The following is a 54962-nucleotide window of genomic DNA, read 5'->3' on the forward strand; positions in this document are numbered from 1 at the left end:
ACTGGTTAGTAGTCTAGGCAACTACTGTCGCGCCGTTGCCCGATGGGACTAGACTTGCCTGGCGAACCGCGTCGTCAAGTCGAGAGGTGCTCAGATGAATCCCGATCCTGACCCGAGCTACGACTTTTCCGACGAGCTCGAGTTCTTCTTCAAGTACATGCCCTGGGGCTTCCGCGGCGTCGTCGACGGCAACGGCTACCCGCCGCCGAACTATCCCCCCGTCTAGAGGGCTTTGAGTTCCTCAGTCACCTCTGACACCGACTTCTTGGCGTCGCCGAACAACATCGTGGTGCCCTCAGCGTAGAACAGCGGGTTGTCGATGCCGGCAAACCCCGAATTCATCGACCGCTTCAGCACGATCACCGACTTGGACTTGTCCACGTTGAGGATCGGCATGCCGTAGATGGGGCTGGACGCCTCGTTGCGGGCCGCCGGGTTGGTGACGTCGTTGGCGCCGATGACCAGCGTGACGTCGGTGCGGGCGAACTCGTCGTTGATGTCGTCCATGTCTTTCATCGCGTCGTAGTCGACCTCGGCCTCGGCCAGCAGCACGTTCATGTGGCCGGGCATCCGGCCCGCGACGGGGTGGATCGCGTATTTCACTGGGACGCCACGGTTTTCGAGCAGGCTGGCCATGTCCTTGACCGCATGCTGGGCCTGCGCGACAGCCAGCCCGTAACCCGGCACCACGATCACCTGGTTGGCATAGGCCATCTGGATCGCGGCGTCTGCGGCCGAGGTGGACTTGACGTGCTTGTCGCCGCCGTCGCCGCCACCGGGAGCGATCCCGCCGCCACCAAACCCGCCGGCGACGATGGCCGGGATGGAGCGGTTCATCGCCTTGGCCATCAGGTTGGTCAGGATCGAACCGGAGGCGCCGACGATCATGCCTGCGACGATCATCGCGGTGTTGTTCAGCGCCAACCCGGCCGCGGCCGCCGACAGGCCGGTCATCGCGTTGAGCATCGAGATCACGACGGGCATGTCGGCGCCGCCGATCGGCAGCACCACCATCAGACCCAGCACACCGGCGGCGGCCAGCAGCCCGATCATCCACCACAGCGACACCCCGCCGCTGCCCGGATGGGCGCCGAGCCCGATCACCACCGCGGCGGCAATGGCGCCGGCCAACAGCAGCAGGTTCAGCGGCTGTTGCGCCTTGCCGATGCCGATCGGCCGGCCGGAGATGATCTCTTGCAGCTTGCCGAACGCGACCAGTGAGCCCCAGAACGAAATTGAGCCGATGATGGCGCCGAACAACGATGCCACGACCACGTGCGCGGTCGGCGACTCATCGGGCGGAAATGCCGAAAAGCCCGTCGTGTCAATGAATTCCGAGAGGGCGATCAACGCGACGGTGCCACCACCGACGCCGTTGAAGAACGCCACCAGCTGCGGCATCGCCGTCATCTTTGTCAGCCGCGCCGGTGGCACGCCGAGCACGACGCCTAGAACCAGGCCCGCGATGATCAGCGGCCACTGATGGGTATGACGGATGAGGATCAGCGTGGCTGCCACGGCGATCGCCATGCCCACCGCGGCGATCAAGTTGCCACGCACCGCGGTCTTGGGCCCGGTCAGGCCCATCAGCCCGTAGATGAACAGCGCGAACGAGATGATGTAGAGAACCGTGACGAGGTAGTTCATTTCGCCACCGGCTCCTCAGTTTTGACAGGCGCTGGCTTCTTGCCTTTGAACATGCCCAGCATCCGGTCGGTGACGATGAAGCCGCCGATCACGTTCAGCGTGCCGAAAACCAGCGCGACAAACAGGATGATCTGCAAGGCGAGCGACGGGTGCTCGATCGTTCCGAGCACCAGCAGCGCGCCGAGCACCACGATGCCGTGGATGGCGTTGGTGCCCGACATCAGCGGAGTGTGCAGCGTGTTGGGCACTTTCGAGATCACGGCAAAGCCGACGAACCCGGACAGCACCAGGATCGCCAGGTTGGCCAGAAGTTCGTCGTACATCTAGCTGTCCTCTCCGCGGGTCACGCACGCGGCCGCCACGACTTCGTCGTCGAAATCGGGGGCCAGCTTGCCGTCCTTGATCAGCAGTTCCAGCAGCGCGGTGATGTTCTTGCTGTAGAGCTCGCTGGCGTGTTCGGGCATGGTCGCCGGCAGATTCAGCGGCGCGGCGATCGTGACGTCATGTTTGACGACGGTCTGGCCCGGCTCGGTGAGTTCGCAGTTGCCGCCCGCCTCGCCGGCCAGGTCGACCACCACGCTGCCCGGCTTCATGCCTTGCACCGCGGCGGCGGTCACCAGCCGCGGCGCCGGCTTGCCGGGCACCAGCGCGGTGGTGATCACCACGTCGAAACCGGTGATGGCCTCCTCGAGGGCCTTCTGTTGCTGCGCGCGTTCCTCGTCGGTGAGCTCGCGCGCATAGCCGCCCTCACCCGACGCGTCGATCCCGACATCCAGCCACTGCGCGCCCACCGAGCGGACCTGGTCGGCGACCTCGGGCCGCACGTCGTAGCCGGAGGTACGGGCGCCCAGCCGCTTGGCGGTCGCCAGTGCCTGCAGCCCCGCCACCCCGACGCCGAGAACTAATACGGTGGCCGGCTTCACGGTGCCCGCCGCGGTGGTCAGCATCGGGAAGAACCGGGTCGACTCCGAGGCGGCCAGCAGCACGGCCTTGTAGCCGGCCACGTTGGCTTGCGACGACAGCGCGTCCATCGCCTGCGCGCGGGAGATCCGCGGGATGGCCTCGAGCGCGAACGCCTGCACGCCGGCCTGCCTCAGCGCCTCGATCTGGTTGTCGGCGTTGCGGGGCGCGAGGAACCCGATCAGTGTCTGGCCGTTGCGGAGCCGGCTCACCTCGTCGGCGGTGGGCGGCGCCACCTTGACGACGACGTCGGCGGCCCAGGCGTCGCCGATGCTGGCCCCGGCCTCGGTGTAGAGGTCGTCGGGAAGCAATGCCCGTTCACCGGCGCCGGATTCCACGACCACCCCGACACCACTTTTGACCAGCGGGCCGACAGCTTTGGGTACCAGCGCGACCCGTCGCTCGTCGGCCCCGGACTCGGCGACCACCCCGACCGTCGTCTGCGTTTCCGTCATAGCGCGTCCGTCTTCTTTCCCTGCCCCCATTGGATCGGCACTCACCCTAACCCGACCGCCCGGCGCCGCTCCCCGGCGCTCACATGCAGCCGTCCGGAGATCGATTGTGCGGTTTTATCCGCGACGCGCCGCAGCGGGCGTATGACAACGCACAGTCGGCGGCTATCCGCGACTACCACAGCGGGATGTCCTGGCCGTACTCCGCTTCCGGGCGTGGTCCGAACAAGCGCCGCTCGGATTCGGAGATCGCGACGTCGTTGATGCTGGCTTCGCGCCGGGACATCAGGCCGGTGTCCGCGAACTCCCACAGCTCGTTGCCGTAACTGCGATACCACTGGCCGGCGTCGTCGTGGCATTCGTACTGGAACCGCACGGCGATCCGGTTTCCGGTGAATGCCCACAGGCTTTTGCGCAGGCAGTAGTCGAGCTCGCGCTGCCACTTGCGGGTCAGAAACGCGACGATTTCGTCGCGGCCGACGATGTGCAGGTCGCGGTTGCGCCAGTGCGAATCGGCCGTGTAGGCGGCCGCGACCTTCTCCGGGTCGCGGGTGTTCCAGGCGTCCTCGGCGGACTGAACCTTCTGCATCGCGGTCTCGAGCGTGAACGGCGGAAGCGGCGGGCGCGTCTCGGGCATGACACCATGCTGGCTTATCGTGACCGTCATGGACTTCGCGATGTCGGCCAAAGGCAACGGCTACCACAAGCGGCTGTCCGACTTCATGACCGAGTACGTCTTTCCCGCCGAGGCCGAATACGACCGCTACCGCCACGAAGCCGGTCCTGGCGACCACACCGTGCCGCCGGTCGTCGAGGAATTGAAGGTCAAGGCCAAAGAGCGCGGGCTGTGGAATCTGTTCCTGCCCGCCGAGTCGGGGCTGACCAATCTGGAATACGCCCCGCTGGCCGAGCAGACCGGGTGGAGCGTGGAGATTGCTCCGGAGGCGCTCAACTGCGCGGCGCCGGACACCGGCAACATGGAAATCCTGCACATGTTCGCCACCGACGAGCAGCGCACGCAGTGGCTGCAGCCGCTGCTCGACGGTCAGATCCGCAGTGCGTTCTCGATGACGGAGCCCGCGGTCGCCAGCAGCGACGCCCGCAACATCGAAACCACGATCACCCGCGACGGCGGCGACTACGTGATCAACGGCCGCAAATGGTGGACCTCGGGCGCGGCCGACCCGCGCTGCAAGCTGCTGATCGTGATGGGCCGCACCAATCCGGATGCGGCCAGCCATCAACAGCAGTCGATGATCCTGGTGCCGATGGACACGCCCGGCGTGACGGTCGTGCGCTCGACGCCGGTGTTCGGCTGGCACGACCAGCACGGGCACTGCGAGGTGATCTACGACAACGTCCGGGTGCCGACCACCAATCTGCTGGGCGAGGAGGGCGCGGGCTTCGCGATCGCCCAGGCACGGCTGGGACCGGGCCGCATCCACCACTGCATGCGTGCCCTGGGGGCCGCCGAACGTGCGCTGGCGCTGATGGTCAACCGGGCCCGCAACCGGGTGGCGTTCGGCCGGCCGCTGGCTGAGCAAGGCGTGGTGCAGCAGTCGATCGCCAAGTCCCGCAACGAGATCGACCAAGCCCGGCTGCTCTGCGAAAAAGCGGCGTGGACCATCGATCAGCACGGCAACAAGGCCGCCCACTTGCTGGTGTCGCAGATCAAGGCGGTGGCGCCGCAGGTGGCCTGCGACGTCATCGACCGCGCCATCCAGGTGCACGGCGCGGCCGGCGTCAGCGACGACACACCGCTGGCCCGGCTGTACGGCTGGCATCGCGCGATGCGGATCTTCGACGGACCCGACGAGGTGCACCTGCGGTCGATCGCCCGCGCCGAAATCGGCCGGGACAAAAGCGCTTTCGCGGCGGCGGTCACCTGACGTGACGACCGAGATCCGCGAACTGTCCGGCGCGTTGAACTTCCGCGACGTAGCGCTGTCAACCGGCGTGCGGCCCGGGCGGCTGTTTCGCTCCGGCGAGCTGAGCCGGCTCGACGACGACGGCCGCGACGCGCTGAACCGGTTGGGCATCACCGACATCGCCGACTTGCGTTCGCCCCGCGAGGTCGAGCGCCGCGGACCGGGCCGGGTGCCCGACGGCGTCGACATTCACCTGCTGCCGATCCCGGATCTCGCCGCGGAGGAGACCAATGGCGCTGCGCCGCACGAACATGCGTGGCAGCGGATGATGACCGAGAAGCCCAGCGAGGAGTCGGTCGCCGACGCCGCCGCCCGCTACATGGTCGACGAGTACCGCCGGTTCCCCACCTACAACGGCGCCCAGCGCGCGCTGCGCCGCGTCATCATGCTGCTGGCTGCCGGCCGGCCGGTGCTGGCGCACTGCTTCGCAGGCAAGGATCGCACCGGGTTCATGGTCGCGACGGTCCTCGAAACGGTCGGCATCGACCGCGACGCCGTGCTGGCGGACTACTTGCGCAGCAACGACGCCGCCCCGCAGCTGCGCGAGCAGATTCTGGAGATGATCAAGCAGCGCTCCGAGACCGAATTGACGCCCGAGGTTATGACATTCACCGAGGCGCGGCTCTCCGACGAGGTCCTGGGTGTCCGTGAGGAATACCTGGATGCCGCGCGGCAGACGATCGACGACACCTTCGGCTCGCTCGAAGGCTACCTGCGCGACGCCGGCATCACAGAGTCCGACGTGGACCGGCTGCGCGAATCGTTGTTGACCTGACGCAGGCTAAGGTTCGAGCACGACCTTGCCGAGCACCCCGCCGTCGGCCAGGGCCTGAAGCGCAGCCCGTCCCTCGGACAGCGGATGCCGTTGGGGTGGAGGAGGTTTCAAGCCACGGGCTACCAACTGGTTCAACCCCCAGGCGAACAGCTTGGCCGAACCTGGCACCTTGTTCAGGTATTCGCCCCACGCCACGCCGACCACGCTGATGTTGCGCAGCAGCAACCGGTTGACCTTGACGGTGGGGATGCCGCCTGCGGCGAAGCCGATCACCAGCAGCTTGCCGTCCACCGCCAGCACCCGGATGGCGTCGTCGAACGCCGAGCCGCCCACCGGGTCGACGACGATGTCCACCCCGCGGCCGTCGGTGGCGTCGCGCACCGCCTTCGCCCAGCCGTCAGCTAAAGGCAGCACCACGTCCGCGCCCAGCGATTCGACGAAATCCGTTGCGCCCGTGCGGTGCACCATGGCGATCACCTTGCCGGCATCCATCGCCCGGGCGACCTGGATCGCCGCGGTGCCAACCCCGCCGGCCGAACCCAGCACCAGCACCGTGTCACCGGGCCGCATCGCCGCACGACGGGCCAGCGCGAAGTACATGGTGTTGTAATTCACCAGCAGCGCAACGGCTTCGGCGTCGTCGAGCTCCGCGGGACTGTGCACCACATTGTCCAGCGGCACGGCCACCTGTTCGGCGAAGCCACCGAGAATCCCGAACGCCGACACCCGATCCCCCACGGCGAAACCGGATTCTTCGGGCGCCCAACTCACCACGCCCGCGGTCTCCATGCCGGGGATGAATGGCGGCGGCAGCTTCAGCTGGTATTCGCCTTTGCTCAGCAGCAGATCCGGAAAGCACACGCCGGCGGCGCGCACGTCGACGACCACCGTGTCGTCATTGCCGGCGACGTCGTCGACGTCGGTGTACACCAAACCGGATGGACCCGAGAGCTCCTGTACCACACAGGCTTTCACGGCCGGTGGCTCAGAGCGAGAACTTCGCCTGCTGAGCTCCGGACAGGTCGGTGATTGTCGACCATTTCCCGGCCACGTCGTCGACCGACGGCGGCTCGGAGAACGTCACGCCTTCGTTCTGGAACAGCGCGGTCCGCTGCACCTTGCCGCCGCCGACGATGAACACCGATCCGGTGTCGTCGGATTCCTCGGTGCACAGGTAGGCCACCACCGGCGCCACGTACTCGGGGGTGAGCTTCTCGAACACCTCAGGCGGCAGGATGTCTTGCGTCATCCGGGTGGCGGCGATCGGCGCCAGCGCGTTGGCGTGGATGTTGTACTTCGCGCCCTCCTGGGCCAGCGTGTTGATCAACCCGACCAGGCCCAGCTTGGCCGCGCCGTAGTTGGCCTGCCCGAAGTTGCCGAACAGCCCGCTGGTGGACGTGGCGACCACCACCCGGCCGAAGCTCTGCTCACGGAAATGCGGCCAGGCCGCGCGGATGACGTTGTAACCGCCGTAGAGGTGCACTTTGAGCACGGCGTCCCAGTTCTCGAACGACATCTTGTGGAACGTGCCGTCCCGCAGAATCCCCGCGTTGCTGACCACGCCGTCGACCTTGCCGAACTCGTCGAGGGCTGTCTTGATGATGTTCTCCGCGCCCTCCGATTCGGCCACGCTGTCGTAGTTCGCGACGGCGCGCCCGCCGGCGTCCTTGATCTCGGCGACCACCTGGTCGGCCATCGAATGCCCGGCGCCCGTCCCGTCGCGGGCTCCACCTAGGTCGTTGACGACGACACTGGCGCCTTCACGCGCGAGGGTCAGCGCGTACTCGCGCCCCAATCCCCCGCCGGCTCCGGTGACGACGATGACGCGATCCTGCACTCCGGGCATAGCTGTCCTTTCTGGATACCAAGGGAGGGACGCGGCGGGTCAGAACAGCCGGCGCGCCAACTTCCACGCCTTCTCTGTATACGGCGGGTAGATCATCGCCGACACATCGGGTCGGGTCGGCTTGGTCAACACCGACTTGCGGTGGCTGAACTCCTCGAAGCCGAAGCGGCCGTGGTAGGCGCCCATCCCCGACGCGCCGACCCCGCCGAACGGCAGCTTGGCGGTGGTCACCTGGAAGGCGAGGTGGTTGACCAGCATCCCACCGGCAGGCACCTCCTTGATCACCCGCTCCCGCACGGCACGGGTCTTGGTGAACAGGTAGGCCGACAACGGCTTTGGCCTCGAATTCACGAATTGTATTGCCTCGTCGAGAGACTGGACGGAGATCACCGGCAGGATCGGGCCGAAGATCTCGTTTTTCATCAGTGCGTCGTCGGGGTCGGGGTCGACGACCACCGTCGGCTGGATCCGCAGGTCCGCGGCGTCCGACTTGCCGCCGACCGCGATGTTCCCCTTCGTCTCTGCCAGATAACTTGTCAGCCGGTCGAATTGGCGCTGGTTGACAATCCGCATGCCGTTCGGGTCTTCGGATCCGAACGTCGTGATGGCTTCGCCGATCTTGTTGACGAGCTCGTCGCGGATCTTGGCGTCGGCCAGTACGTAGTCGGGTGCGACGCAGGTCTGGCCGGCGTTCATCAGTTTGATCCAGGCGATCCGCTTGGCGGCGACGTCGACGTCGGCGTCGGCGGCGACGATCACCGGGCTCTTGCCGCCGAGCTCCAGCGTGACCGGAGTCAGGTGCGGCGCCGCGGCTTCGTAGACCTTGCGGCCGATGTCGGTGCCGCCGGTGAACAACACGCGGTCGAACCCCTGCGCCAGCAGCCCCTGGCTGACCGAGGCGTCGCCCTCCACCACGGCGATCGCGTCGTTGTCCAGGTATTGCGGCACCAACTCGGCCATCAAGTGGGCCGATGCCTCCGCGACCTCAGATGGCTTGAGTACCACGGTGTTTCCGGCTGCGATCGCACCGACCGCCGGGCCGAGCGTCAGGTAGAACGGGTAATTCCACGCGCCGATGATCAGGACCGTGCCGTACGGCTCGTATTCGATCCAGCCGCGGCCGGGCAACTGCGAAAGCTCGAGCCGGGTGTACTTGCGGCGCATCCACTTCTTGACATGCTTGGCGGCATAGCGCGCCTCGCCGGCAGTGGTCGCGGTGTCGGCCATCCACGCCTCGAACGGCTTGCGGCAGAGGTCGTGATTCAGCGCGTCGGCGATCTTGGCCTCGTTCTCGGCCATCATGCGTTCGAGGTTGCGAAGCTGCTCGCGCCGCCATTCCACCGGCCGGGTCTTGCCGGCGGCGAAGGTTTGGCGTAAGCGGGCAACCGTCTTCGCGACATCCGTTGCGGGCGGGGTGACGGCGCTGGTGGTGTTGGCTGCGGCTTCGGTCGTCATTGGGGTCCCCTTCCTGACCGGCGGAAGCCCAATCCTAATCAACCACCCGGTTGGGCAACAGGGCCGGCAGTGCGGGGACTATGCGCGCTCGGCGGTGACGAACTGGGCGAACGCGTCTTTGTCGTCGGCCATCGGCACGCCTTCCACCCAGCGGCCCAGCCGGCGCATCTCGTCGCCCGAATTCTGTGCGGTGACCTTCCAGCCGTGGTCGGCCAGCCAGTCGGCGACAACGGCGCGGTTCTCGTCGTGATAGATCAGGTCCTGCACGTCGACGGTCTGCTCGAGGCCGAGCTGTTCTGCCACCTTCTGGAACCGCTCACGCATTTCCTGGCGCCGCTCGTCGGCGTGGCTCGCCGCGGTTTCGACCGCGATGCGGCTACCGGCCGGGCTCAAGTCGGTGATCTGGTGAAAGAGCCGATCCTGGGCTTCGGCGGGAAGGTACATCAGCAGGCCCTCGGCCAGCCAGGCCGTCGGCGCCGACGGGTCGAAGCCCGCGCCGCGAAGCGCGGCCGGCCAGTCCTGGCGCAGGTCGATGGGCACCTCCCGACGATCTGCCGAGGGCGTGATGCCGTTTTCGGCCAGCGTCGAGGACTTGTAGTCCAGCACCTTGGGCTGGTCGATCTCGTACACGACGGTGCCGGCCGGCCATTGCAGCCGGTAGGCGCGCGAATCGAGCCCGGACGCCAGGATCACCACTTGGCGGATTCCGGCGGCCACCGCGGCGGCGAAATACTCGTCGAAAAAGTGGGTGCGCACCGCCTGGTAGCTGCGCATGTGCTGGAAGATCGCCGCGGTCTCGGGATCGAGCGACTCGACCTTGGCGACCATCGACTCGTCGAGCATGGTCTCCCACACACCGGTGCCCGCCTGGCTCACCAAGAGTTTCGCGTACGGATCCCGGATCAGCGGATCCGGCTTGTCGGTCTCGACGGCACGGGCGGCGGCCACCATCACCGCGGTGGTCCCCACGCTGGTCGCGATGTCCCAGGTGTCGTCGTGGGTGCGCATGACGCTCATCGTCCTCCCAGGCGGGCCCGTAGCAGCGTGCTGCTGATTGCTTCCTCGGTCAGGTCCTCGGGCACCGCTCGACCCAGCCGGGCCATCTCCTCGCGGTTGCTCACCGCGTGCACCTGCCAGGCGTGGTCGGTCAGCCAGGCGGCGGCGTCCGCGCGGTCAGCATCGCGGTACGTCAGGGTCTCGACGTTGACGTCCAGGCCGAGGCGCTGCATGCGCAGCCACCGCGCGCGCCGAGCGGCCCGGCGGCGCTCGTTGCCGCTGTCGAAGCTGAACACCTCGACGGCGATCTGGCTGCCGGGTGCGCTGAGCGCGGTGACCATCTCGAAGAGCCGGTCTTGAGCGTCGGGCGGCAGGTAGGGCAACAAGCCCTCGGCCAGCCAGGCGGTCGATTGGGTGCGGTCAAAACCGGCCGCTGCCAACGCGGCCGGCCAGTCCTCGCGCAAGTCGATCGCGACGGGCCGTCGCGTCGCCTTCGGAACCGCGCCGGCCGCTTCCAGAGTGCTGGTCTTGAACTCCAGGACCTTGGGCTGGTCGATTTCGTACACCGTGGTTCCGGCCGGCCACTCCAGCCGGTATGCGCGTGAATCCAGTCCGGCGGCCAGGATCACCGCCTGCCGGATGCCGGCCTGCGTGGCGGCGCCGAAGTACTCGTCGAAGAAGTGGGTGCGCACGGCCTGGTAGTCGCAGGCCACCCGGTGCGAGCGCCGGCCGTGCTCGTCGTCGCCGATCCAGTCCAGGTCGGGGCTGGCCAGTCGCTCCCACGCCGGGCCCGCCGCCGACACCAGCACCCGCGCGAACTCGTCGCGAATCAGCGGATCGGGGGACGCGGTCTCGACGGCACGAGCCGCGGCCACCATGACCGCGGTGGAGCCGACGCTGGTCGCGATGTCCCAGCTGTCGCCATCGGTTCGCGCAGAGCGCACTTCGTCCAGGTCAGTCATGCCGCGACCATGTTACCCAATAAGTTAGGCAAACTATCTGCTGTTGTGGGCTAGATCACGGTCGGCGAAGCGCGCCCGCCAGCAAGCGCTCGACCTGGTCGATGATCGCGGCCACCTCGTGAGCGCTTTCCACGAAACCCGAATAGAAGCCGACACCGCACAACACCGCCACCAACACCTCGGTCAGCGATTCGGCGTCGGTGTCGGCGGCGAGCTCGCCCTGCTCGATTGCGTCCCGGACCGCCCAGCCAACGAATTCGCGCGTGCGTCGCAGTGAGTCCGTCTCGGCATCCCCCAAATCGGGATGCCGCTGCGATTCCAGCACTGCGGTAACCAGAAACCGTGCGGCGGACCGGTTTTCGGAGTCGGCTTCGGCTGCGGCGGCCAGGAACGTCGAAATCCGCCGGACGAGCGTCGCCTCGCGCCGCGCACGTGCGGCGGCGGCATTGACCACCACTTCGTTGGTCTGCTCCAAGACTTCCCGGTACAGCATGCGCTTGTGCGAAAAGTAATGATTGATCGCCGGGCGCGTCAGGTCAGCGCGCAGCGCAATCTCCTGGAACGTCGCAGCGTCGTATCCGCGTTCACTGAACACCTCGCGAGCCGCAAGCAAGATGCGCTTGCGGGTCTCGGCCGCCTTCGCTGCGGGGGGGCGACCGGGTCCCCGGGTCGCGGGATGCGGCACCCTCTAATTGTGCCACAGATCACTTCCCGCACTTAGGAAAGTCGGCCCTGCCGATGGGCACTCTACGCACGTCTAACGACGTCACAAGGTTCGGCTGCCGAGGGCGTCAGCGTCCCTGTCCAGGGCCGACGGGTCGGCATTCGCGGGGCTGTCGACGGCTGGGCTCCCGGGTGTGGATGAGTTTGCTGGCGTGGCGTCAGGGCGAGCGGCGGACGTGGTGCGGCATCAGCGCGTTGGGCGGGATGCTGCCGAACTTGCCCGCGCTGAAGTCCTCGAGTGCCTGGATCACCTCGGTCTTGGTGTTCATTACGAACGGTCCGTAATGAAACACCGGCTCGCGGATGGGCCGACCGCCGAGGATCAGCACTTCGAGCGCGGGCCGATGCGCGTCCTGGGACGACTCGGCGGCGACGCTGATGCGGTCACCGGGTCCGAGAACCGCCAACTGGCCTTGGTGGATGGGGTGCGCCACCGGGCCGACGGACCCGCGTCCGGACAGCACGTAAACCAACGCGTTGAAGTCATGCTTCCATGGGATGTTCATCCGCGCGCCGGGCTGGATTGTGATGTGCGCCAACGTGATCGGCGTGTGGGTGACACCGGGACCGCGGTGGCCGTCGATATCGCCGGCGATAATCCGGACCAGCGCTCCGCCGTCGTCCGAGGACAGCAAGGTGACGTCTTGGCCCTCGATGGCCTGGTAGCGGGGAGAGACGAACTTGTCCTTCTTGGGCAGGTTCACCCACAGTTGCACGCCGTGAAAGACGCCGCCGCTTTCCACCAACTCGGCGGGTGGGGTCTCGATGTGCATGATGCCGGAACCGGCCGTCATCCACTGGGTCGCGCCGTCGGTGATCAAACCCCCGCCGCCGTGCGTGTCCTGGTGCGCGAACCGGCCGTCAATCATGTAGGTGACGGTCTCGAAGCCGCGATGCGGGTGCCAGTCGGTGCCTCGCGGCTCGCCGGGCGGGTAATCCACCTCGCCCATCTGGTCCATGTGCACGAACGGATCCAGCGCGGCGGTGCTGACTCCGGCGAATGCGCGGACGACGGGAAACCCCTCGCCTTCGTACCCCCGCGGTCCGGTGGTGATCGACCGCACCGGCCGTTCGGTGTCGCCCGGACCCGCCGGGGTCACTCGCGGCAGGGTCAAGGTATCTGCGGTTACAGCGGGCATGGCTACCTCCTAGTGCCGATACCCGCTATAACCGGACCGCGGTCCGATTATTCCGTGGCCGCTACCCCTTGCCCCGCGCCGCCTTGGCGGCGCCCCGTTCGGTGGGCTTTCCTTCGTGGGCCAGCTTGCCGCCGGCGTTCTCCAGGTGTGCCCGCACAAACCACTGGAACTTCTCCAGCTCGGCGGCCTGGTCGATCAGAATGTCCTGAGTGACCGGATCGAGTTCCTCGGTCTCTTCGATCGCTTTGCGAATGTCCTCGATCACGCCGTTGTAGACGACGTCGAGCGCCGCGAGGTGCGCCTGCACGGTGTCGCGCCCGACCGAGTAGTCGTCCCAGCTGCGGTCCCGGATGATTGCCCCCGGCGTGCCCTCCGGGGAGGCGCCCAGAGTGGCGATGCGCTCGGCGACCTCGTCGGCATAGCCGCGCACCAATTCCACTTGCGGGTCGATCATTTCGTGCACGCCGATGAAGTTGGGCCCGACCACGTTCCAGTGAATGTGCTTCAGCGTCAGATGCAGATCGTTGTAGGTGCTCAGCTGCTTCTGCAGCAACTCAGCGACCCGGGCGGCCTGCTTGTCGGTCATCCCGGGGACAGTGAACTGCGTCATCGATTGCTCCCTAAGGTCGTTCGCACACGGTCGCTTCCGGCGTGCCGGATACCCGATGACCGCGCCCGGTAACCACCGGTTGGTCGCGAGAAGACGCGGAATCGCCCATTTCGCGCCGAAATAGGGCGATTCTGCGTCTGCTCGGCCGGGCTAAAGCGAGCGGATGTCCTGCACCGGCAACCGCGCTCCGCGCCGCGGCTCATACGCCAGACCGCTGGCCTCCAGCAAGCGGACCACCCGGTGGCGGTGCGGCCGCATGGGTTCCAGCAACTCCACCATGACGTCGTCCACGATCGGATGACCCAGCAGCGTCCAGCCGATCATCTTGGGAATGTGGTAGTCGCCCACCGACAGCGCGTCGGGATCGCCGAACGCCCGCTGCGCCGTTTCGGCCGCCGTCCACACACCGACTCCCGGCAGCGACGTCAGAGCTTCACGGGCGTGCACGGCGGGCCGTGACACCAGCCGTTCCAGCGACGCCGCCCGCTGCGCACAGCCGACGACCGTGCGGGCCCGTCCGGGGTCCACGTTGGCGCGATGAAACTCCCACGACGGGATCTTGCGCCATGCTTCGGCCGACGGCGGTACCCGCATCCGCGCCGGCGCCGGCCCCGGCGCCGGCGTCCCGAACTTGGTCACCAGCACTCGCCAGGACCGGAACGCATCCCTGCCCGGTACTCGCTGCTCGAGGACGGCCGGGATGAGCGCCTCCAGCACCCGACCGGTTCGGCCCAGACGCAGATGCGGCACCTTGCGGTGCGCGGCGGCAACGGTCGGATCGCTGGGCACGAAGTCTGAGGTGTCGTCGTCGGCCCCGAGCAAAGCGGGCAACGCGTCCAGGAATTCTTCGGCGCCGCTCCCCCACGCCGCGCAGTGCACGGCGTTGGCCGCGGCGCGGGTGATCCGCGCGGTGACGGGTCCGCTGGCCAACAGGCTGGTCCGCCAGATCGCCCCGTCGTCGGCTACCTGGAAACAGGGATCACCCGGGCCCCGGCGCAGCGGTGCCAGCGTGATCCCGGGGCTGACCACGCCCGGGAACGTGACGGTGCGGGCGGTCTTCACTTCCCCAGGATCATAGGTTCCGCCGTGGACAATTGACCCCTTGCTGTCTTCCGCGACAGGATGGCGGCATGACCACTCCGTTCGACGACCCGCAGGCCGAACTGGCGTGGATGTTTTTGCAGTGCCTCTCCGACGGCGCTGACGTCGACGAATGTTTCGAGTTGCTCAGCGACGACTTCACGTACTGGAGCATCGTCACCCGCGAGGCGGTCGACAAGGCGGGGCTGCGGCGAGAGGTCGAGCGGCGCACGCGCCGCCTGCAACTCAACTTCGACCTGATCCGCTGCCTCAACGACGGCGAGAGCGTGGTGATCGAGGCTCAGGGCGACGGCGTCACCTCCGACGGGGTGCGCTACGACAGCCCGTTCGTGTTCATCGTCGAGACCCGCGACGGGCTGATCACCTCGGTGCGCGAATACAGCGATACCCGTTCAGCCGCAGAGGTTTTCGACTAGTCAGCCTCGACGCTGATCTCGGCCTTGTCAGGATAGAAGGCGACGTGGCCGGCGATCGCCGCCACCGCCGGGTAGGGCTCACGGTAGGTCCAGATCACGTCGTCGACGGTGTCGCCGGCCGCGGTGGTCACATGAAAGTAGCTGGCTTCGCCTTTGAATGGGCAATAGGTGCTGGTGTCGCTGGGCGTCAGTCGCTCCTGAACTACGTCATCGAACGGAATGTATTGCACCACAGGGATAGTCGCCTCGCGTAGGCCCAATGCTGCACGCGTGTCCGCAATGATCTCCCCGTTGACGCTTACCCGCACCCGCCCTGCGGTCGGCTCAATCGTGATCGGGTGCCCGGCGGTCGGTTCCAAGACAGGACGGTGGCTCATGGTGACATCTCCTCGGGTGTGACTGTGTTAGTCGCGCGGCGACCCGCTGGCAGATGCAACACCAGGCTACGGCGAACATTCCCCGCAGGTCAGAATGCGTAGCGGTGGTATTGCGCCATGTTGGCCACCGCCGGCACCAGCGACATGACCTTGCCCATGGCGCGCACCGAAGCAGGCAACTGCGCAAACGTGGGCGACTCGAACCAGCGCTGCCAGGCCAGCAGCCTCACACCGGGCACCGCGTCGAGGATGTCGTCGGGTTTGTTGATTGCCCACTGCAGCGCGGAACCCGATCGTCGCACCACTGTGTTGAGCACCTGCAAGCGGATCCCCAGCCAGTTGAACGCGTCGAATTGCAGTTCACCCGAGCCGAATCGGTCGACTACCCGGCGCAGCAGCGCGATGCCGTCCTGCTCGGTGAGGTACATGGTCAGCCCTTCACCGATCATCAGCGTCGGCCGACCGGTGGGGATCTCTGCCAGCCAGGCCGGGTCGGTCACCGATGCGGCGACGACGTGGTAGTGCTCCCCGGCCGGGTAGAGCTGGGTGCGCAGCGCGGCCACTTCGGGATAGTCGACGTCATACCACTCGACGGTCGGCCCTGGCTGCAGCCGGAAGAACCGGGCGTCCAGCCCACAACCCAGATGCAGCACCGTCGCCTCCGGATGTACCGCGAGGAACTGCCGCACCCAGGCGTCGAAATGCGCCGTGCGGGTGGCTACCGATGGCGCCCGCCGCGCGTTGATTGCCGTCTTCGTCCAGTCGTAGTCGATGCGCTCGACGATTTCCTTGGCGTACCGGTCGCCCAGGATCGGCTTCGGGAAGTCGGCGTCCAACGCCTTGGCATAGAACGTCGCCAGCATGGTCTGCGGCGCCCCGCTGAGATCGACGGGGAGCCTTTCAGTGGTCACGTCATTCGAGGCTAGTCCCGGCCGTCGACGATCGAGTGCCCTGAACGACGGTGGGCGTGGTGTTCAGCCGGGAGTGGCGCTTTTGCCTTTGGCGTTTCGCAGCTCCGCCCAGAACCGGGCGGCTTCACGGATGGATTCCTCGACTGGCCTTGGCTGCCAACCTAATTCGCGGACGGCCTTGCTGTGGTCGACTTCGGCCTCGGCGCGCATCATCCGCACCGACGTGAGGGACAGCTCGGCGTCTTTGCCGGTCAGTCGGGCCCGCAGACTGCCGATTGCGGCGAGCGCGTAGAGCATCGGCACCGATATCGAGCGCCGCGGCGGCGGGACGCCGGCCTCGTCGGCGGCGATCCGCACGACGTCCTTCAGCGGCATCATCTTTTCGGAGATCAGGTATCGCTGGCCGTTGCGGCCACGCTCGGCGGCCAGAATCAGCGCCCGGGCCGCATCGTCGACGCCGACAACTTCCAGCTGGATGCCGTCCATCAGGAACGGCAGCTTGCCGAACACCGCGCCGGCGATGAAAGCCCCATGCGGCGTGCGGCCCCAGTCACCGCTGCCGTACGTCGTCGAGACACACATCGCGACGGCGGGCAAGCCGTGCTGCGCCGCATACCGCAGCACCAATTCCTCTGCCTGGACCCGGGATTGGACGTAGGGCGTGACGCGGGCGGTTACTGGATCGTCCTCGGTGGCCACGTGACCGCGCCGCCGGCCGACCGTCGCGTAGCTGCTGGTGAAGACGAACCTGCGCAGGTCCGCATCTTTGGCGACGTCGAGGACGTTGCGCAGGCCTTCGACGTTGGTGCGAAACAGCGGTGCCGGGTCGCGCAACCACGCGCGGGTGTCGACGACGCAGTAGTACACGTCGTCGACGCCGTCCATGGCCTCGCGCAGCGTGGCGGTGTCGAACACGTCGCCGTGAAACCGGGTGACCGACAGATCGTCGATGGACCGGGTATTTGCGTTGGGACGCACCATCACCCGCACGTCGGCGCCGTCGGCGACGAGTTGGCGCGTCACGTGCGAGCCCAGAAAACCATTGGCGCCGATCACCAGCTTCGGTGCGGTCATGTTGCTCCTCCGTATTGCTGCATCCAGCGGGCGGCGTCGTCGTCGAGGGTGCCGAGGGCTTGCGCTTTGCGGCACCACTTCATCGCGGCCGCCACGAAGCGCAGCGGGTTGTAGATGTCTTCCTGGCGGCACCACTGGCCGTCGCCGGCATAGGTGATGATCGAGATGTTCGTCGCGCTGATGATGCTGCCGTCGCCGGGATCTTTCATCGGATTGTCGAGTTCGCAGATGATCCGGCCGGTGTTCTCGTCGATGACGGACCACAGCGACGGAAACTCCGTCATGTGGCTGCCCGGGAACGTCGTCATGGTCTTGCGGATCCAGGCCCGTACCTCGTCGCGGCCCTTCATGGTGCCCGCGGCATGTTCGATGTAGTCGACGTCGGGCGTGTAGTGCTCCACCCAGGCGTCCCAGTCCTTGGTCTCGGCGGCCCGCGCAACCGTCTGCTCGAATACCTCGAACGCCGCGGCCAGTTCGTCGCGGCTGAAGGTGGTCACGGGAAAACTAGAACACGTTCTACCGGGATTTGTCGAGCAGTTCCTATCCTGAAAAGCATGACGAGCAATAACAAGGCGATACTGGCGGGCGGCTGCTTTTGGGGCATGCAGGATCTGATCCGCAAGCAGCCGGGAGTGATCTCGACGCGGGTCGGCTACACCGGTGGCGAGAACGCCAACGCCACCTACCGCAATCATCCGGGCCACGCGGAGGCCGTCGAGATCATCTACGACCCGGCGCGCACGGACTACCGCACGTTGTTGGAGTTCTTTTTCGGCATCCACGATCCGACCACTAAGAACCGGCAGGGCAACGACGTCGGGACCAGCTACCGGTCGGCGATCTTCTACCTCGACGACGAGCAGAAGCGGATCGCGGAGGAAACCATCGCCGACGTCGACGCGTCCGGGTTATGGCCGGGCAAGGTGGTGACCGAAGTCAGCCCCGCCGCCGATTTCTGGGAGGCCGAGCCCGAGCACCAGGACTATCTGGAGCGCTATCCCAACGGCTACACGTGTCACTTCGTCCGCCCCGACTGGAAGCTGCCGCGCCGGGCCAACGTCGAGGGCTAAGCAGCTCGCGAGATCGCGGCTAGGGTCGTGATTTTCGCCAGACCACAACCCTCACCGCGTTTCGCGGATCAACGGCTGTGCGCGCGTAGCTGGTAGAGGCCGCGGGTGGTGGCGACGGTCTGGCCGTCGGCGTCGGTGACCACGGCTTGCAGCTCAAAATCGGCCTTGCCCCGCTCGGCAGCCTCGGCCTCGATGCGCGCGATCGTCTGCTCGTCGAGGCTGGCTTCGGCGCGCACGTCGGATTTGGCCATCGCGACGAATTGAATGTCGAGGCTTTTGACCAGCGGGAAATACTTGGCGCTGTCGAAGGTGATCAGCGGGATGATCCCGCCGAGGACCTCAGCGACCGTGAACAGCACGCCGGCGTAGATGACGCCGAAGTGGTTTCCGTTGCCTTCGGCAGGGACGGTCGTGGCCGCGAAACCCGGTCGGGCCTCGACGACCTTGACGCCCATCTTGTGTGCGATCGGGATGGTGGACGCCATGGCGCCGTTCATCATGTCGACGAGGTTGGCGTCTCCCTCTGGGGCGGTCATGACCGCAGATCTTAACGGCGATGCACGACGATCCGTCCGCCGTCCTTCGGGGTGAACGCCACACCGCGGGAGTGCCACTTCTCCGCGGGCGCGGTCGTCGTCTGGATCGTGAAGCGCCGCAACACCGTTCGCAGCACCACATCCATTTCCGTGTTGGCGAACACGGCCCCCACGCATCGCCGGGCGCCACCGCCGAACGGAATCCAGGAAAAGCTGGGCGGCTTGGATCCGATGAAGCGCTGCGGGTCGAAGCGGTCGGGGTCCGGGAAGGCGTCGGCCTTGGTGTGCATTTGGGCGATGCTGACGATGATCGAGTAGCCGCGCGGAAGAACCCAATCGCCGAGCCGATACACCGGTGCGTAGACGTGCCGGCCGGCCAGGTCGATCACGGTGCGGTTGCGCTGCACCTCCAGGATGGTCGCCTGGCGCAGCTCGTTGCCGTCGGTCTCGGCCTCCGCCACCAGCGCCGCGAGCACTTCGGGGTGCCGGCTCAGCCGCTCGAACGCCCAGGCAAGCGTGGCGGCGGTGGTCTCGTGTCCGGCGGCCAGCAACGTCAGCAGTTCGTCGCCAACCTCCTTGCGCGACATGGGCGTACCGTCCTCATAGGTGCTGCGCAGCATCAGCGCCAGCACGTCGGCCCGCTCCTCGAAGTTCGGGTCCGCCCGCTCGTTCTCGATGAGCTTGTCGACGATCAGGTCGTACTGGCGCCGCCATTCGACCAGGCGCCCCCACGGGCTGTACCGGCCGTAGGTCCGGTTCGGCTTGGGTAACTGTGCCAGTCGCGAACCCAGCGTGACCCAGGGCGGAATGATGCGCCGCAGCTGGTCGAGCTCGGCGCCCTCGGCTCCGAACACCGCCCGCAGGATCGCGTTGAGCGTGATGCGCATCATCGACGGCAGTGTCGGAAACGCTTGGCCTTCAGGCCAACTCGCAATCTCGCGCAGCGTCTCTTCTTCGATGATGTCCTCGTAGTTCTTGATGCTCTTGCCGTGAAACGGCGGCGCCAGCAGCCGACGCCGCTGGCGGTGATCGTCACCGTCGAGCGCGAACACCGAGCCGGACCCGAAGAACCGGCTCAGGTTGGGATAGATGTTGCCGAGCTCGTCCGGGCTGGTGGTGAAGACCTGCTTGGCCAGCTGCGGGTTGGCCACCACCACGGTCCGGCTGTAGACCGGCAGCTTCAGGGTGAAGATGTCGCCGTAGCGTCGCACCATCTGGTCAATCGTCCGGCGCCTAGAGAACGCGAAGGCGATGCCCTGCAAGGCTTTTGGAGCCCGCGGACCCGGCGGCACGCTGATTGCCGGTGGTGCGGTGATCGCTTGGGTCTCGGTGGCGCTCATGACGATGCCCTCCCGGCATTCGCGTGGTACCGCGGTGTACCACGGTGTACTGAGGTACGGTACCGGGTAGTACCAGCGGCTGGCAAGGGTTCTCGGCGAGAGGAGGCGCGGCGCGTGACAGCAGTGGCACACGACCCGGCCTCGGTCGACGTCGACCCGTTTCGGCGCCGGCTGCTCGACGGCCTGGCCGCGTCGATCGGGGAGCGTGGTTACCGCGCCACCACGGTGGCCGACATCGTGCGTCACGCCCGCACGTCGAAGCGGACGTTCTACGACCAATTCGCCAGCAAGGAGCAGTGTTTCCTCGAGTTGTTGCACGCCAACAACGAGCAACTCGGCCAGGACATCCAGGCCGCCGTCGACCCGGACGCCGACTGGACGCAGCAGATCCGTCAGGCCGTCGAAGCCTACGTCAGCCACATCGAGGCACGCCCCGCTGTCACGCTGAGCTGGATCAGAGAGCTGCCGTCGCTGGGCGACGCCGCCCGGCCGGTGCAGCGCCGCGGATTGGAGCAGCTGACCAGCCTGCTGGTCGACCTCAGTGGAAGCGCGGGATTCCGGCGCGCCGACGTGCCGCCGCTGACTCCGCCGTTGGCGGTCATCCTGCTGGGCGGTCTGCGGGAGTTGACGGCGCTGGCTGTCGAAGACGGCAAAGACGTGCGGGGAATCGTCGAGCCCGCGGTGGAAGCGTCGGTCGCGCTGCTGGGCTCTCGTCGCTGAAACCGCATAGGCTCATCGCAGAACGGCGGAACCAGCGGAAGGATCACCATGCAGCTATCGACACGCAACCAACTCAAGGGCACCATCGCCGACGTCGACCTCGGCAGCGTGATGGCAACGGTGAAGGTCCGGCTGGACGGCGGCGATCAGGTCGTCACCTCCTCGATCACCAAGGACGCCGCGATCGACCTCGGCCTCAAGGCCGGTCAGCCCGCGACGGTGTTCATCAAGGCGACCGAGGTGACAATCGGCGTCGACTGACGGTCACGCGGCGAGGAACTTGCGGAGCCGGTCCAGCACCAGATCCGGCCGCTGCTCAGTGATCCAGTGACCGACTCCGTCGACCAGCTCGAGCTCGAAATCGCTTGCGCGGTCGGCATATCCGCGCAGCAGATCCGGCGTGATCACCGGGTCGCCGGTGCCGTGCAGCCAGCGGACCGGGACGTCGACGCGGGCGTCGCGATATTCGCGTAGCCAGCGCAGCATCTCACCGGTCAGCGCCGTGCGGTACCAGCGGGAGCCGGCCATCGCGTGGCCGGGTTCGCGCATGCACGCGGCGTATATCTGGACGTCGTCGTCGGGCGGCGTGAAACCGTCGCCCACCCATGACAACAGCGTGCGAGAAAAACGCGAGTTAGGTTTGGCGATCACGCGTGGACCGATGACCGGAAGTGCGATCGGTATTTGATACCAGAATCGCCACAAGTGCCGGAGCATCGACAGGTCGCCCTTCGGCCAGACCCCCACGGTGTTGAGCCCGAAGAATCCGGCCACCTTCTCCGGATAGCGCAGCATCATGATGAACGCGACCGGCCCGCCCCAGTCGTGGGCGACGAGTTTGACTTTGTCGATGCCCAGCCGATCCAGCACCGCGGCCAGGTCGCCGGCCATCTCGCTCTTGAGGTAACGCGAGCGCGGCGCCGAACTCCAGCCCGCGCCGCGCAGGTCGGGGCACAGCACCCGGTAGCCGTCGGCGGCCAGGGGACCGATCAGCGCGTGCCACTGCCACCAGTTCTCCGGGAACCCGTGGACCAGCATCACCGCCGGACCGTCGAGGGGACCGGCGTCGGCCACATGGATGGTCACGTTGTCGGACAGCTCCACGAACCTGTGCTCGACGCCGTCCAGGGCGGGCATCTCGACCATGGACTGGCAGCGTAGCCGCTTCAGGCAGCGATCAACTCGGGCGCCTCGGCGCCAGCGCTCCGCTTCAGCGGCGGCAGCGCCAGTTTCACGATCTTGCGCACCACGGTGGCGAACTGCTTGTGCAGCGGTCCCGAGTTGTACGGGATGCCGTAGCGACGGCAGATCTCGCGCACCTCCGGCGCGATCTCGGCATAGCGGCGCGCCGGCATGTCGGGGAACAAGTGGTGCTCGATCTGGTGCGACAGGTTGCCCGAGAGCAGGTGAAAGAGCTTGCCGCCGGTCAGGTTTGCCGAGCCGAGGATCTGCCGGAAGTACCACATGCCGCGGGTTTCGTTCTCGGTTTCCTCTTTGGAGAATTCCTGGGTGCCGTCCGGGAAGTGCCCGCAGAAGATGATCATGTAAGACCAGACGTTGCGCATCAGGTTGGCCGACAGGTTGCCGGCGAAGACGAACGGCGCGAACGGACCGGCCAGCAGCGGGAAGGCGACATAGTCCTTCATGACCTGCCGGCGGGTCTTGCGCCAGATGCCTTGCAGGATCTCGCGTTTGTCCGCCAGCCGGATCTCGCCGGAGCGGATCCGCTCAGTTTCCAGCTCATGCAGCGCGACGCCGTACTGGAACAGCACCATCAGCAGGAACGCGTAGACCGGGTTACCGAGGAAGTACGGTTCCCACGGCTGGTCTTCGCTCATCCGCAGAATGCCGTAGCCGATGTCACGGTCCATGTCGACGATGTTGGTGTAGGTGTGGTGCATGTAGTTGTGCGAGTGCCGCCATTGGTCGGCCGGGCAGGCGGTGTCCCACTCGAAGTTGCGGCCGGAGATCGCCGGGTCACGCATCCAGTCGTATTGGCCGTGCATGACGTTGTGGCCGATCTCCATGTTGTCCAGGATTTTCGCCACCCCGAGCATCGCCGTGCCCAACAGCCATGCCGGCGGCAGGAACAGCAGCGCACGTCCACCGACCTCGAGCGCGCGCTGGGTCTTGATGACGCGGCGGATGTAGTCGGCGTCGGCTTGGCCGAGATCGGCCATCACGCGTTCCTTGATGGCGTCGAGTTCGCGGCCGAATTCCTCGGCCTGCTCGGGCGTCAGGGTGATCTTGGGCTGTGTCATGGTGACTCCTTTCAAACCCCGACTGTGAATCTCACGACGTGACACGCCGCATGGCCGTAGCCAGATTCACAGTCGAGCGGGATGTGGTTTTACAGGGCGATGTCGACGTCGCCGACGGGAACCGATACGCAGATCTGGACGTCCTCGTCGGGAGCGGTCGACACCGCGCCGGTGGTCAGGTTGCGCACCACACCGCAGGTCTTGCGGCGGGTACAGGTGTGGCAGATGCCCATCCGGCATCCGCTTTCCGGTGTGAGCCCGGCCGCTTCGGCCTGCTCCAGCAGCGGCCGGCCGTCGTCGACTACCTCAATTCCGCTGTCGGCGAACGTCACTCGTCCGCCCGACGGCTCCGCAGGCACCTCGACCGTCGGCGCCACGAAGCTCTCGGTGTAGACGTTGTCGCAGTGCTCACGCACCGCGTCCACCAAAGCCGGTGGGCCGCAGACGAATACCGCATCAGGCGAGGGCATGGCCGCCGCCAGGTGCTCGGCGCCGAAGCGGCCGTCCAGGTCGCCGGCGCCGGATCGGGTGTAGCCGTGCAGCACCCGCACGCGCGGCATCGCGGCAAGTTCCTCGCGGTAGCACGCCTCCTCAGGGTTGCGTGCGTAATGCACGAACGCGATGTCGCCGCTGTGGCCTTCGGCGACCAGCGTGCGCAGCATCGCCATCACGGGGGTGATGCCGCTGCCGCCGGAGACGAACAGGATGCGCCGGGGCCGCGGTGTCGGCAACACAAAGTCGCCGCCGACGCCGGCCAACCCCACCACCATGCCCGGGCGGGCGTGCTCGTACAGGTGCGACGAAACCACCCCGCCGTCGTGCCGGCCGACCGTCAGCTCCACAAACGGAGAGCCCTCGGCGTTGGCCGGTGAATAGCACCGGGTGTGGCGCCGGCCGTCGACGTCGACGGTGACGTTGACGTACTGGCCGGCCTTGACGGGGTGGTCGAACGCGGCGTTGGAGCGCAACGTCAAGGTGACGCTGCGCGGAGTGGTGCGCCGGACGTCGACGACCTTGCCGCGGGCCTCGCCCAGCGTCCAGGTCGGGTCCAGCTGCTCGGTATACCGGTCGACGCCGTGCGGACCGGTGAGCAGGTCGACCAGGCCGGAGCCCAGCACCCGCTCTTTCAAAGTTTGAGTGAACATGTGTACACCGTGCCGCTTGCGCCTGCTGGTCGTCAAGGGTTTCCGCAGCTCTGTGGTAGGGTTCACACAGTGAACGACCGTATGCCTAGCTCTCGGCCGCACCGGTCGAGCCGTGGGCGTACCCGGGAAAGCCCGTCGCGGGAGGAGCGCAAGGAGGCCACCCGGCGCGCCATCATCGCCGCCGCCCTCAAGCTGCTCGACGAGCGCAGCTTCGGCAGCCTGAGCCTGCGTGAGGTGACGCGCGAGGCCGGCATCGTCCCGGCCGCGTTCTACCGTCACTTCGAGTCGATGGAAGCCCTGGGCCTGGTCCTGATCGACGAGTCGTTCCGCACCTTGCGCGACATGCTGCGCGGTGCGCGGGCCGGCAAGCTCGACCCCAACCGGGTGATCGAGTCGTCGGTGGAGATCGTCGTCGCCAGCATCGCCGAACGACGCGAACACTGGCGGTTCATTGCCCGCGAGCGCTCCAGCGGGGTCACCGTCTTGCGGTACGCGATCCGCACCGAACTGCGGCTCATCACTTCGGAGTTGGCGACCGACCTCGCCCGCTTCGACGGGCTGAACACGTGGAGCACCGAGGACCTCAACGTGCTGGCGACGCTGTTCGTCAACTCGATGATCGTCATCGCCGAGGCCATCGAGGACGCCCAGGGCGCCGAGGCGCTCGCCGAGATCCGCCGGACCGCCGTCAAGCAGCTGCGCATGATCGCGGTCGGTGTCGCGGGGTGGCGCAGCAGTCCCTAGGTTGGGCCCATGGCCATCAAGATGCGCGATCTGCTGGGCGGTGCACTCGGATCACTGCGCTACGAGCCCACCGAGAAGCGGCTTCGGGTTTACCTCGCCGACCGACTTGTCGCCGACACGCGCAGCGGGCTGCTGGTGTGGGCGCCGGGCCGGGTGGTGCCGACGTATGCGGTGCCGGAATCCGACGTCGCGGCACCGTTGGAATCCACGACGGCGTCCCGATCCGACGACCCAGATCTAGCCGGTTACCTCATCCTCGACTTCAACGCCTTCGAGTGGCGCGAGGAGGACGAACACATCGTCGCCCACCCGCACGATCCGTTCAAACGCATCGACATCCTGGCCAGCGGCCGGCATGTCCGGATCGAGTCCGACGGCCGGCTGCTGGCCGAGTCATCCCGGCCGCTGCTGTTGTTCGAAACCCTGCTGCCGGTCCGCTACTACCTGCCGCGTGCCGATGTCGTCGTCGATCTCCAGCCCACCGATACCGTCACCTACTGCGCGTATAAGGGCCGGGCGTCGTATTTCTCGGTGCCCGAAGGCCTTTCGGATGTGGCGTGGACGTACCACGCGCCGCTGCGGGAGGCCGAACCGCTGCGAGACCGCATCGCCTTTTTCAACGAGAAGGTCGACGTCATCGTCGACGACGAGCGCCAGGAACGGCCCGTCACACCGTGGTCCGGCTAAGCCAAGGGGGCAAGCTGGCCGACATCACCGGTCCCGGCATCACCGACCGGTGGGGTGTCACGTGCACCGACCTCGGCGCGTCGGTGTTAGCGCCAAACGGCACGCTGGTCTCGGTGTTCGGAGATACGTTCTCCGGCAACAAGGTTGGCGATGGTGACTGGCGCTCGCCGGTGATCCTGATCGGCACCGGCGACGCCATGCGCCCGATCCGCTACCAGCGGGCCGGCGGCGCCGACCCCGACTACGCGCAGCAGCTGTGGCGATACACGCACCGGGCCGGCCGTATCCGGCGCGGCATCAGCACGGTGATCCCGTCGGATCTGCTGCGAGTCGATGACGCCTTGTATCTGCACGCGATCGTCAACCGCGGTTTCGGCAACGTCGTCTGGACCGAGCTGTGGAAATCGGACGACAACGGAATCTCGTGGCGGCGCTTCGGCGACAAGTTCCCGAGCGACCTGCACGACGGCCATGCGCAATGCTGGTCGTGGGATTACGACCCCGACGACGGCTGGGTGTACGTGGTCTCAACCGGATTTCAGCGCGACAAGGGCGTCATCCTGCGACGGGTGCGTCCGGCGCACCTCGGCGATCCGGACCGGTACCGGGCGTGGGGTTACCGGGCCGGTCGCTGGTCCTGGCGACGGGAACCGACCCCGCTCACGCCCGACGGCGAAACCTGGGGCGAGCTGTCGCTGCGGCGGCTGGCGCCCGGCAAGTGGGTCCTCGGCGGCTTCCTGTCGTCGAAGTACGCGCTGGGATACCGGGTGCTCGACTCGCTCACTGCGGTGCGGGACGCACCGTTGCAGCTGCCGGTTATCGGATCCGCTTGGGACGCCGAGGATCACGCGCAGAGCCGGGTCGCGCAGTTGTACGGCGGGTATGTGCTGCCGGGTTCGCGATTGGACCGGGCGGGCGGTGTCGGGTTGGTGGTGTCGCAGTGGAACACCGCGCGCGGCTGGCCTTACCGGGCGATGCAGTTCCGCGCGACGCTGCGCGACACCACGCGCTCGGTGGCTTACTCGTCGACGACGTCGTAGAGCGAGCCGCCGTCCTCGGGTGTTCCGTCGATCTGTCCGCGGTGCCGGCGCGCTGGGCCGTCGTCGACTGGGTTTTCGTTGCTGACCACGTCGGGTTCCTCTGCGGCGAGCTTGTCGTCGAGGGGTTCCCCCTCCTCTTCCTCGCGCGCAGTCATCCCGAATTTGTCGGCCTCGCTCCAATCGTCCGGTGGGTCGACGACGATGTCGCCGTCGTCGTTGCGCACCTCGTCGGAGTCGGTGGACTCGCTCGGATTCAGGGTGTCGCCGGGGCCGCCTTCCTCGGGGTGCTCCGATGGATCGGTCATGGCCAACGGTTGCCCGTGGGTCGCGGGCGCTAAACGCGCTCAGAAATTCAGCGGGTAGCCGCCGCTGACTTTGAGGGTTTCGCCGGTGATGAACGACGCGTCGTCTGAGCAGAGGTACAGCATGGCGGACACCACGTCGTCCATGGTGCCCAGCCGGTGCACCAGCTGACGCTCACGCACGATGTCGTCGACGAGGGCGTGCGGCAGGTCGGCCAGCGCGTTCTCGGTGTTCATCAGGCCGGGGGCGATCCCGTTGACCCGGATCCGGTCGGCCGACAGCTCGGAGGCGAACGCGACAGTCAGCCCGCGCACCGCGAGCTTGGACACCCCGTACGGGCTGACGTTCATGAACCCGGCCATCGAGGAGATGTTCAGCACGACGCCGCCGCCGCGCTGGCGCATCGAATCCCGGCACGCCAGAGTGCAATTGATGACGCCGATCACGTTGACGTCGAACAATTCGCGGATGTCGGCGCGAGACAACATGCCGAACGGCTGGTTGTACTTCATCAGGTGCCGGCCGGCGTTGTTGATCAGGATGTCGACTCCGCCGAAGGTCTCGACCGTGACGCCGACAGCGGTGTCGACCTGTTGCTCGTCGCCGACGTCGCAGGGCACCGCGATCACCCGGGCGCCTTGCGCGGTTAGCTCGGCGGCAGTGCGCTCGGCCGTCTCGGTGTCGATGTCGATGATTGCGACGTCGGCGCCTTCGGCCGTCAGCGCCCGGGCGAACGCGCGCCCCAGTCCGATCGCGCCGCCGGTGATGACGGCGGTCTTACCGCGGAAGCGCACGTGGGCAACGCTACCTAGGAGCCCGCCACATCGGCCACAGCGTCGGACCACCGTCGGGTAGCACCATCTCGCCTGTGACGGTGAAGCCGAAGCGTTCGTAGTACGGCACGTTGTCGCGTTTGCTGGATTCCAGATACGCCGGGCAGTGCTCGGCGTCGCAGCGGTCCAGCCGCGAACGCATCAGCGCCTGCCCGAAACCGCGGCCGCGAACCGCAGTGTCGCTTCCGATCGTGGCCAGATACCAGTGCGGCTCTTCGGGATGGTGGAGCTTCATCAAGCTGAGCAGCTGGGCGAATTTGCGGCCAACCGTCGGCCGCAAACCGAAAGCGCGAACTAGCGACGGCGCCATCACCATCTGCGCCCACACCGACTGTCTCCACCGGTTCGGCGGATCCCACAGCGCCACCGCGCCGATGTCCGGGCCGTCGCAAGCGACCTCGACTCCGCCGCCGGCGAGGTGATGATGCCGGGTGGCCGTCGCGAAAAACTTGTGCAGATTCGCCGCCCGCCACTTGTCGTCGGGCATGATCCAGGTCGATACCGGATCGTCGTAGAAGGCCTGGCCCAGAGTCACCGCCAGCGCGGGGATGTCGGCTTTGCGTGCGGGGCGAACCTCGACTGTCACCTGGTCAGGCTAACCCCATGGTTGTACCGTCGGGGGCGACCGCCATCATGACCGTCATTCCCGTTGATACCGGCCCCGATCAGGTCAGCCGCACCGTCGAGGTTCACGCGCCCGCGGCGGAATTGTTCGCGCTGGTTGACCAAGTTGCGGGACCGCTACAGCAAGGACGCCGATGTGGGAATTTGAAACGGACCCCGAATACCAGCAGAAGCTGGACTGGGTCGAGCAGTTCATGGTCGACGAACTCGAGCCGCTGGATCTGGTGGCGCTCGATCCGTACGACAAGAAGAACCCAGAGACCATGACGATCCTGCGTCCGCTGCAGCAGAAGGTGAAAGACCAGGGGCTGTGGGCCGCACATCTCACGCCTGAGCTGGGCGGGCAGGGCTATGGGCAGGTCAAACTGGCGCTGCTCAACGAGATCCTGGGCCGGTCCCGTTGGGCCCCATCGGTTTTCGGCTGTCAGGCACCCGATTCCGGCAACGCCGAGATCCTGGCGATGTTCGGTACCGACGAGCAGAAGGCGCGCTATCTGCAGCCGCTGCTCGACGGCGAGATCAGTTCCTGCTATTCGATGACCGAACCGCAGGGCGGTTCGGACCCCGGTATGTTCGTCACCCGCGCCGAACGCGATGGCGACTCGTGGGTGATCAACGGCGAGAAGTGGTTTTCGTCCAACGCCAAGCACGCAACGTTTTTCATCGTCATGGCGGTCACCAATCCCGAAGCGCGCACCCGCGAGAAGATGTCGCTGTTCATCGTGCCCGCCGAGACGCCCGGCCTCGAGATCGTCCGCAATGTCGGCGTCGGCACCGACTCGCACGCCAGCCATGGCTACGTCCGCTACACCGACGTGCGGGTGCCGGCCGACCATGTGCTCGGCGGCGAAGGGCAGGCGTTCGCGATAGCGCAGACCCGGCTGGGCGGCGGGCGTATCCATCACGCGATGCGCACAATTGCGCTGGCGCGCCGCGCCTTTGACATGATGTGCGAGCGGGCGGTGTCGCGGCAGACCCGGTTCGGCCGGCTGGGGGATCTGCAGATGACGCAGGAGAAGATCGCCGACAGCTGGATTCAGATCGAGCAGTTCCGGCTGCTGGTGCTGCGTACAGCCTGGCTGATCGACAAGCATCACGACTACCAGAAGGTGCGCCGCGACATCGCGGCGGTGAAAGTCGCGATGCCGCAGGTGTTGCACGACGTGGTACAGCGGGCCATGCACTTGCACGGCGCGCTCGGTGTTTCCAACGAAATGCCATTCGTGAAAATGGTGGTCGCCGCCGAGTCGCTGGGTATCGCGGACGGCGCCACCGAGCTGCACAAGATGACCGTTGCGCGGCGCACCCTGCGCGAATACGAGCCGGTGTCAACACCTTTCCCGTCGCAGCATCTGCCGACACGCAAGGCCGAGGCGGAAGCCCGGCTGGCCGAACGACTCGAGCACGCGGTCGCCGAATTCTGACGAGCAGACGCAGAATCGCGCGTTCGGCTCGCGAATCGTGCGATTCTGCGTCTGCTCGCGCTCAGGTGGTGAGGCGGTCGATGTGGGCGAGAAAGTGGGTCAGCACCGCGTCAGGCGCTTCGAGTTGCGGCCAGTGCCCGATGTCGTCGGCGAGCATCACGACATCAGCTGCGGGTATCACTTCGGCGTAGCGGCGCGCCATGTGGGCACCCGAATTGGGGTCGACGGGCCCGTCGATCAATCGCATCGAAACCGTGGTCTGCCGCATCGCACGCATCCACCGGTTGCGGTGGGTATAGCGGTCGTTGATGAAGCGGCCGACCTTGTGCAGCACCCGTCGGCCGTCGTTGTAGTCCAAGATCTGGTTGAACACATCCATCATCTGCCGTGTCGGCTTGGTATTCGGGCCGAACATCTCGCGCAGCGTCGGCTCCAGCAGCCGACGAGACACCGGACTGCCCTGCACGCGACTGAAGATGTCCCCCAACGGAGTACGAGACATCAACTTCTGTGCGGCTCGCGGCCTGTAGGACTCGACGAACATGCCGCCGTTGAGCCAGGTGATCGAGTCGATCCGCAATGCTCCGTAGGCCTGCTGTCCAAACTCGTGACGGGCCAGCAGTTCTTGGCCCACGGAATCACCGATGTCGTGGGCCAAGATGTGCACGTTGCGGATGTTCAGGTGCGCCAGCAGTGCTTCGTGCATGTCCGCGTGATCGCCCACCGAGTATTCGTAGGCCGCGGGCTTGTCGGAGAATCCCATGCCGATCATGTCCGGCGCGATGACGGTGAACCGTTGGGTCAGTTGCGGCCAAATCAGCGCCCAGTCATAGGAGTTGAACGGATAGCCGTGGATCAACAGCAGCGGGGGTCCGCTGCCCTCTATGCGATAGAAGATGCGGAAGCCGAGGTAGTCGAAGTACTCCCCCGCGGCCAGCCAGCGTCCCAGTTCAGCGTCCATGCCGCGGCAAATCAGGTGATGTAGCGGACGATGCTTTCCGCCACACACGCCGGCTTGTTCGACCCCTCGATCTCCACGACCGTCGACACTGTCGCCTGCACTGCTCCGTTGCCGACATCCTCGACGTCCACCAGCGTGCTCTCGGCGCGCACCTTGGAACCGACCGGCACCGGCGCCGGGAAGCGGACCTTGTTGAGGCCGTAGTTGACCGCCAGCTTGATGCCGTTGACCGTGTACATCTCGTGCCAGAGCCGCGGCAGCAGTGACAGCGTCATGAAGCCGTGAGCGATCGTCCCGCCGAACGGGCCCTTGGCCGCCTTCTCCGGGTCGACGTGGATCCACTGGTGATCCCCGGTCGCGTCGGCGAACAGGTTGACGTCTTCTTGAGTGATGGTCACCCACTCGCTTTGCCCGATGGTCTGTCCCTTGGCGGTGGCGAGGTCGGCAACTGACTCGAAGGTGCGCATGCGGGTAAGCATAGTGCGGCGCGGGTAACCACCTTTCCATGGCTGAAGCGAACGGGCAGAAGACCGAATCGGACGTCGAGGCGGAGTCCCACGAGACACGTTCACGCGCAAGCAAAGGCGAGGACGACGGCAAATACGTCGGGCGGACGGACCCCGACGATGCTCTCGACGTCGGCGAAACCGGAGCGGAAGCACGCAGCGACGACGGCTGACTGAGAATGATCGCGTGAGGCTGCTGCTGCTCGCCGACACGCACGTTCCGCTGCGGGCCCGAGATCTACCGGCCCAGGTGTGGGAGGAGGTCGACAAGGCCGACGTCGTCTTTCATGCCGGCGACTGGGTAGCACCCGAACTGCTCGACACACTGGACTCGCGGGCCGCTCGGCTGGTCGCGTGCTGGGGAAACAACGACGGACCGGTGCTGCGGTCCCGGCTGCCGGAACGCGCCGACGTGACGCTCGGCGGGCTGCGCTTCACCGTCGTCCACGAAACCGGGTCCGCGGCCGGCCGCGAGGCACGAATGTCGCGGCTCTACCCGGACACCGACGTGCTGGTCTTCGGGCACAGCCACATCCCATGGGATACCACCACGAAATCCGGTCTGCGCCTGCTGAATCCGGGCTCACCGACGGATCGCCGCCGCCAGCCGTCCTGCACATACATGACCGCGGCCGTCGACAACGGCGTGTTGACCGACGTGGTCCTGCATCCGGTGCAGCGATAAGCGTTGCGCCGCTGGCTGATTCGTGCCGTCGAAATGTAACCGTTATCTTTGAGTCTGCGCCGTCGCTCAATCGTTAGCCAACCGCGATGTCCCACCCCGCGCCGACAAACGGGTTTCACCTACCAGCCGTGTTTGACTGCGACGGACAGCTATTCGACCGCACATTGCGGCAGATGAAAGTTGGGATAGGTAGGAGCTATGAAGTTCGTTGAGAAGTTACGTGGCGCGGCGACACGGTTGCCGCGTCGGCTGACGATCGCCGCCTTGGGCGCAATCTTGCTGCCCGGTCTGGTCGGTGTCGTCGGCGGCTCGGCGACCGCGGGGGCGTTCTCCAAACCGGGCCTGCCGGTCGAGTACCTGCAGGTGCCCTCGCCGTCGATGGGCCACGACATCAAGGTTCAATTCCAGGGCGGGGGGCCGCACGCGGTGTACCTGCTCGACGGCCTGCGCGCCCAGGACGACTACAACGGCTGGGACATCAACACTCCCGCGTTCGAGGAATTCTACCAGTCGGGGCTGTCGGTGATCATGCCCGTCGGCGGCCAGTCCAGCTTCTACTCCGACTGGTATCAGCCGGCCTGCGGCAAGGCCGGTTGCCAGACCTACAAGTGGGAGACGTTTTTGACCCGTGAGATGCCCGGGTGGCTGCAGGCCAACAAGGGTGTCTCGCCGGCCGGCAACGCCGCGGTGGGCCTGTCGATGTCGGGTGGGTCGGCGCTGATCCTGGCGGCCTACTACCCGCAGCAGTTCTCGTACGCCGGCTCGCTGTCCGGCTTCTTGAACCCCTCCGAGGGATGGTGGCCGACGCTGATCGGTTTCGCGATGGGCGACGCAGGCGGCTACAACGCCAACAACATGTGGGGTCCGTCGAGCGACCCGGCGTGGAAGCGCAACGACCCGATGCTGCAGATCCCGCGGCTGGTGGCCAACAACACCCGGGTCTGGGTGTACTGCGGTAACGGCACGCCGAACGAAATCGGTGGCGACAGCATGCCGGCCAAGTTCCTGGAGAGCTTCACGCTGCGCACCAACGAAGCCTTCCGGGACAACTACATTGCCGCCGGCGGCAGAAACGGTGTGTTCAACTTCCCCACCAACGGCACGCACGACTGGGGTTACTGGAACCAGCAGCTGGTGGCGATGAAGCCGGACCTCCAGCGGGTGCTGAACGGGGCGCCGAACCCGGCCTGACACACCGCCAACAAAAAGACATCGGCAGCAGTGCTCCCCCGGCGCTGCTGCCGATTTCTTTGCTCAGGCGGCTGTCAAGCGGGCGATCGACCGCAGCGGAATCGGCAGCCAGCCGGGCCGATGCCGAGACTCGTAACCGGTCTCGTAGACCGCCTTGTCCAGTTCGTATGCCGCCAGCACCGCCGCCGAATCGCGCGGGTCGACGCCGGATGCGGCCGCGTAACCGTCGCAAAACGCGGCCCGGTTACGGTCGACCCACTCGCGGGCCCGCGCGGCCAGCTGCTTGTCGTCGGCCTGGTCCACCAGCTGCCCGTAGGCGGCGTATTCGAACGAGCGCAGCACCCCGGCCACGTCGCGCAACGGGGAATCCGGCGCGCGACGCTCCTCGAGCGGCTGGCCCGGTTCGCCCTCGAAGTCGATCAACAGCCAGCTCTCCGGGGTGCGCAGCACCTGGCCCAGATGCAGGTCGCCGTGGATGCGCTGCACGGTGATGGCCTCGTGCGCCAGCTTGCCGAACTGCTCTTCGATGGTCGTCACGTACTCCGCGAGCTCGGGCACGGTGGCCGCCGTCGACGACAACCGGGCCAGCACGGTGTCGACCGGGAACGTGCCCTGTTCCGTGCCCAGGGTTTCGGCCAGCGTGGCGTGCACCGAGGCGACGGCCTCGCCGAGCCGGTGGGCTTCGCCAGCGAAGTCACCGCCGACTTCGTGGGCGTACAGGTCGCCCTCGGCGAACAAATCTCGCACGCTGGCCGTGGCCATCGCCCAGCCCTCGGCCGCGTTGGCGGCATACTCGGTCGCCATGCCGAGCGACCAGGACGCACTGTCGCCGGTCAGCTCGTAGCTACCCAGCAGCCGGGCCACGTGCGGGTTGCCGGCGCGGGCCAGCACGCGGTTCAACTCGACGTCTGGGTTGACGCCGGGAATGACCCGGCGGAACACCTTGAGGATGGCGTCGCGGTCGAAGATCACGCTGGTGTTGCTCTGCTCGGCATCCGACATCCGGGGGTGCGCTTCCAGCGGCAGCGTCGCGTCCGGCTCCTTGGCGAACGTCACATTGCCGCGCGTCACCGAGGCGTCGATCAACGACAGCAGAACCTTGGCGGCGGCCGGGTCGTAGAGCGCGTCATAGGCGGTGCGGTCGTTGTCGGCGCCGATGGTGGCCACGCTGCTGTATTCGACGACCGGCGTGACATCCCAGCTGACGATCACTTGGTAGCGCTCCGCCGACCCGTCGGCGTAGGTGACGTCGACCAGCGTCAGGTCGAGATCGTCACCGAGAGGGATCACCAGGCTCGCTTCAGCGGAGGACAGTTCACGGTTGCGCCCGGCATACCAGCGTTGCTGCGGAAGCCATTCTGACCATGGCAAATTCATTGCGACTCCTCAGACTCGCGCAGCTGGAACCAGTAAAACCCGTTTCCTGGCAGGGTCAGCAAGTATGGCAGCTGGCCTATGGGCGGGAATTCCACATGGCCGGTCAATTCAACCGGCGTGTAGCCGCTCCAGTGCTGCAGGTTCAGTTCGATGGGCTGCGGGAAGCGCGACAAGTTGTTGACGCACAGCACCACGTCGTCGTCGGCCTGGCGCACGTAGGCCAGCACCGACGGGTTCGATCCGCCCATTTCCTCGAATGTTCCGACCGCAAACGCGTTGTGCCGGCGTCGCACCGACAGCATGGTGCGAGTCCAGTTGAGCAGGGACGACGAGGTGTCGCGCTGCGCCTCCACGTTGACGGCCTGGTAACCGTAGACGGGGTCCTGGATGGGCGGCAGATACATTCGGCCGGGGTTGGCGGTTGAAAAGCCCGCGTTGCGGTCCGGCGTCCACTGCATCGGGGTGCGCACCCCGTCGCGGTCGCCGAGCCAGATGACGTCGCCCATGCCGATCTCGTCGCCGTAGTAGAGCACCGGCGAACCGGGCAGCGACAACAGCAGCGCGGTGAACAACTCGATCTGGTCGCGGTCCTTCTCCAGCAGCGACGCCAGCCGGCGGCGGATGCCCACGTTGGCCTTCATCCGCGGGTCCTTGGCGTACTCGGAGTACATGTAGTCACGCTCTTCGTCGGTGACCATCTCCAGCGTCAACTCGTCGTGGTTGCGCAGGAAGATCCCCCACTGCGCCATCTTCGGGATGGCCGGGGTCTGGGCCAGGATCTCCGAGATCGGGAACCGCGACTCGCGGCGAACGGCCATGAAGATGCGGGGCATCAGCGGGAAGTGGAACGCCATGTGGCATTCGTCGCCGCCGGTGTCGGGATCGCCGAAGTACTCGACCACGTCGCTGGGCCACTGATTGGCCTCCGCCAGCAGCACCCGGCCCGGGAATTCGTCGTCGACCACTTTGCGGACCCGCTTGAGGAAGGCATGCGTTTCGGGCAGGTTCTCGCAGTTGGTGCCCTCGCGCTCGAACAGGTACGGCACGGCGTCCAGCCGGAATCCGTCGATGCCGAGATCGAGCCAAAAGCGCATGACGTCGAGCATCGCTTCCTGCACGGCAGGGTTGTCGTAGTTGAGGTCCGGCTGGTGGGAGAAGAACCGGTGCCAATAAAACTGCTTGCGTACTGCGTCGAACGTCCAGTTGGACTCTTCGGTGTCGATGAAGATGATCCGGGCGTCGGCGTATTTGTCGCTGGTGTCGCTCCACACGTAGTAGTCGCCGTACGGCCCGTCGGGGTCGTGGCGAGATTCCTGGAACCACGGGTGCGAGTCCGACGTGTGGTTCATCACCAGGTCGGTGATGATCCGGATACCGCGCCGGTGCGCGGCGTCGACCAGCGCGACGAAGTCGTCGACGGTCCCGAACTCCGGCAGCACCTTGTAGAAGTCGCGGATGTCGTAGCCGCCGTCGCGCAGCGGCGAGTCGTAGAACGGCGGCAGCCAGATGCAGTCGATGCCCAGCCATTGCAGGTAGTCGAGTTGCTCCATGAGGCCGCGCAGGTCGCCGAATCCGTCGGCGTTGGAGTCGTAGAACGCCCGGACCAGCACCTCGTAGAAGACCGCGTGCTTGTACCAAGTCGGATCGGCGGGCAGGACGGCGGCGTCGGCGAAGTCGTCGGCGCTGGGGTGCTCGACGACGCCCGCTTGGACGTGGCTGCCCTCGGCCGGATCGTGTTCGACGCTGTTTTCGGCCTCGTTAGTCAAATCCACAGTTCTACGCGTACCCCACACTGGACAGACGGAATCGTCTGCGGCACGCCATCTTTGAGCGTTGCCGACGAGTCGATACCCGTACGAATATCAGCCGGGCGGCCCAGGCGCCAACGTCACGTTGGCGGTGCGCGGAGCACCCGAACCACTCTGCAGCCCCAGCGCGATGGTGTCGCCGGGGTGGTGCTGATCAAGGATATTCGTCAGCGCGGTGGCCGAGTTGACCGGGTTGTTGTCCACCGAGACGATGCGGTCACCCGGCATGACCCCGGCCTGGGCAGCCGGGGCGTCACGCAACACCCGCACCACCGCGGCACCCTGACCGCCTTGTGAGTCGGAGACCCCGACGCCGAGGAAGCCCGTCGGGCCGATATGCACCGTCGGCGACGCCGCACCCGAGCGGATCTGTCCAGCGATGGCCATGGCCTGGTTGATCGGAATCGCGAAGCCCTCGCCGCGGCCCAGCTTGTAGTTCTCCGACGCGGCGGTGTTCATCCCGATCACCTGGTTGCTGGCGTTGACCGTGGGGCCGCCGGAGTCGCCCGGCCGGATCGGGGCGTCGACCTGGATCAGCCCGTCGAGGGTCTCCGAGCTTCCGGTCAGCGAGTCCGACGCCGACACGGTCTGGTTCAGTGCCACGACCTTGCCGGACACCGCACTGGGTGTTCCGCCGGCACCGCCGGCGTTGCCCAGCGAAACGATCGGCTCGCCGACCACCACCGCCGAGGAGTCGCCGATGTTGGCCACCGGCAAGCCGGATGCGCCGCCGAGTTGCAGCACCGCGACGTCATGCGTGCGGTCGTAGCCGATCACCTCGACGGGGTAGGTCTGGTTGTTGCCGATGTCTCGGGCCGTGATGTCGGTGGCGCCGGCGATCACGTGGTTGTTGGTGAGCACCACACCGTTGGGGTCGATCACGATCCCGGTGCCTGCGCCCACCGCGCTCTGGTAGCCCATCTTGGTGTCGATGTCGACGATCTGCGGCCCTACCTGTGACACCGTTGCCAGCGGGTCGGCCGGCGGGTTGGGCGCTGCGGGGGCCAACGGCGACGCGTACGCCGGCGCTGCGGCCAACACCACCGCCACCACCGACGCCACACTGAGTAACCACGACCACCACTGCGATGTTCGGCGGTGTGAGCCGCTCATCCCGTCACCTCCTGCAAGGGCCAAGCCGTACTGCACGGTTTTTCGCAGCATACGGTGTCGACACGCGCTAGGGGGTATCCGCGGCGCCGTCTTGGCAAACTGAGCCGCGCGGGGTAATACGGTGGCCTCGTGGTCGACTTCGACCCGAAGACCAGCTTCGCTGCGGCCCCGGTGGCGCGGCTGGCGACCGTCGCGCCCGACGGGATGCCGCACCTGGTGCCGGTGGTGTTCGCGCTTGGTTTGTCGCGCGGCGACCCGCTGCGCCCGGCTTCGCCGCGCTTGCGATCGCCGACGGACGACGACGTCGTCTACACCGCTGTTGACGCCAAACCCAAGTCCACCCAGCGGCTGCGTCGGTTGGCCAACATCGAGCAGAACCCGCGGGTCAGCGTGCTGGTCGACCACTATGCCGACGACTGGGCGCAGTTGTGGTGGGTCCGCGTCGACGGCGTCGCGCAGATCCACCGCGAAGGCGGCACACTGCAGGCCGGCTACGAACTGTTGCGCGCCAAATACCGCCAGTACCAATCGGTTCCGCTGGACGGGCCCGTGATCGCCGTCGCGGTGCGGCGTTGGAGCAGCTGGCATGCCTGACTTTCCCTGTTTTCGAAGGCCTTGTGCTGCATGGGTGCGAAGGGGAAAGGTGACTTAGTAGTGGGTAGGAGGAGAAGCACGGCATGGCAGACAAGGCGAACACCTCCCAAGGCGCAGGAGCCGCTCCGACCGCGGACAGTCCGGCCGCCATCCGCAACGTGGTGCTGGTCGGCCCGTCCGGAGCCGGCAAGACGACCCTCGTCGAGGCGCTGCTGGTGGCCTCCGGTGTGTTGTCGCGGGCCGGCAGCGTCGCCGACGGAAACACGGTCTGCGACTACGACGACGCCGAGATCCGGCAACAGCGCTCGGTGGGACTCGCGCTGGCGTCGCTGGCGCACGACGGAATCAAGATCAACCTGATCGACACCCCGGGCTACGCCGACTTCGTCGGCGAGTTGCGGGCCGGGTTGCGCGCCGCGGACTGCGCGTTGTTCGTGATCGCGGCCAACGAGGGCGTCGACGAGCCCACAAAGTCGCTGTGGCAGGAATGCAGCCAGGTCGGCATGCCGCGCGCGGTGGTGGTCACCAAACTCGACCACGCCCGCGCCAACTACCAGAGCGCGCTGTCCGCGGCGCAAGAAGCCTTCGGCGACAAGGTGTTACCGCTGTATCTGCCGGCCGGTAGCGGACTGATCGGGCTGCTGTCGCAAACCCATTACGAATACGACGGAAGCAAGCGCACCACGCATCCGCCGGACCCGTCGTATGCCGATCAGATCGAAGAGCTCCGCGGCGCCCTGATCGAAGGGATCATCGAGGAGTCCGAGGACGAGTCGCTGATGGATCGCTACCTCGGCGGCGAGGCGATCGACGAAGCGGTGCTGATCGAGGATTTGGAGAAGGCGGTCGCGCGGGGGTCGTTCTTCCCGGTGATCCCGGTCTGCAGCACCACCTGCGTCGGCACCCAGGAGCTACTGGAGATCGCCACCCGCGGATTCCCGTCTCCGCTGGAACACCCACTGCCGGAGGTCTTTACGCCGCAGGGCAAATCGCACGCCCAGCTGGCCTGCGACCCTGACGGCCCGCTGCTCGCCGAAGTGGTGAAGACGACGTCGGACCCGTACGTCGGCAGGGTGAGTCTGGTCCGGGTGTTCTCCGGGACCATCAGGCCCGACACGACGGTTCATGTGTCGGGCCATTTCGCGTCGTTTTTCGGTGAAGGCAACAGCCACGCCGACCACGACGAGGACGAACGCATCGGCGCGCTGTCGTTCCCGCTGGGCAAGCAGCAGCGGCCCGCCCCCGTCGTACTGGCGGGCGACATGTGCGCGATCGGCAAGCTGAGCCGGGCGGAAACCGGCGACACCCTCTCGGACAAGGCCGAGCCGCTGGTCCTCAAACCGTGGACCATGCCCGAGTCGCTGCTGCCGGTCGCCATCCAGGCGCACGCCAAGACCGACGAGGACAAGCTGTCGGTTGGGCTGGGCCGGCTGGCCGCCGAGGACCCGACGCTGCGGATCGAGCAGAATCCGGAGACCCACCAGGTCGTGTTGTGGTGCATGGGTGAGGCGCACGCCGGCGTGCTGCTCGACGCCCTGGCCAACCGCTACGGCGTCACGGTCGACACCGTGGAGCTACGGGTGCCGCTGCGAGAAACGTTCGCGGGCAAGGCCAAAGGCCACGGCCGGCACGTCAAGCAGTCCGGTGGGCACGGCCAGTACGCGGTCTGCGACGTCGAGGTAGAACCGCTACCGGAGGGGGCGGGCTTCGAGTTCGTCGACAAGGTGGTCGGCGGCGCAGTGCCGCGCCAGTTCATTCCGAGCGTGGAGAAAGGCGTGCGCGCGCAGATGGAAAAGGGTGTGGCAACCGGGTATCCGGTGGTCGACATCCGCGTCACGCTGCTGGACGGCAAGGCGCACAGTGTCGACTCGTCGGACTTCGCGTTCCAGATGGCCGGGGCGCTTGCGTTGAAGGAAGCGGCCGCGGCCACCAAGGTGATCCTGCTGGAGCCGATCGACGAGATCTCGGTGCTGGTGCCCGACGATCTGGTCGGCGCGGTGATGGGTGATCTGTCGGGGCGCCGCGGACGGGTGTTGGGCACCGACACTGCGGGCAACGAGCGCACACTGGTGAAAGCTGAAGTGCCGCAAGTCGAATTGACTCGCTACGCGATCGACTTGCGGTCGCTGTCGCATGGCGCCGCCTCGTTCACCCGGTCGTTCGTCCGCTACGAGCCCATGCCGGAAACCGCTGCCGCGCGGGTAAAGGCCGCGGGCTAGACGACGGCTTTTAGCCACGCCACGGTCGACGATAGATTGCGGACGTCGACGCCGATGCCGCGGCATTCCTCGAGACCCCGGTCGTACACGCCGGACATCGCGTCGGACACCAGCACAATGCGAAAGTCGCGCTCGGATGCCTCGTAGATCGACGCCCGCGGGCAGTTGGGAAAGTTGCAGCCCGCGAAAACCACTGTGTCGCTGTCGGTTTCGTCGAGATAGCGTTGCAGGTCGGTCTGGTAGAAGGCTCCCCACCGCGGTTTGTACATCACATGCTCACGCGGCCCGATCTCCTGGAGCTTGCCGCTCAGAAGCAATTCATGGTCCAGTTCAACGGGATTCGGCAACAACTCCGGCGCAATCTGTGATCCGCGGCTGCCCGGCGCCAGCAGCCCCGCGCCCTGTTCGATCGACTGCCGCCGTACCGGGTCGACGTTAGAGCCGTCGGGCTGATACAGCCGCACCGCGTGCACGATCGGCCGACCACGCTCGCGAAACGCCGCCGCCAGCCGCGCCATCGCGGGGATCGCCTCGGCGGTGCCGGCGATGTGCAGTGGCGCGTCGCCGTCGTAGGTGTCGCGCTGCACGTCGATCAACACCAACGCCGCCGACCCCGGGTGCGGACGCGTGTACGGATCGGTCATGGTGTCCGGTCTAACACAAGGCCGCGATCCTGAGCTTGCCGGCCAGTTCCAGTGTTGGCTGACCACCTCGCCGGATGCCGCTGATTCTGTAACCAAATGCGTTTGCTGAGCGATAGTTAGGGTATGTATTAAAGGAGAGGTATCTCGAAGGGATGGCCACCATGCGTAGAGCTTTTCGGCACGTGCTGGTCGCGGCAGCGGTTGCCGCGCTGGCACTCGCGGGTTCGGCCAGTCCCGGCCAGGCGGCGATCGCGCCGCCGCAGCCAACCGCCAGCGTCGCCTCGATCCAGCCGGCCAACGGCACGGTGGTCGGCGTGGCGCACCCCGTCATCGTCACATTCACCGGGCCTGTCACCGACCGTGCGGCCGCCGAGCGGTCGATCAAAATCACCTCGCCGACCCACACCACGGGACGATTCAGCTGGGACGACGACCACGTGGTGCAGTGGATTCCCGACACCTACTGGCCTGCCCACAGTCACGTGGCCGTCGAGGTGCACGGCCTGTCGACGGGCTTCGACACGGGTGACGAGGTGTTAGCTGTCGCAAGCATCTCGGCGCACACGTTCACCGTCAGCATCAACGGCGAGGTGATGCGCACGATGCCGGCGTCGATGGGTAAGCCCAGTCGCCCCACGCCGATCGGCTCGTTCACTGCACTGTCGAAAGAGCGAACCGTGACCTTCGATTCCCGGACCATCGGCATCCCGCTGAGTTCGCCCGAGGGCTACCTGATCCAGGGTCAATACGCGGTGCGGGTCACGTGGAGCGGTGTCTACGTGCATTCGGCGCCATGGTCGGTGGATTCACAGGGGTACGCCAACGTCAGCCACGGCTGCATCAACCTAAGCCCCGACAACGCCGCCTGGTACTTCGACACCGTGCACATCGGTGACCCGATCGAAGTAGTGGCGTAACGCTTAGAACTGACCGCAATTGGGCGTGGTCGCAACGCCGTTGAACCGGCCCGCAATCCACTGCATCGCCGGCTCGCCGTCGACCAGCATCGGCAGCGCGTGGTTGATGATCAGCTTGTTGAGGAACGGCGGCTCCTCATTGGTGCGGAATTCGACGTCGGCGCCCTGAGCGCACCAGTCGCGACCCATCTGATTGGCGGCCGTCCACGGCACCAGCGGATCGTAGCGGTTGCTGTTGATCAGCACCGGCGCGTTGGGCTTGTAGCGCCCGATGCGCTGCAGATCGAAGAGCGTCTGGAACGGTTCGCGGTGCACCAGTTCGTGGATGTCCTCGGTGAAGTAGGGCTGTAAATGGCGGAACATGAACTTCATCAAGGTTTCGCCGACGCACTGGTGCCGGGTCTTGGCCAGCAGATCCACCCCCCGCGGGGTCAGCTTCTCCCGAATCGCTTCCTCGGCTTCGGGATAGGTGGCGATCACCGAGTTGAGCGCATATCCGACCACGCCGACCAGCACGCTGCCGTCGGCGTAGGGAAACAGCTCCATCAAATCCGCCGGCGGCGCACCGGCATAGGTGCCCACGACGTGTAGGTCCGGACCGTAGGCCGATGCGAGCTCGGCGGCTGACGCGGCCGCCCCACCGCCTTGTGAATAACCCCAGAATGCAACGGGGCCGTGCGGATCCAGCGACGTGTCGGGAAGGCGCATCGCCGCCCGCGCGGCATCAATCAGCGCCTGCCCCTCGGCCACCCGGCTCACGTAGGTGTGCACGCCGGGTGTGCCCAGACCCTCGTAGTCGGTCATCACGACGGCGAAGCCGCGGGCCACCATCGTCGCGACGAACATCTCCTCGTAGTTGAACATGATGTCCAGCCACGGCGACCAGTGAATGCCCTGGTTGACCATCCGCGACGGGGCGCACTGGTCGCCCTGGCCCTGCGTGCCCGGGGCGTAGGCGATCAACGGGCGCGGGCCTTCGCCCGGCCACGGGTTGTCCGGTTCGAAGTAGGTCCCGGTGATGGCGTTAGGTCTCCCGCGAGCGTCGGTGCTGCGGTACATGATTCGGGTGCCGCTCGCGACGAAGGCGCCCAGTTGTCCGGACGGCTCCAGCACCAGCCGCGACGGCTCGGTACGAATCAGGTCACCGGGCTGGCTGGGCGGCAACGGATCGGGCGGCGTGTAGAACTCGTCGTATTGGCTCTGGTCGCCCTCCTGTTCGAAGTCGACGTCGGCGCGCCCCGGCGATGGAGCGAAACTTGTTGCGGCACAATAAAGAAGGAGTACGGCGGTCATTGCGGAGAGCGTTCGTCCTGCGCGCACGTCCGGAGAGTACAGGCCGCGGAGATTGACATTATGCGTTTTCAGAGATTTCCGTATCCGAATCGGGAAATCTGGCTCTCACCTCGACGGCAGCGCGCCCGTTCCAGCAGTCTGGTAGGTGGACAACCCCCGACCAAGGAGTTCGCGATGCCGCCTGAGAATGCCCGCGCCGTCCGTTTCGACCGCTACGGCGGCCGTGATGTGTTGTATGTGGCCGAGGTTGACAGGCCATCGCCCGGCGAGGGAGAAGTACTCGTCGAAGTCATGGCCGCCGGTATCAACCCCGGCGAGGCGGGCATCCGGGTCGGCGCGATGCACGAGATGTTCCCGGCCACGTTTCCGTCCGGCGAGGGCAGCGATCTGGCCGGAGTCGTCGTCGACGTCGGGCCCGGGGTCACCCAGTTCTCGGTCGGCGACGAAGTGCTGGGGTTCAGCCTGCGCCGGTCGAGTCACGCCACCCACACCGTCGTCCCGGTGGAGCAACTGATTCCCAAACCGCCCCAAATGAGTTGGGAGGTCGCGGGTTCGCTCTATGTCGTGGGAGTCACCGCGTATGCCGCTGTGCGGGCAGTCGCGCCGCAGCCGGGTGAGACCGTCGCGGTGTCGGCGGCCGCCGGTGGTGTCGGCAGCCTGGTGGTGCAGTTGCTGGTTCATCGACGGGCGCGGGTGCTCGGTATCGCCTCGGCGCGCAACGCCGACTGGTTGCGCAACCATGGCGTGATTCCGGTCGAGTACGGCGACGGCTTGGCGGCGCGGCTGCGCGACGCCGCTCCGGACGGGATCGACGCGTTCATCGACTTGTTCGGGCCCGACTACGTCCAGCTGGCCGTCGACCTCGGCGTCGCTCCCGACCGGATCGAGACCATCATTTCGTTCGCCAAGGCCGCGGAGGTGGGCGCTAAAACCGAAGGCAGCATGGATGCGTCGACGCCGGAGGTATTGGCCGAGATGGCGGAGTTGGTGGTCAGCGGCGCAATCGATTTCGACGTCGCCGCCACCTATCCGCTCGAGCGGGTCGCCGACGCGTACGAACAGCTTGAGCAGCGGCACACGCACGGAAAAATCGTGCTGCTTCCGCAACCGCTCAGCCGATACCAGCCTCGACAATCTTGACGACGACCAGCGCCACCGCGACAACCAGGTAGCCCCTTAAGGCGAACAGCGCGGCCCGTCGCACCGGGGACATTGCCGGGCGGGCCAGGGTCGCCAATGCGGGCATCCGCCAGTTCGCGCGGTACTGGTTTCGGATCGCAGTTCGTTCGGCACGGGTCAAGGCGGGGATCTCGTCGAGCTCTTCGACCTGGTCGGGAACGAGCCCGCCCAGTTCGTTCGCGACGGATTCGGCTTCCCGTCGATTCGCCGACCGGCGGGCGAGCGTGATCACCACCGCACCCCCGGCGACGCCGACTACGGCACCGACGCCGAGGCCGACCGTCAGGGTGCTCGCGGGCAGGCCCGGGAAGAGCGTCGACGCCGTCAGCGCCAACGACAAGAGCACCAGCGCCCACACCGTTGTCCACGCAAAGATGTTCTGGCGCACTGTGTTTACCCATGGACCCAGCACTGGGCGGTCGTTGCACAGCAGAACCAGGAACACGGTCGCCGACGGCAGCAGGACACCGGCGAGCGCCTGCACGCCCTGGGTGATCAGCCCGAGGATGTGGTCCGGGCTGAACGCGACCGCAGCCGACACGGCGAGGATCGCCGCGTAGCTTCCGTAGAACAGTGGCGCCTCGGAGATCTTCCAGTGCAGCGAATGACGTTTGCCGAGAGTGTCGCCGAGCGCGTAGGTGGTGGCCAGCCCGATGGCGTTGGCGCCGATCAGCGACGCGTCCAACAACACGATCGCGAAGAGCACACCGACCGTGCTGCCGCTGTGGTGGGCCAGGCTCGACGCGACCGCCCCGGCGTCGGAGAAGTGCCCGGCGTGGATGGTGCCGGCGAAGCCAAATGCAGTGGCGGCCATCAGCGTTACGGCCCCGGCCATGACCACGACGATCCCGAGGACCAGGTCGACACGCCCGTAGCGGATCCAGCGCGGCGTGATGCGCTTGTCGACGACGTTGGACTGCTGGAAGAACAGCTGCCACGGCGCCACGGTGGTGCCGACGATCGCGACGATCAGCAGCAACACGGTGGAGTCCATTCCGCCCGGGAATTGCGGCACCAGGCCGCGAGCCGTTCCGCCCAGTGTGGGATGCACCATCAGCGCCATCGGGACGATCACCACGTTGACGGCGATCAGCACGAACATCAGCCGCTCCCAACGGCGGAACGAGCCACCGGCCACCACCGCGAACAGCAACACCGCCGCGGCGGGAATCGCGAGCGCCTTGGGGCAGCCCAGAAATCCGAGAGCCAGTGCGACACCGATGAATTCGGTGACGATGGTCAACGCGTTGAGCAGCAACAGGTCGCCGACACTGAATGCGCCCCAGAACTTGCCGAACCGTTCGAAGATCAGCCGGGCATGCCCCACTCCGGTGACCGCACCCAGCCGCAGCACCATCTCCTGGTTGACGTAGAGCACCGGGATCAGCAGCACCAGCGTCCACAGCAGGCCCATCCCGTAGTTCTGCCCGGCCTGTGCGTAGGTCGCGACGCCGCCGGCGTCGTTGTCGCCAACCATCACGATCAGCCCGGGACCGCTGATCACCATCAGCGTTCGCAGCCGCTGCCAACGACTACGGCGAGCCCCGGTGTCGTCGTGGCCGATCCGGCCGAACGCGCCGACGATGTCGCCGACATGTGCGGAATCCAGCACCGCCGCAGACCCATTGGTGCTCGGTGCGGCGGAGACGTTGTCGTGCACATCGGTGGAGGAAGTCATCGGCGTCTCGCTCTCGGGCTCGGGGCTGATTGCGCGCGGCCCGGGATACCCCGGCGGTAACAGCCGCTCGGGGTTCCCGGTCCGACGCGTCAGTTGCGGTTAAGGCCGATGTGGGTTGGGTGCCCGCCCAGCGAGGCGGTGATGACCGCCGGCGCCATCCGGGACACATACAGGTTGGCCCGCTCTTGCGGAGTCAGGTTGCGGCGTGCCCGCAACCGGCCCGCCACCCGCCGGCCGGCGTGCAGCATCGGCGAAACACGGTGTGCAACAACAAAGGTCATGATCTTCTCCTGCCGGTAAGCCCGACCGGCGAGGACTGCGCGATGACGCGTCAGGCGGCGCGAAGGCCGCGACCGGATCGGGACGAAACGGAAATGGACTGCGGATAGGGACTATCGCTAGGACTCATCTCGCCCTCACCTCCTCACGGCCAGGACACACGCGGGTGTCACACCAGTGCTTGCACAAAGAGGGGTATGCGCCCGACGGGCCACGCACCCCTCTCGTCGGAGCTTCGGCACTGCACGGCGTATCCGGACTAGTCCGGAAGCCACTTGGGCTCAACCCTTAGGCCGGGAAGAGCTGTCCTGACCCGGGGCGTCTCTCGACGTTCGGGGTCAGTGGCCTGTATCCGTACAGACGCCTCACCTACCGAGGTGCTGCGGTTCCATGGTGGCATCCAGCCCGGCGCCCGTCAAACGCTGGGGCGTCCTGGTGACCGAGGGAGCCGTCACCTCGGGTGGGCGCAGCGCCTAGGCTCGCAATCATGGCTATTACCCTGGAGAACCCCCGAGTCGCCACGGCACTTGACCGGATGTACACCGCGGCCAACGAACAGCTGCCGAAGCTGCGCGAGGGCGGCGGAAGAATCGCGCAGGCGGCCTCCGCCGGCGCGCAGGAACGCGCCGATGCGATGAGCGAGTTCTACATCCCAGTAACGCCGGAGGCGGGCCGGCTGCTGTATTCACTGGTGCGAGCCACTCGTGCGGCCACCATCGTCGAATTCGGGATGTCGTTCGGCATTTCCGCGATCCATCTCGCGTCGGCGGTGCGCGACAACGGCAGCGGCCGCGTCGTCACCACCGAGCTCAGCGCCACCAAGGTAGCGGCGGCACAACAGACCTTCGCCGAGACGGGGTTGGACGACTTGATCACCGTCCTGGAAGGGGACGCGCTCGAAACCCTCAAGGAACTCGACGGACCAGTCGATTTCGTTTTGCTCGACGGGTGGAAAGAGCTGTATCTGCCCGTGATCAAGCTGCTCGAACCACGACTGTCACCGGGAAGCCTGGTCGTCGCCGACAACACCGAAATGGCCGACACACAGCCATATCTGGACCACGTGCGCAACCCCGGCAACGGCTATGTCAGCGTCAACTTCCACGCCCGGGAAAGCGACAGCATGGAAATCAGCTGCCGCGCTGGGTGATCCGATGGTAGGCGCCGGCTACCGCAGCGATTCCTCTAGCCACGGCGTCAGCCACTTCACCGCCTCCTCCGTCGGGTGGACGCCGTCGCTGCGTACGGTGATGCCGTCGACCTTGGCGGTGTAGACGCCGTCGGGACACAGCTTTTTCTTCAAGTCGAGTATCCCGACGTTGCGGCGTTGGCCAATGGTGCTGCGCAGCAACGTGTTCCACTCGTCCACCCGCTCGGGCTGGTCCTCGGGGTACAGGCTGCCGTCGGGCCTTTCGCCGCGTCGGCTGTAGGGCAGGTTGGCCACTGTCACCGGCGCCCCGGACGAGCCGAGGATGTCGAGTGCGCGTACCAGCTCGCCGCTGATGTAGGCGTCGAAAGCCGGGTCGCCGATGTGAGTCCAGCGTCCCTCGTTGACCCGGTCCACTGTCTCCCAGCGGCCGACGACCAACAGGATGGCGTCCGGCTGGTCTTCGGCGATCTGCTTCGACCATCGGGTTGGCCACGACTCGCATTCGGATTTCTGGTCCAGGGTCTGGCCGAGATACTTGTACGGGCCGCCGCGCACCAGGCTGCACCCGATGACGGTGTGGTCGACGAAATCGAATCCCGGTGTCGGCGGCAGGAAATGCATCAGGGTCCAGCCGATCGAGTCGCCGAACACCGAAACTGTGAACGGGCGGTGCGGATCTCGCTGACCGACGGCGCGTGCGGGTCGCGGTCCCGTCGGCGGCGACGGCGAGACCACCGCGACCGACGAGATGCCGGGCGGCAGGCTGCTATCCGATCCCCCACCGGATTTGACGCCCACCGGGACGACCATCATCGTCACCGCGGCGGCCGTCGCAGCGGTTGCTCCGGCCAGCGGCAACATCGGCACCCGCGCGGGACGCCACTTGCGGACGGGCTGCTCGATCAACCACCACGACGCGACCGACACGACCAGGGTGACCGTGCACCGCACGGCGAACAACGACAGCCCCGACCACCCGGTTCGTTGCCCGTTGAGCACCAGAAAGATCGGCCAATGCCAGAGATAGACGCCGTAGGAGATGGTCCCCAGCCACACCAGCGGACGCCACGACAAAACGAGGGCGACCGGTCCGCGCTGGTCGAGCGCCACCGGCGCGATCACCACAACGGCTGCCACGGCCACCGCGATCAGCAGGCCGTGCCGGAATTCGGCGGCGCTGCCGGTCGCATAGTGGGCGGCCGCCGCCAGCGCTGCGATGCCAATCACCGGCAGTAGCCGGGTGGTCCACTTGCCCCAGCGGGTGCGGATCAGCGACCAGCCGCGGTTCAGCGCCGGCCAGTCGCCCACCAGCAGCGCAGACGCCGCCGCGCCGGTCAGCAGCGCCTGGGCCCGGGTATCGGTGCCGAAGTAGACCCGGTCCCGGGTGGCGTCGGATGCGAGCAGGATGGCCAGGGCGGCAGACGCCAGTGCGCCCAGGGTGGCCAGCAGGAAGACGGTCAGCCGCACTCCCCCGAGCGTCGCTAGCCCGCCGCGACGGCGGGCCCGGGCCGCCAACACGACCGCGACGGCGATCAGCAGCAGCGGCCACACGATGTAGTACTGCTCCTCCACACCCAGCGACCAGGCATGCTGCAGCGGCGACGGCGGCGCGCCCTGGCTGAAGTAGTCGGTTTTCTGCGCGACGAACATCCAGTTGGCGGCCCAGAAGAACGCGGCGACGGCCTGATCGCGCAGCCCGGCGACGGCTTCGGGCGAAAAGAATTGCCGCCCAACGGCGACGGCCAGCACCATCAGCACCAGCGCGGGCAGCAGCCGTCGCGCCCGTCGAATCCAGAACCCGGTCAGGTCGATACGGCCCGTGCGGCCCATCTCGTCGAGCAGCAGCGAGGTGATCAGGAATCCGCTGAGCACGAAAAAGATGTCGACGCCGAGGAATCCGCCGCCCATGCCGGGAATACCGCCGTGGTCGGCGAGCACCAGCGCGACGGCCACCGCGCGCAGGCCGTCGAGCGCCGGAATGCCGAGGCGCCGGTCGCTATCCCGCGGCGTGGTCAGGCGAGTGCGCGGAATCGGCGCGACCCAGCGGGGCCGTCGAACGCAGCGAACCGGCCCGGGATATACCCCGGCCGGTCCCATGGTCGCCCCTGTCGCACCCCGACCGCTTACCTGGTCGGTGTCGCTGTCGCCGCCGATACGTCGCTGCCCTCCCTTTTTGGATCAGGGCCAGTTTAGGTGCGATGGCACGGCATAACGGGACGACACGCCCTAGCGCGAACTGGGGGTATCACCCGCTCGCGCCACCTCGGCCAGCACTTCGGCGGTGTCGGCGCCCAGCTGCGGGGCCGGGCCGGCGACCCGGCCGGGAGTGCGCGAAAACCATGTCGGCACACCGGGAAACCGAACCGGGCCGTGGGGTGTGTCGACGGTCTCGAAGAATCCGGCCGCGTTCAGGTGCGGGCTGTCGAACAGGTCGGCGGGTGTGCCCAGCGGCGCCGCCGGTATCTCCAGCTCGCGGAACAGCTTCAGCCATTCTTCGGTGGTCCGCTCCGCCAGTGTCTCGGCGAGCAATGCGTAGACGGCGTCGATCTGGCGGGCCCGCGACTCCAGCGTCGCGTACCGCGAGTTGGCCCAGGCCGGTCGCACCGCGTCGACGAACGCCGACCAATGCTTGTCGTTGTAGATCAGCGCGGCGACGTAGCCGTCGCTGGTGCGATACGGCCGGCGGTTGGGCGCCACCGTGCGGGGATAGACCGCCGGGCCGAGCGGCGGGTCGAACATCGCGCCGTTGGCGTGCTCGACCAGCATGAACGACGCCATGGTTTCGAACATGGCCACCTCGACCTCTTGACCCTCGCCGGTGCGTTCGCGGTGGAACAGCGCCATCGTCGTCGCGTAGAGCGCGGTCAGGCCGGCGACCTTGTCCGCCATGATCGTTCCGACGTAGCTGGCCTCACCGGTCAACTGTTCCTGAACCGCCGGCAGCCCGCATTCCGCCTGAATGGTGTCGTCGTAGGCGGGCAGATCGCGGTCGGGGCCGCGGCGGCCGTAGCCATAGCAGTTGGTGTAGACGATGCCGGGGTTGATCGCCGCGACGTCGTCGTAGCTGAATCCCAGCCGGGCGATCGCCTTGGACCGCATCGAATGAATGAACACATCCGCGGTTTCGATGAGCGCCCGCAGCGCGTTCTTGCCGGCCTCGGACCGCAGATCGAGGACGACGCTGCGCTTGCCGCGGTTCACGTTGACGAACACGCCGCTCATCGACGGTTCGGGTCCCACCGAGATGTAGCGGGTGTTGTCGCCTTCGGGCGGTTCGACTTTGATCACGTCGGCGCCCATGTCGGCCATGATCTGGGTGCAGTAGGGCCCCATCACCATCGCGGTGAGGTCGACGACGCGGATCCCGGCCAGCGGGCCGCTTGCCTCAGCCATGCCGCGCCAGCTCGAAGCTGTAGCGCAGGTGCTCGGCATGGCCGTCGGGCACGACGGGAAACACCAACGGCGCGCTGACATCTCGGATGGCATCGAGTTGTTCGGACACCTGCTCGATCGACCACGACGGGCGGAACACGCCCGGCGTTTCGGCGACCACCGCTCTGGCCACCCGGCCGGCCACCGAAATCAGCATCTCGCCGGTGACCGGGCAGGATTCGTGGGCCAGCAGACCCACCACCGGCGCCACCAGCTCGGGCTCCATCGCGGGATACGCCGAAACGTCCAGGCCCTCAGCCATTCTGGTGACCGCCGACGGCACGATCACGTTGCATCTCACGTTGGCGGCGGCGCCCTCCAGCGCGACGACGTCGGACAGGCCGATCACACCCGCCTTGGCGGCAGCGTAATTGGCCACATCGTGATTGCCGTACAGGCCGCCGATCGACGACGTCAACACAATGCGCCCATAGCCGGCATCACGCATCGGCGGAAACGCCGGGCGTACCACGTGAAAGGCGCCGCGCAGGTGGACATCCAGCACGGCGTCGAAGTCCGCGTAGCTCATCTCCGCCAGCGGTGCTCGACGGACGGTTCCGGCGTTGTGGATCAGAATGTCGATGCGGCCGTAGTGCTGCACCGCCGCATCGATGATGGCCGCACCCCCGGCGGCTGTCGCCACCGATTCGGTGCACACGACGGCATCGCCGCCCGCAGAGCGGATTTCGTCGGCCACCTGATCTGCGGGCCCCGGGTCGACGCCGTCTCCGGTCAGGCTGCCGCCGGTGTCGTTGACCACAACCTTGGCGCCGCGCGATGCCAGCAGCAAGGCGTAGGCACGCCCCAGTCCCCGGCCGGCGCCGGTGACGACGGCGACGCGATCGTCGAATCGCAGTTCCGTCACGTTCCCAGCACCAGGCCGTCGAGATCACCCTTGTCGCGCCACGCCGACAGCAGGTCGGCAAACGCGTAGAAACCCGGACCGTACGGCTCGCCCAGATGCGACCGGATGCCCTCGCCGCCGCCTCCCCCTTCGTTGTTGTAGTAGCCGGGCGTGCATTGCGCGTCGAATGCCGAGTTGTCGATGGCGGTTTCGCGGATGGTTCTGCACCACGCGTCCTGCGCCTCGGGACTCGGTTCGACGGTGGTCGCGCCGCGGGCCAAGGCCTCGGCGATGATGTAGGCGATGTGCTCGCCCTGCAGCTCGTAGTTGGCGGCGATGTTCGCCGAGATGCCCACCTGGGTGAAGCCGGTGAAGAACTGGTTGGGAAAGCCGACGCTGGTCATGCCGTGCAGCGTCTTGTACCCGTCGTGCCAGTAGTCGAACAGCGACAGGCCGTCGCGGCCCTCGATCGTGTCGATCGAATAGCGGCGGCTGATCTCGGTGGTGATCTCGAACCCGCTGGCGTAGATGATGCAATCGACCTCGTACTCAACGCCATTCGCGACGAGCCCCTTTTCGGTGGCCCGTTCGACACCCTTGCACGCCGACACGTCGACCAGCGTGACGTTCGGCCGGTTGAAGGTCTCGAGGTAGTCGTCGTTGGAGCAGGGCCGCTTGCATAGAAACCGGTAGTACGGCTTGAGCGCCTCGGCGGTCTCGGGGTCTTTCACGATGGCCTCGACGCGGCGGCGCAGCCGCTCCATCACCTTGTAGTCTTCTTCCTCCCGGATCGCCATGAACTGCTCGGGCGTCATCGACGCCGGGTCCTCCAGCGTAAGCACCCGTGCGGCGGTGTTGCGGCCGAGCTCGGTCCAGAAGTCGCAGACCAGGTCCGGCTGGCCCAGCGCCATGCCCTCGAAGGTCCAGGCGTGGAAGTTGCGTTGCCGCTCCTTTTGCCAACCGGGCTGCAGCGACTTGGCCCACTGCGGGTCGGTCGGGGTGTTGTTGCGGACGTCGACCGACGATGGCGTTCGCTGAAACACGAACAGCTGCTTGGCATACCGCCCGAGGTAGGGCACGAGTTGCACGCCGGTGGCGCCGGTGCCCACCAGGGCGACGCGTTTGTCGGCCAGCTTGTGCAGGCCGCCGGCGGTGTCGCCGCCGGTGTAGTCGTAGTCCCAGCGCGACGAGTGAAAGCTGTGTCCCTTGAAGTTCTTGATGCCGGGAATGCCGGGCAGCTTCGGCCGGTGGAAGGGACCCGATGCCATGACGACGAAGCGGGCGCGGATGTCGTCGTCGCGGTTGGTGTCGATCCGCCAGCGCTTGATGTCGTCGTCCCAGTGCAGGGCGCGCACCTGGGTGGACAAGATCGCGGCATCGTAGAGACCGAAATGCTTCCCGATGCGCCGGCAGTGCTCGTAGATCTCGGCGCCGTCGGCGAACTTCTTGCTTGGCATGAAGTCGAGCTCTTCGAGCATCGGGATATAGCAGTAGGATTCGTTGTCGCACTGGATACCCGGGTAGCGGTTCCAGTACCAGACCCCGCCGAAGTCTCCGCCCAGCTCGATGATCCGGACATCCTCGACGCCCGCCTTCTTCAGGTGCGCAGCTGCGAGCAGGCCACCGAATCCACCGCCCAGCACCGCGACGTCGATGTCCACCGACATCGGGTCGCGCACCAGCGGCGGCGAATGCGGGTCGGTCTCATAGTATCCGGCGAAGTCGTCTTCGAGCTCGACGTACTGCTTGGAACCCTCAGGGCGCAGCCGTTTCTCGCGCTCTTGCCGATACTTTTCCCGCAGCGCCTCGATGTCGATATCGTCGGGCGTCTGCGTGGGCTGCTCGCACGTCATATGGTGCCGCTCCTCTCCCCCGCAAGCGGGAGGTACCCCCACATCGCTTTTGTGCTCTGCATCGTCGCCGGCACGCCGTCATGCCAGCGCGTTCTCCGGCAGCGCCGCGGGATGCAGCGGCGCGTCCATCTCGTGCACCGCAGGAAGCACCTCTTTCGCAAACAGTTCCGTGCTGGCCATCGCCTCCTCGTACGGCATGGTGCCGAACTGCGGGACAATGGTCAGCTCGCAGAACGAGCACGCCTCCTGGGCCGCCTTGAGCCGGTTGAAGATCTCCTCGGGTGTGCCGATCAGCAGGTTCGACGCGTGGTATCCAGGCGTCTTCGGCTTCGACTGCTGATCGCCGGTCACCGAGGACGCCAGCACAGCCGTCGCGCTCGCTTCGCGGGCCGCATACGCCTCATAGCCCTTGACACCCTTGAAGTTCGAGGCGTCGGCGAATCCATAGTGCACGGTCACATCCCGGTTGGCCGTCCAGATCCACTCCTCGGTCTTGGCCGCGTCTTCCGCGCTGGCCGTGCAGTACATGAACATCACGTTCTTCGGTTGGCAGGGCGGCAATCCTTCCTCTTTACGGAAGGTGTTCACCTTCTGCACTTCTCGCCCGGCGTCTTCGATCGGCTTGTTGCCGACGAACAACGGCACCATCCCCCGGCGGGCGAGGATCTCCAGCGATTCGGCCGTCGACGACGAGCTGTAGATCCGGGAGAACAGGTCCTTGCTCTGCGGTTCCGGGCGCAGCGACATCTCCGGGACTTTGAAGATCTCGCCGTCGTAGGAGAACCGCTCGCCGGAGAATGCCAGCTGCAGAATGTCGAGCGTTTCGTTGAAGCGCTGCCGGCTTTCCTCGCGGGGCACGCCAACGGCGTCGAACTCACCCTTGGACACGCCGCGCCCGATCCCGATCGTGGTGTAGCGGCCGTTGGACAGAATGTCCAGGTAGGCGATCTGGTGCGCCAGCCGCACCGGGTGCCACCACGGCGCGACGACGACGAACGTGCCCAGGCTGACCCGCTCGGTGCGCCCGGCGAAATAGCTCAGCGCCTGAATCGGGTTGGGCGTCATGCCATACGGCGTGCCGCAGTGCTCCGGCATCCAGATGCCGTCGAACCCGAGCGGTTCGGCCAGGTCGGCAATCGC

Annotated in this window: 58 protein-coding genes, 1 pseudogene and 1 riboswitch (1 of these 60 only partly in view); of the genes and pseudogenes, 20 read left to right on the forward strand and 39 right to left on the reverse strand. The window is 66.7% G+C overall.

Going from position 1 to position 54962, the window contains the following annotated elements; all coding sequences use genetic code 11:
* Positions 1–94 precede the first annotated feature (94 nt).
* Positions 95–226 (forward strand): hypothetical protein, encoded by a 132-nt coding sequence (locus MFM001_RS24710; protein WP_238158836.1) that lies wholly within the window; start codon positions 95–97, stop codon positions 224–226.
* On the opposite strand, the gene MFM001_RS01375 is transcribed toward MFM001_RS24710, so the two are convergent.
* From MFM001_RS01375 to MFM001_RS01390, 4 genes are all read right to left on the reverse strand, one after another.
* On the reverse strand, positions 223–1647 hold the full coding sequence (locus tag MFM001_RS01375) for an NAD(P)(+) transhydrogenase (Re/Si-specific) subunit beta (RefSeq protein ID WP_116372801.1): 1425 nt from the start codon (positions 1645–1647) through the stop codon (positions 223–225). The genes MFM001_RS24710 and MFM001_RS01375 overlap by 4 nt on opposite strands.
* Positions 1644–1970 (reverse strand): NAD(P) transhydrogenase subunit alpha, encoded by a 327-nt coding sequence (locus MFM001_RS01380; RefSeq protein ID WP_116372803.1) that lies wholly within the window; start codon positions 1968–1970, stop codon positions 1644–1646. Before MFM001_RS01380 ends, MFM001_RS01375 begins: the two co-directional genes overlap by 4 nt.
* On the reverse strand, positions 1971–3062 hold the full coding sequence (locus MFM001_RS01385; RefSeq protein ID WP_116372805.1) for a Re/Si-specific NAD(P)(+) transhydrogenase subunit alpha: 1092 nt from the start codon (positions 3060–3062) through the stop codon (positions 1971–1973). It lies immediately after the preceding gene.
* Between the two features lie 172 nt (positions 3063–3234).
* The gene (locus tag MFM001_RS01390; RefSeq protein ID WP_116373547.1) at positions 3235–3696 is read right to left on the reverse strand and encodes a nuclear transport factor 2 family protein; all 462 of its coding nucleotides are present in this window, start codon (positions 3694–3696) and stop codon (positions 3235–3237) included.
* A 40-nt stretch (positions 3697–3736) separates the two neighbouring features.
* On the opposite strand from MFM001_RS01390, the gene MFM001_RS01395 reads away from it, so the two are divergent.
* Together MFM001_RS01395 and MFM001_RS01400 are read left to right on the forward strand one after the other, a co-directional pair.
* Positions 3737–4948, forward strand: coding sequence for an acyl-CoA dehydrogenase family protein (locus tag MFM001_RS01395; RefSeq protein ID WP_192886835.1), 1212 nt, complete (start codon positions 3737–3739; stop codon positions 4946–4948).
* Position 4949: 1 nt separating this feature from the next.
* Complete coding sequence (locus tag MFM001_RS01400) at positions 4950–5762, forward strand: tyrosine-protein phosphatase (protein ID WP_116372809.1); 813 nt, start codon at positions 4950–4952, stop codon at positions 5760–5762.
* 6 nt (positions 5763–5768) lie between these two features.
* Here the strand turns inward: MFM001_RS01400 and MFM001_RS01405 are convergent, their stop codons facing one another.
* From MFM001_RS01405 to MFM001_RS01445, 9 genes are all read right to left on the reverse strand, one after another.
* Entirely contained in the window at positions 5769–6737 is a 969-nt protein-coding gene (locus MFM001_RS01405) for an NADPH:quinone oxidoreductase family protein (protein WP_116372811.1), read from the reverse strand.
* Positions 6738–6747: 10 nt separating this feature from the next.
* The gene (locus tag MFM001_RS01410) at positions 6748–7608 is read right to left on the reverse strand and encodes an SDR family oxidoreductase (RefSeq protein WP_116372813.1); all 861 of its coding nucleotides are present in this window, start codon (positions 7606–7608) and stop codon (positions 6748–6750) included.
* 39 nt (positions 7609–7647) lie between these two features.
* Positions 7648–9063 carry an aldehyde dehydrogenase family protein gene (locus MFM001_RS01415; RefSeq protein WP_116372815.1) on the reverse strand — a complete coding sequence of 472 codons (1416 nt, stop codon included), beginning with the start codon at positions 9061–9063 and terminating at the stop codon, positions 7648–7650.
* A gap of 78 nt (positions 9064–9141) precedes the next feature.
* Complete coding sequence (locus MFM001_RS01420; protein WP_116373549.1) at positions 9142–10071, reverse strand: class I SAM-dependent methyltransferase; 930 nt, start codon at positions 10069–10071, stop codon at positions 9142–9144.
* Positions 10072–10076: 5 nt separating this feature from the next.
* Complete coding sequence (locus MFM001_RS01425; RefSeq protein ID WP_116372817.1) at positions 10077–11021, reverse strand: SAM-dependent methyltransferase; 945 nt, start codon at positions 11019–11021, stop codon at positions 10077–10079.
* Between the two features lie 55 nt (positions 11022–11076).
* Complete coding sequence (locus MFM001_RS01430; RefSeq protein ID WP_116372819.1) at positions 11077–11706, reverse strand: TetR/AcrR family transcriptional regulator; 630 nt, start codon at positions 11704–11706, stop codon at positions 11077–11079.
* A gap of 196 nt (positions 11707–11902) precedes the next feature.
* On the reverse strand, positions 11903–12883 hold the full coding sequence (locus MFM001_RS01435) for a pirin family protein (protein WP_116372821.1): 981 nt from the start codon (positions 12881–12883) through the stop codon (positions 11903–11905).
* A gap of 61 nt (positions 12884–12944) precedes the next feature.
* Positions 12945–13493: a Dps family protein gene (locus MFM001_RS01440; RefSeq protein WP_116372823.1), complete on the reverse strand. Its 549-nt coding sequence runs from the start codon at positions 13491–13493 to the stop codon at positions 12945–12947.
* Positions 13494–13643: 150 nt separating this feature from the next.
* A complete protein-coding gene (locus tag MFM001_RS01445; RefSeq protein ID WP_116372825.1) occupies positions 13644–14555 on the reverse strand; it encodes a DNA-3-methyladenine glycosylase in 912 nt (303 codons plus the stop codon).
* Between the two features lie 68 nt (positions 14556–14623).
* Between MFM001_RS01445 and MFM001_RS01450 the strand changes: the two genes are divergently transcribed.
* Positions 14624–15010 carry a nuclear transport factor 2 family protein gene (locus MFM001_RS01450; RefSeq protein ID WP_116372827.1) on the forward strand — a complete coding sequence of 129 codons (387 nt, stop codon included), beginning with the start codon at positions 14624–14626 and terminating at the stop codon, positions 15008–15010.
* Here the strand turns inward: MFM001_RS01450 and MFM001_RS01455 are convergent.
* The 4 genes from MFM001_RS01455 to MFM001_RS01470 all read right to left on the reverse strand — a co-directional run bounded on the left by MFM001_RS01455 (position 15007) and on the right by MFM001_RS01470 (position 17869).
* On the reverse strand, positions 15007–15387 hold the full coding sequence (locus MFM001_RS01455) for a DUF427 domain-containing protein (protein WP_116372829.1): 381 nt from the start codon (positions 15385–15387) through the stop codon (positions 15007–15009). The two genes, MFM001_RS01450 and MFM001_RS01455, sit on opposite strands and share 4 nt — an antisense overlap.
* An 89-nt stretch (positions 15388–15476) precedes the next feature.
* Entirely contained in the window at positions 15477–16250 is a 774-nt protein-coding gene (locus MFM001_RS01460; RefSeq protein ID WP_116372831.1) for a class I SAM-dependent methyltransferase, read from the reverse strand.
* 111 nt (positions 16251–16361) lie between these two features.
* Complete coding sequence (locus tag MFM001_RS01465; protein WP_116372833.1) at positions 16362–17372, reverse strand: NAD-dependent epimerase/dehydratase family protein; 1011 nt, start codon at positions 17370–17372, stop codon at positions 16362–16364.
* On the reverse strand, positions 17369–17869 hold the full coding sequence (locus MFM001_RS01470) for a nuclear transport factor 2 family protein (RefSeq protein ID WP_116372835.1): 501 nt from the start codon (positions 17867–17869) through the stop codon (positions 17369–17371). The genes MFM001_RS01465 and MFM001_RS01470 overlap by 4 nt, the downstream gene beginning before the upstream one ends.
* Before the next feature lie 57 nt (positions 17870–17926).
* On the opposite strand from MFM001_RS01470, the gene msrA reads away from it, so the two are divergent.
* Complete coding sequence (gene msrA / locus MFM001_RS01475) at positions 17927–18442, forward strand: peptide-methionine (S)-S-oxide reductase MsrA (protein ID WP_116372837.1); 516 nt, start codon at positions 17927–17929, stop codon at positions 18440–18442.
* A gap of 68 nt (positions 18443–18510) precedes the next feature.
* On the opposite strand, the gene MFM001_RS01480 is transcribed toward msrA, so the two are convergent.
* Positions 18511–18978, reverse strand: a complete 468-nt coding sequence (locus MFM001_RS01480; RefSeq protein ID WP_238158840.1) for a PaaI family thioesterase — start codon at positions 18976–18978, stop codon at positions 18511–18513.
* An 11-nt stretch (positions 18979–18989) separates the two neighbouring features.
* Positions 18990–20318, reverse strand: a complete 1329-nt coding sequence (locus MFM001_RS01485) for a cytochrome P450 (RefSeq protein ID WP_116372839.1) — start codon at positions 20316–20318, stop codon at positions 18990–18992.
* Positions 20319–20432: 114 nt separating this feature from the next.
* On the opposite strand from MFM001_RS01485, the gene MFM001_RS01490 reads away from it, so the two are divergent.
* Positions 20433–21038: a TetR/AcrR family transcriptional regulator gene (locus MFM001_RS01490; protein ID WP_116372841.1), complete on the forward strand. Its 606-nt coding sequence runs from the start codon at positions 20433–20435 to the stop codon at positions 21036–21038.
* A gap of 48 nt (positions 21039–21086) precedes the next feature.
* Positions 21087–21299, forward strand: coding sequence for a molybdopterin-binding protein (locus MFM001_RS01495; RefSeq protein ID WP_062540208.1), 213 nt, complete (start codon positions 21087–21089; stop codon positions 21297–21299).
* A 3-nt stretch (positions 21300–21302) separates the two neighbouring features.
* On the opposite strand, the gene MFM001_RS01500 is transcribed toward MFM001_RS01495, so the two are convergent.
* From MFM001_RS01500 to MFM001_RS01510, 3 genes are all read right to left on the reverse strand, one after another.
* Positions 21303–22184 carry an alpha/beta fold hydrolase gene (locus MFM001_RS01500; RefSeq protein ID WP_116372843.1) on the reverse strand — a complete coding sequence of 294 codons (882 nt, stop codon included), beginning with the start codon at positions 22182–22184 and terminating at the stop codon, positions 21303–21305.
* A gap of 20 nt (positions 22185–22204) precedes the next feature.
* Positions 22205–23299, reverse strand: a complete 1095-nt coding sequence (locus MFM001_RS01505) for an acyl-CoA desaturase (protein WP_116372846.1) — start codon at positions 23297–23299, stop codon at positions 22205–22207.
* A gap of 89 nt (positions 23300–23388) precedes the next feature.
* Positions 23389–24444, reverse strand: coding sequence for a ferredoxin reductase (locus MFM001_RS01510; protein ID WP_116372848.1), 1056 nt, complete (start codon positions 24442–24444; stop codon positions 23389–23391).
* Positions 24445–24513: 69 nt separating this feature from the next.
* On the opposite strand from MFM001_RS01510, the gene MFM001_RS01515 reads away from it, so the two are divergent.
* The 3 genes from MFM001_RS01515 to MFM001_RS01525 are packed head-to-tail and all read left to right on the forward strand — an operon-like array spanning position 24514 to position 26915.
* On the forward strand, positions 24514–25188 hold the full coding sequence (locus MFM001_RS01515; RefSeq protein ID WP_116372850.1) for a TetR family transcriptional regulator: 675 nt from the start codon (positions 24514–24516) through the stop codon (positions 25186–25188).
* A gap of 9 nt (positions 25189–25197) precedes the next feature.
* Positions 25198–25875, forward strand: a complete 678-nt coding sequence (locus MFM001_RS01520) for a DUF427 domain-containing protein (RefSeq protein ID WP_116372852.1) — start codon at positions 25198–25200, stop codon at positions 25873–25875.
* Positions 25863–26915, forward strand: a complete 1053-nt coding sequence (locus tag MFM001_RS01525) for a DUF4185 domain-containing protein (protein ID WP_116372854.1) — start codon at positions 25863–25865, stop codon at positions 26913–26915. The genes MFM001_RS01520 and MFM001_RS01525 overlap by 13 nt, the downstream gene beginning before the upstream one ends.
* Here MFM001_RS01525 and MFM001_RS01530 read toward each other — a convergent pair.
* From MFM001_RS01530 to MFM001_RS01540, 3 genes are read right to left on the reverse strand one after another with little or no spacing between them, the layout of a single operon-like run.
* A complete protein-coding gene (locus MFM001_RS01530; protein WP_116372856.1) occupies positions 26894–27220 on the reverse strand; it encodes a hypothetical protein in 327 nt (108 codons plus the stop codon). The genes MFM001_RS01525 and MFM001_RS01530 overlap by 22 nt on opposite strands.
* 39 nt (positions 27221–27259) lie before the next feature.
* Positions 27260–28012, reverse strand: coding sequence for an SDR family NAD(P)-dependent oxidoreductase (locus MFM001_RS01535; RefSeq protein ID WP_116372858.1), 753 nt, complete (start codon positions 28010–28012; stop codon positions 27260–27262).
* A 10-nt stretch (positions 28013–28022) separates the two neighbouring features.
* Positions 28023–28637: a GNAT family N-acetyltransferase gene (locus MFM001_RS01540; protein WP_116372860.1), complete on the reverse strand. Its 615-nt coding sequence runs from the start codon at positions 28635–28637 to the stop codon at positions 28023–28025.
* Between the two features lie 47 nt (positions 28638–28684).
* Between MFM001_RS01540 and MFM001_RS24715 the strand changes: the two are divergent.
* Together MFM001_RS24715 and MFM001_RS01550 are read left to right on the forward strand one after the other, a co-directional pair.
* A pseudogene (locus MFM001_RS24715) lies at positions 28685–28774 on the forward strand (dimethyladenosine transferase); the annotation flags it as partial.
* Positions 28775–28809: 35 nt separating this feature from the next.
* Positions 28810–30099 (forward strand): acyl-CoA dehydrogenase family protein, encoded by a 1290-nt coding sequence (locus MFM001_RS01550; protein ID WP_116372862.1) that lies wholly within the window; start codon positions 28810–28812, stop codon positions 30097–30099.
* Between the two features lie 61 nt (positions 30100–30160).
* Here the strand turns inward: MFM001_RS01550 and MFM001_RS01555 are convergent, their stop codons facing one another.
* Positions 30161–31060 (reverse strand): alpha/beta fold hydrolase, encoded by a 900-nt coding sequence (locus tag MFM001_RS01555; RefSeq protein ID WP_116372865.1) that lies wholly within the window; start codon positions 31058–31060, stop codon positions 30161–30163.
* 11 nt (positions 31061–31071) lie between these two features.
* Positions 31072–31527, reverse strand: coding sequence for a MaoC family dehydratase (locus MFM001_RS01560; protein ID WP_116373553.1), 456 nt, complete (start codon positions 31525–31527; stop codon positions 31072–31074).
* Between the two features lie 38 nt (positions 31528–31565).
* On the opposite strand from MFM001_RS01560, the gene MFM001_RS24565 reads away from it, so the two are divergent.
* From MFM001_RS24565 to ag85C, 3 genes are all read left to right on the forward strand, one after another.
* On the forward strand, positions 31566–31739 hold the full coding sequence (locus MFM001_RS24565) for a hypothetical protein (RefSeq protein ID WP_192886818.1): 174 nt from the start codon (positions 31566–31568) through the stop codon (positions 31737–31739).
* A gap of 14 nt (positions 31740–31753) precedes the next feature.
* Entirely contained in the window at positions 31754–32251 is a 498-nt protein-coding gene (locus MFM001_RS01565; RefSeq protein ID WP_116372867.1) for a metallophosphoesterase, read from the forward strand.
* A 198-nt stretch (positions 32252–32449) separates the two neighbouring features.
* Positions 32450–33442: a diacylglycerol acyltransferase/mycolyltransferase Ag85C gene (ag85C, locus tag MFM001_RS01570; RefSeq protein WP_116372869.1), complete on the forward strand. Its 993-nt coding sequence runs from the start codon at positions 32450–32452 to the stop codon at positions 33440–33442.
* A gap of 63 nt (positions 33443–33505) precedes the next feature.
* Here ag85C and MFM001_RS01575 read toward each other — a convergent pair whose 3' ends face one another.
* From MFM001_RS01575 to MFM001_RS01585, 3 genes are all read right to left on the reverse strand, one after another.
* Positions 33506–34819 (reverse strand): maltokinase, encoded by a 1314-nt coding sequence (locus tag MFM001_RS01575; RefSeq protein ID WP_116372872.1) that lies wholly within the window; start codon positions 34817–34819, stop codon positions 33506–33508.
* A complete protein-coding gene (treS, locus tag MFM001_RS01580) occupies positions 34816–36585 on the reverse strand; it encodes a maltose alpha-D-glucosyltransferase (protein ID WP_371685116.1) in 1770 nt (589 codons plus the stop codon). The genes MFM001_RS01575 and treS overlap by 4 nt, the downstream gene beginning before the upstream one ends.
* A gap of 96 nt (positions 36586–36681) precedes the next feature.
* Entirely contained in the window at positions 36682–37740 is a 1059-nt protein-coding gene (locus MFM001_RS01585) for a S1C family serine protease (RefSeq protein ID WP_116373555.1), read from the reverse strand.
* A 129-nt stretch (positions 37741–37869) separates the two neighbouring features.
* Between MFM001_RS01585 and MFM001_RS01590 the strand changes: the two genes are divergently transcribed.
* On the forward strand, positions 37870–38334 hold the full coding sequence (locus tag MFM001_RS01590) for a TIGR03668 family PPOX class F420-dependent oxidoreductase (RefSeq protein ID WP_116372876.1): 465 nt from the start codon (positions 37870–37872) through the stop codon (positions 38332–38334).
* An 83-nt stretch (positions 38335–38417) separates the two neighbouring features.
* Positions 38418–40553 carry an elongation factor G-like protein EF-G2 gene (locus tag MFM001_RS01595; protein ID WP_116372878.1) on the forward strand — a complete coding sequence of 712 codons (2136 nt, stop codon included), beginning with the start codon at positions 38418–38420 and terminating at the stop codon, positions 40551–40553.
* On the opposite strand, the gene MFM001_RS01600 is transcribed toward MFM001_RS01595, so the two are convergent.
* On the reverse strand, positions 40550–41197 hold the full coding sequence (locus MFM001_RS01600) for a cysteine hydrolase family protein (RefSeq protein WP_116372880.1): 648 nt from the start codon (positions 41195–41197) through the stop codon (positions 40550–40552). The two genes, MFM001_RS01595 and MFM001_RS01600, sit on opposite strands and share 4 nt — an antisense overlap.
* Before the next feature lie 161 nt (positions 41198–41358).
* Between MFM001_RS01600 and MFM001_RS01605 the strand changes: the two genes are divergently transcribed.
* Positions 41359–42114, forward strand: coding sequence for a L,D-transpeptidase family protein (locus MFM001_RS01605; RefSeq protein ID WP_116373557.1), 756 nt, complete (start codon positions 41359–41361; stop codon positions 42112–42114).
* Between the two features lie 3 nt (positions 42115–42117).
* Here MFM001_RS01605 and MFM001_RS01610 read toward each other — a convergent pair whose 3' ends face one another.
* Positions 42118–43407 carry a lipase family protein gene (locus MFM001_RS01610; protein ID WP_116372882.1) on the reverse strand — a complete coding sequence of 430 codons (1290 nt, stop codon included), beginning with the start codon at positions 43405–43407 and terminating at the stop codon, positions 42118–42120.
* Positions 43408–43581: 174 nt separating this feature from the next.
* Between MFM001_RS01610 and MFM001_RS01615 the strand changes: the two genes are divergently transcribed.
* Entirely contained in the window at positions 43582–44547 is a 966-nt protein-coding gene (locus tag MFM001_RS01615) for an NADP-dependent oxidoreductase (RefSeq protein ID WP_116372884.1), read from the forward strand.
* On the opposite strand, the gene MFM001_RS01620 is transcribed toward MFM001_RS01615, so the two are convergent.
* Both MFM001_RS01620 and MFM001_RS24265 read right to left on the reverse strand, forming a co-directional pair.
* Positions 44519–46264: an NRAMP family divalent metal transporter gene (locus MFM001_RS01620; protein WP_116372886.1), complete on the reverse strand. Its 1746-nt coding sequence runs from the start codon at positions 46262–46264 to the stop codon at positions 44519–44521. The genes MFM001_RS01615 and MFM001_RS01620 overlap by 29 nt on opposite strands.
* Positions 46265–46353: 89 nt before the next feature.
* Positions 46354–46545 carry a hypothetical protein gene (locus tag MFM001_RS24265; protein ID WP_142760656.1) on the reverse strand — a complete coding sequence of 64 codons (192 nt, stop codon included), beginning with the start codon at positions 46543–46545 and terminating at the stop codon, positions 46354–46356.
* Between the two features lie 210 nt (positions 46546–46755).
* Positions 46756–46927: riboswitch (M-box (ykoK) riboswitch) on the reverse strand.
* A 103-nt stretch (positions 46928–47030) separates the two neighbouring features.
* On the opposite strand from MFM001_RS24265, the gene MFM001_RS01625 reads away from it, so the two are divergent.
* Positions 47031–47693 carry an O-methyltransferase gene (locus MFM001_RS01625; protein ID WP_116372888.1) on the forward strand — a complete coding sequence of 221 codons (663 nt, stop codon included), beginning with the start codon at positions 47031–47033 and terminating at the stop codon, positions 47691–47693.
* 18 nt (positions 47694–47711) lie between these two features.
* On the opposite strand, the gene MFM001_RS01630 is transcribed toward MFM001_RS01625, so the two are convergent.
* From MFM001_RS01630 to MFM001_RS01650, 5 genes are all read right to left on the reverse strand, one after another.
* Positions 47712–49790, reverse strand: a complete 2079-nt coding sequence (locus MFM001_RS01630; RefSeq protein ID WP_116372890.1) for an acyltransferase family protein — start codon at positions 49788–49790, stop codon at positions 47712–47714.
* A gap of 129 nt (positions 49791–49919) precedes the next feature.
* On the reverse strand, positions 49920–51086 hold the full coding sequence (locus MFM001_RS01635; RefSeq protein WP_116372892.1) for a CaiB/BaiF CoA-transferase family protein: 1167 nt from the start codon (positions 51084–51086) through the stop codon (positions 49920–49922).
* Positions 51079–51990, reverse strand: a complete 912-nt coding sequence (locus MFM001_RS01640) for an SDR family NAD(P)-dependent oxidoreductase (RefSeq protein WP_116372894.1) — start codon at positions 51988–51990, stop codon at positions 51079–51081. Before MFM001_RS01640 ends, MFM001_RS01635 begins: the two co-directional genes overlap by 8 nt.
* Positions 51987–53822: an NAD(P)/FAD-dependent oxidoreductase gene (locus MFM001_RS01645; RefSeq protein ID WP_116372896.1), complete on the reverse strand. Its 1836-nt coding sequence runs from the start codon at positions 53820–53822 to the stop codon at positions 51987–51989. The genes MFM001_RS01640 and MFM001_RS01645 overlap by 4 nt, the downstream gene beginning before the upstream one ends.
* A gap of 78 nt (positions 53823–53900) precedes the next feature.
* On the reverse strand, positions 53901–54962 hold the 3' portion of the coding sequence (locus MFM001_RS01650) for an LLM class flavin-dependent oxidoreductase (protein WP_116372898.1). It continues 117 nt past the right edge of the window; the window shows 1062 of its 1179 coding nt (coding positions 118–1179); its start codon lies off the right edge, out of view — the gene reads right to left on this strand; its stop codon occupies positions 53901–53903.

Origin of the sequence: Mycobacterium sp. MFM001, from assembly GCF_003402475.1 — a bacterium.
Lineage (GTDB): Bacteria > Actinomycetota > Actinomycetes > Mycobacteriales > Mycobacteriaceae > Mycobacterium.

What these genes read in the sequence shown, in the direction of transcription:
- MFM001_RS24710 (WP_238158836.1), top strand. Translation starts at nt 95, where the DNA reads ATGAATCCCGATCCTGACCCGAGCTACGACTTTTCCGACGAGCTCGAG.
- MFM001_RS01375 (WP_116372801.1), bottom strand. Translation starts at nt 1,647, where the DNA reads ATGAACTACCTCGTCACGGTTCTCTACATCATCTCGTTCGCGCTGTTC.
- MFM001_RS01380 (WP_116372803.1), bottom strand. Translation starts at nt 1,970, where the DNA reads ATGTACGACGAACTTCTGGCCAACCTGGCGATCCTGGTGCTGTCCGGG.
- MFM001_RS01385 (WP_116372805.1), bottom strand. Translation starts at nt 3,062, where the DNA reads ATGACGGAAACGCAGACGACGGTCGGGGTGGTCGCCGAGTCCGGGGCC.
- MFM001_RS01390 (WP_116373547.1), bottom strand. Translation starts at nt 3,696, where the DNA reads ATGCCCGAGACGCGCCCGCCGCTTCCGCCGTTCACGCTCGAGACCGCG.
- MFM001_RS01395 (WP_192886835.1), top strand. Translation starts at nt 3,737, where the DNA reads ATGTCGGCCAAAGGCAACGGCTACCACAAGCGGCTGTCCGACTTCATG.
- MFM001_RS01410 (WP_116372813.1), bottom strand. Translation starts at nt 7,608, where the DNA reads ATGCCCGGAGTGCAGGATCGCGTCATCGTCGTCACCGGAGCCGGCGGG.
- MFM001_RS01415 (WP_116372815.1), bottom strand. Translation starts at nt 9,063, where the DNA reads ATGACGACCGAAGCCGCAGCCAACACCACCAGCGCCGTCACCCCGCCC.
- MFM001_RS01420 (WP_116373549.1), bottom strand. Translation starts at nt 10,071, where the DNA reads ATGCGCACCCACGACGACACCTGGGACATCGCGACCAGCGTGGGGACC.
- MFM001_RS01425 (WP_116372817.1), bottom strand. Translation starts at nt 11,021, where the DNA reads ATGACTGACCTGGACGAAGTGCGCTCTGCGCGAACCGATGGCGACAGC.
- MFM001_RS01435 (WP_116372821.1), bottom strand. Translation starts at nt 12,883, where the DNA reads ATGCCCGCTGTAACCGCAGATACCTTGACCCTGCCGCGAGTGACCCCG.
- MFM001_RS01440 (WP_116372823.1), bottom strand. Translation starts at nt 13,493, where the DNA reads ATGACGCAGTTCACTGTCCCCGGGATGACCGACAAGCAGGCCGCCCGG.
- MFM001_RS01450 (WP_116372827.1), top strand. Translation starts at nt 14,624, where the DNA reads ATGACCACTCCGTTCGACGACCCGCAGGCCGAACTGGCGTGGATGTTT.
- MFM001_RS01455 (WP_116372829.1), bottom strand. Translation starts at nt 15,387, where the DNA reads ATGAGCCACCGTCCTGTCTTGGAACCGACCGCCGGGCACCCGATCACG.
- MFM001_RS01460 (WP_116372831.1), bottom strand. Translation starts at nt 16,250, where the DNA reads ATGCTGGCGACGTTCTATGCCAAGGCGTTGGACGCCGACTTCCCGAAG.
- MFM001_RS01465 (WP_116372833.1), bottom strand. Translation starts at nt 17,372, where the DNA reads ATGACCGCACCGAAGCTGGTGATCGGCGCCAATGGTTTTCTGGGCTCG.
- msrA (WP_116372837.1), top strand. Translation starts at nt 17,927, where the DNA reads ATGACGAGCAATAACAAGGCGATACTGGCGGGCGGCTGCTTTTGGGGC.
- MFM001_RS01480 (WP_238158840.1), bottom strand. Translation starts at nt 18,978, where the DNA reads ATGACCGCCCCAGAGGGAGACGCCAACCTCGTCGACATGATGAACGGC.
- MFM001_RS01485 (WP_116372839.1), bottom strand. Translation starts at nt 20,318, where the DNA reads ATGAGCGCCACCGAGACCCAAGCGATCACCGCACCACCGGCAATCAGC.
- MFM001_RS01495 (WP_062540208.1), top strand. Translation starts at nt 21,087, where the DNA reads ATGCAGCTATCGACACGCAACCAACTCAAGGGCACCATCGCCGACGTC.
- MFM001_RS01500 (WP_116372843.1), bottom strand. Translation starts at nt 22,184, where the DNA reads ATGGTCGAGATGCCCGCCCTGGACGGCGTCGAGCACAGGTTCGTGGAG.
- MFM001_RS01505 (WP_116372846.1), bottom strand. Translation starts at nt 23,299, where the DNA reads ATGACACAGCCCAAGATCACCCTGACGCCCGAGCAGGCCGAGGAATTC.
- MFM001_RS01510 (WP_116372848.1), bottom strand. Translation starts at nt 24,444, where the DNA reads ATGTTCACTCAAACTTTGAAAGAGCGGGTGCTGGGCTCCGGCCTGGTC.
- MFM001_RS01520 (WP_116372852.1), top strand. Translation starts at nt 25,198, where the DNA reads ATGGCCATCAAGATGCGCGATCTGCTGGGCGGTGCACTCGGATCACTG.
- MFM001_RS01530 (WP_116372856.1), bottom strand. Translation starts at nt 27,220, where the DNA reads ATGACCGATCCATCGGAGCACCCCGAGGAAGGCGGCCCCGGCGACACC.
- MFM001_RS01550 (WP_116372862.1), top strand. Translation starts at nt 28,810, where the DNA reads ATGTGGGAATTTGAAACGGACCCCGAATACCAGCAGAAGCTGGACTGG.
- MFM001_RS01555 (WP_116372865.1), bottom strand. Translation starts at nt 31,060, where the DNA reads ATGGACGCTGAACTGGGACGCTGGCTGGCCGCGGGGGAGTACTTCGAC.
- MFM001_RS01560 (WP_116373553.1), bottom strand. Translation starts at nt 31,527, where the DNA reads ATGCGCACCTTCGAGTCAGTTGCCGACCTCGCCACCGCCAAGGGACAG.
- MFM001_RS24565 (WP_192886818.1), top strand. Translation starts at nt 31,566, where the DNA reads ATGGCTGAAGCGAACGGGCAGAAGACCGAATCGGACGTCGAGGCGGAG.
- ag85C (WP_116372869.1), top strand. Translation starts at nt 32,450, where the DNA reads ATGAAGTTCGTTGAGAAGTTACGTGGCGCGGCGACACGGTTGCCGCGT.
- MFM001_RS01575 (WP_116372872.1), bottom strand. Translation starts at nt 34,819, where the DNA reads ATGAATTTGCCATGGTCAGAATGGCTTCCGCAGCAACGCTGGTATGCC.
- MFM001_RS01585 (WP_116373555.1), bottom strand. Translation starts at nt 37,740, where the DNA reads ATGAGCGGCTCACACCGCCGAACATCGCAGTGGTGGTCGTGGTTACTC.
- MFM001_RS01595 (WP_116372878.1), top strand. Translation starts at nt 38,418, where the DNA reads ATGGCAGACAAGGCGAACACCTCCCAAGGCGCAGGAGCCGCTCCGACC.
- MFM001_RS01600 (WP_116372880.1), bottom strand. Translation starts at nt 41,197, where the DNA reads ATGACCGATCCGTACACGCGTCCGCACCCGGGGTCGGCGGCGTTGGTG.
- MFM001_RS01605 (WP_116373557.1), top strand. Translation starts at nt 41,359, where the DNA reads ATGCGTAGAGCTTTTCGGCACGTGCTGGTCGCGGCAGCGGTTGCCGCG.
- MFM001_RS01610 (WP_116372882.1), bottom strand. Translation starts at nt 43,407, where the DNA reads ATGACCGCCGTACTCCTTCTTTATTGTGCCGCAACAAGTTTCGCTCCA.
- MFM001_RS01615 (WP_116372884.1), top strand. Translation starts at nt 43,582, where the DNA reads ATGCCGCCTGAGAATGCCCGCGCCGTCCGTTTCGACCGCTACGGCGGC.
- MFM001_RS01620 (WP_116372886.1), bottom strand. Translation starts at nt 46,264, where the DNA reads ATGACTTCCTCCACCGATGTGCACGACAACGTCTCCGCCGCACCGAGC.
- MFM001_RS24265 (WP_142760656.1), bottom strand. Translation starts at nt 46,545, where the DNA reads ATGACCTTTGTTGTTGCACACCGTGTTTCGCCGATGCTGCACGCCGGC.
- MFM001_RS01625 (WP_116372888.1), top strand. Translation starts at nt 47,031, where the DNA reads ATGGCTATTACCCTGGAGAACCCCCGAGTCGCCACGGCACTTGACCGG.
- MFM001_RS01630 (WP_116372890.1), bottom strand. Translation starts at nt 49,790, where the DNA reads ATGGGACCGGCCGGGGTATATCCCGGGCCGGTTCGCTGCGTTCGACGG.
- MFM001_RS01635 (WP_116372892.1), bottom strand. Translation starts at nt 51,086, where the DNA reads ATGGCTGAGGCAAGCGGCCCGCTGGCCGGGATCCGCGTCGTCGACCTC.
- MFM001_RS01645 (WP_116372896.1), bottom strand. Translation starts at nt 53,822, where the DNA reads ATGACGTGCGAGCAGCCCACGCAGACGCCCGACGATATCGACATCGAG.